The organism is Shinella zoogloeoides (genome assembly GCF_030733845.1).
Taxonomy (GTDB): Bacteria; Pseudomonadota; Alphaproteobacteria; order Rhizobiales; family Rhizobiaceae; genus Shinella; species Shinella zoogloeoides_C.
Window position 1 is genome coordinate 3,868,155 of sequence record NZ_CP132311.1, and the last position, 54,929, is coordinate 3,923,083.

Genomic DNA, 54,929 nt, shown 5'->3' on the forward strand with positions numbered 1-54,929 from the left:
CGCTGACCTGTTCTTCGCGCTGCGCGAGGACCACAAGAACCTCGTCGGCTTCAAGGAATTCGGCGGCGCCGCCGACATGCGCTATGCGGCTGAAAACATCACCAGCCGCGACGATGACGTCTCGCTGATGATCGGCGTCGACACCTGCGTCTTCACCGGCTTCGTCGATTGCGGCGCCGTCGGCGCGATCACCGGTATCGGCTGCGTGCTGCCGAAGGAAGTCATCCACATGTGCAACCTCGCCCAGGCCGCTGCCGCCGGCGATCCGGATGCCCGCGCCCGCGCGCTGGAACTGGAATCGGCCCTTGCCGTGCTGTCCTCCTTCGACGAAGGCCCGGATCTCGTCCTCTACTTCAAGCACATGATGGTGCTGAAGGGCGACAAGGAATACACGCTGCACTTCAACGAGACCGACGCCCTCTCCGACAGCCAGCGCGGCTATGTCGAATCCCAGCTCAAGCTCTTCGACACCTGGTATGCCGAATGGAGCAAGCTGCCGGGCGCCGTAGAGAAGTACAAGGCCTGAGTTTCAGGTCACTCCCAATGAGAAAGGCCCTCCGCGAGGAGGGCCTTTTTTCGTTGCTGGTATTTTCCGATTTACCGCCTCCTTCTCCTCCGTCATGCCGGCCTTGATCCGGCATCCAGCCACCGCGCGTCGGCGCGGTGAGAGGACCCTCTCGCCTCTGGATGAGCCTCTCCCGCGCAAGGACTTGCGCGGGCTGGATGCCGGATCAAGTCCGGCATGACGGAAGAGAAGGAGGATATGACCGAGAGGCCTCGCCTGGCGGTTGGTTCGCCGGCTAACGAAAAACCCTGGCGCTCACGCGATCGCGTCGAGGCCCTTCTCCAGCAGGCGGTCGAGCTGTTCCACCTCGGCGGCCGTCAGCGTCACGCCTGATGTCTCGGACGCCTTGCGGGCGACGAAGCGACGCTGGGAGGGCAGGCGGGCGCCCTGGCCGACGATAGCGTCAAACAGCACTTCGGCGCGGGCGAAGGGATCGCCGGGACGGCCCTTGGCGAAGGCTTCCGGCGACAGGGCGATGATGAGTTCGCCGTGGAACGGGGCCAGCGTCGTCGTGCCGAGATAGTCGAGCACCTCGGGGCTGGTCAGGTCGCCGATCATGATGCCGGCGAGGAGCTCGATCATCGTGCCGATGGCCGAGCCCTTGTGGCCGCCGAAGGGCAGCATCGCGCCGGCGAGCGCGGCTTCCGGGTCGGTCGTCGGATTGCCCTCGGCATCGATCGCCCAGCCCTCGGGCAGTTGTTTGCCGGCGCGGCGGTGCAGCTCGATCTCGCCGCGCGCGGCGACGGAGGTGGCGAAGTCGAAGACATAGGGCGAGCCGTTCGGCCGCGGCCAGCCGAAGGCGAAGGGATTGGTGCCAAGCAGCGGTTTGTTGCCGCCGGTGGGCGCGACCGTCGCATAGCTCGGGCACATGACGAGGCCGGCAAGGCCTTCGTTCGTCACGGCTTCCACTTCCGGCCACAGCGCGGAGAAATGCGTGCAGTCGTTGATGACGAGCGCCGCGATGCCGAGTTTACGCGCGCGTTCGGCAAGGGCCGGCACGCCGAGCTCGAAGGCCGGATTGGCAAAGCCGCCCTTCGCGTTGACCTTGACGATGGCCGAGCCCTCGTTGAGGTCCAGTTCCGGGATGGCGTCGGCCTTCACCTTGCCGGCCTTGACCGTGCGCAGCGCGCCCTCGATGCGGTAGACGCCGTGCGACTTGCAGGCGTCCCGCTCGCCGGCGACGATGACGCGGGCCAGCGCACCGGCCTGCACGGCATTCAGGCCAGCCTTCAGGAAGATCGCTTCGACGCGCGCGTGAAGGGCGGAAATCGTCAGGGTGGTGGTTTGCGTCATCGTTCTTCTCTTCAAGGCTGGTGCCGACCGCGACGGTTGGCGATTGAACATTTGCATACATAGAGTATACAAGATTTCGACAAGTGCAATTCGCCCCGCCGTTTCCCATATCGGGCGAATCCCATTCCGAAAGAAAGGTACGTCAAAATGGCTTTCACCCCCAACGGTAAACACCTCGTCGCCGGCGCGTGGCTCGATGGTAACGGCACCTTCACCTCCTCGCCCGCCCATGGCCCCGCGCATACCTTCGCCGTCGGCACGGTCGAGCTGGTCAACCGCGCTGCCGAGGCGGCCGAAGAGGCGTTTCTGAGCTACGGTTATGCTCCCCGCGCGACCCGCGCCGCATTCCTGCGCGCCATCGCCGACGAGATCGAGGCCCGCGCCGAGGCGATCACCGAGATCGGCACGCAGGAAACCGGCCTGCCGGTGGCGCGCTTTCAGGGCGAGCGCGGCCGTACGACCGGCCAGCTGCGCCTTTTTGCCGATCATATCGAGAAGGGCGACTATCTCGACCGCCGTTTCGACGCCGCCCTGCCGGATCGCCAGCCGGCGCCGCGTCAGGAAATTCGCCTGATCCAGCGGCCGATCGGCCCGGTCGCCGTGTTCGGCGCCTCCAACTTCCCGCTCGCCTTCTCGACGGCCGGCGGTGACACCGCCGCCGCGCTTGCCGCCGGCTGCCCGGTCGTCGTCAAGGGCCATTCGGCCCATCCCGGTACGGGCGAAATCGTCGCCGAGGCCGTTCTCGCCGCGATCGAGAAGACCGGCGTGCATCCGGGCGTCTTCTCGCTGATCCAGGGCGGCAACCGCCAGGTCGGCGAAGCCGTCGTGCAGCATCCGCTGATCAAGGCGGTCGGCTTCACCGGCTCGCTCGCCGGCGGCCGCGCGCTCTTCAACCTGTGCGCCGCCCGCCCCGAGCCGATCCCGTTCTTCGGCGAGCTCGGCTCGGTCAACCCGATGTTCCTGCTGCCGGAAGCCCTCAAGGCGCGCGCCGAAAGCCTCGGCCAGGGCTGGGCGGGCTCGCTCACCATGGGCGCCGGCCAGTTCTGCACCAATCCGGGCATCGCCATCGTCGCCGACGGCGCGGATGCCGACCGCTTCACCGCGTCCGCCGTCGAAGCGCTCGGCAAGGTCGGCGCACAGACCATGCTGACGGACGGCATCGCCAAGGCCTATCACGACGGCCAGGCCCGCTTCGAAAGCCGCAACACGGTGAAGCCGCTGTTGAAGACGAACTCGGCCGGCCGCGAGGCGCTGCCGAACCTCTTCGAGATCTCGGGCGACCAGTTCCTCGCCGACCACGCGCTCTCCGAAGAAGTCTTCGGCCCGCTCGGCCTCGTCGTGCGCGTCTCGTCGGTCGATGAGATGGCAAAGCTCGCCCGCAACTTCGAGGGCCAGCTGACGACGACCATCCACATGGATGCCGGCGACCTCGATGACGCCAAGCGCCTGCGCCCGATCCTCGAGCGCAAGGCCGGCCGCGTGCTGGTCAACGGCTTCCCGACGGGCGTCGAGGTGGTGGATTCCATGGTGCACGGCGGCCCGTACCCGGCTTCGACGAATTTCGGCGCGACGAGCGTCGGCACGATGTCGATCCGCCGCTTCCTGCGCCCGGTTTCGTACCAGAACATGCCGGAAGGCCTGCTGCCGGAAGATTTCCTCAACTGATTCAAGCCACTGGCTTGCCTCGGGCCGGGTTTTCCGAAAGGAAGGCCCGGCCTGCTTTTTTCTCCACTGGGTATATACTTTTTGTATATTACTTGTATTTTAGGGGCGGATTTACGCTCTTGGCGCAGGACGGACCTCCGCCCGCGTGAATCGCCAGATCAATCCAGGGAGAGAGTAATGAAGAAGACCTCGGTCCTCGCCTTCGGCCTCGTGGCCGCCACCGCTCTGACCAGCCCGGCCCAGGCCGACAAGCTGGACGACATCATCTCGTCCGGCACGCTGCGCTGCGCCGTCGTTCTCGACTTCCCGCCGATGGGATCGCGCGACGAGAACAACAACCCGATCGGCTTCGACGTCGATTACTGCAACGACCTCGCCAAGGCCCTCGGCGTCACCGCCGAGATCGTCGAGACGCCCTTCCCGGAACGTATCCCGGCCCTGATGTCCGGCCGCGTCGATGTCGGCGTCGCCTCGACCTCCGACACGCTGGAACGCGCCAAGACCGTCGGCATGACGGTTCCCTACTTCGCCTTCCAGATGGCCGTCACGGCCAACGACAAGTCGGGCGTCAAGTCCTTCGAGGACATGAAGGGCAAGGTCGTCGGCGCCACCGCCGGCACGTTCGAGGCCATCGCGCTGGAAAAGTCGGTCAAGGAATGGGGCGCCGGCGAATTCCGCCCGTACCAGACCCAGGCTGACGTCTTCCTCGCGCTGAGCCAGGGCCAGATCGACGCCACGGTCTCCACCTCGACGGTTGCCCAGTCCAACGTCAAGAGCGGCAAGTTCGCCGGCATCTCGGTCGTCGGCAACGCGCCCTACGACATCGACTATGTCGCGCTCTTCACCAACCGCGAAGAATACGGCCTGATCAACTACCTGAACCTCTTCATCAACCAGCAGGTTCGCACCGGCCGCTACAACGAACTCTACGAGAAGTGGGTCGGCGGCGAAGTGCCCTCCCTTTCGATCAACGGCGTTTATCGCTAATCTGCCGTTTTGAAGGCGGCGCGGGAGCTTCTTCCGCGCCGCCGATCGTTTCCGAGGGGTGAGACGGCAAATGTTCAGTTACAATTTTCACTGGAACCAGGCCTTCAAGGCCCTGCCGCAGATGCTGGACGGCGCGCTCGTCACGCTCCAGATCGCGCTGCTTTCCATGGCCATCGGCCTCGTCGTCGCCCTGGCGCTGACGCTCTTCCGGCTGTCCGGCAACCGCGTCCTGAACGGCTTCGCCACGGCCTGGGTCGAGATCGCCCGCAACACGCCGGCCCTCTTCCAGATCTACATGGCCCATTTCGGGCTCGGCAATTTCGGCATCCACCTCAGCCCCTATGCGGCGCTGCTCGTCGGTATCGCCTTCAATAATGCCGGCTATCTCGCGGAAAACTTCCGTGGCGCGCTGAAGGCGATCCCGGAGACGCAGACCCGCGCCGGCCGCTCGCTCGGCATGACGCCGCTACAGGCCTTCCGCTACATCGTCATGCCGCAGATGCTGCGCATCGCCTTCCTGCCGGCCACCAACCAGATGGTCTGGGCGATCCTCATGACCTCGCTTGGCGTCACCGTTGGCATGAACACGGACCTTGCGGGCGTCACCCAGGCGCTGAACGCAGTGTCCTTCCGCACGTTCGAATTCTTCGCGCTCGCCGCGGTGATCTACTACCTGATCGCCAAGGCCGTGACGCTCGCCGCCCGGCTCGCCGCCGCGCGCATGTTCCGCTACTGAGAGGGGTAAGCCATGTTCGATACCTCTCTCACCTGGGCCGATCTCGGCTTCCTCGCGCAAGGCGCCGCCATGACGCTGGCCGTCACCGCGGTCTCCGTTCTGGCAGGCACCGTGCTCGGCATCTTCTTCGGCGTCGTGCGCAACCAGCTCGGCTCCTACTGGTCGATGCCGATCACCTTCCTGCTCGATGTCTTCCGCTCCGTGCCGCTGCTCATCCAGCTCGTGCTCGGCAATGCGCTGCAGTCGATCATGAAGCTCGGCTGGGCACCCTTCACCACGTCCTGCGTGGTGCTGTCGCTCTATACGGCCGCCTATTGCACCGAGATCGTGCGCGGCGGCATTTCCGCCGTGCCGATGACGACCCGCCGCGCCGCCCGCTCGCTCGGCATGACCTGGTGGCAGGACATGCGCTATATCGTGGCGCCGCTCGCCACCCGTGTCTCGCTGCCGGCCTGGATCGGCCTGACGCTCGGCGTCATGAAGGATTCGGCGCTCGTGCTCTGGCTCGGCCTGATCGAGCTCCTGCGTGCCTCGCAGATCCTCGTCACGCGCCTGCAGGAGCCGCTGTTCATCCTGCTGATATGCGGCGCCATCTACTTCATCATCAGCTTCCCCATCGCCCGGCTGGGCGGGTATCTCGAAAGACGGTGGTCCAATGATTGAGATCGAAAACGTCCGCAAATCCTTCGGCCAGCTTGAAGTCCTGAAGGGGATCAACCTTACCGTGGAGAAGGGCGAGGTGCTGACCATCATCGGCGGCTCGGGCTCGGGCAAGTCGACGCTGCTGACCTGCATCAATGGCCTGGAGACCATCGACGCCGGCCGCATCGTCGTCGATGGTACCGACGTCCACGCCAAGGGCACGGACCTCAACAAGCTGCGCCGCAAGCTCGGTATCGTGTTCCAGCAGTTCAACGCCTTCCCGCACCTGACGGTGCTGGAAAACGTCATGCTCGCGCCGCTAAAGGTGCTCGGCCAGTCCAAGGCCGAAGCGGAGGCGATGGCCGTAAAGCAGCTCACCCATGTCGGCCTCGGCGACAAGCTGAAGGTCTATCCGAGCCGCATGTCCGGCGGCCAGCAGCAGCGCATGGCGATCGCCCGGGCGCTTGCCATGTCGCCGGCCTACATGCTGTTCGACGAAGTGACCTCGGCGCTCGACCCGCAGCTCGTCGGCGAAGTGCTCGACACGCTGCGCATGCTGGCCTCCGAGGGCATGACGATGATCTGCGTCACGCACGAAATGAAGTTCGCCCGCGAGGTCTCCGACCGCGTCGCCTTCTTCCACAAGGGCGTGATGGCCGAGATCGCCCCGCCGGAAGCGCTGTTCGGCGCGCCGAAGGACCCGGAACTGCAGGCGTTCCTCGCCGCTACGCACTGAGGCCATGATGAAGACTGAAATAAAGCCCGGCGTCGTCGTCATCGGCGCCGGCGTGGTCGGCCTTTCCGCCGCGATCGCCGCGCAGGCACGCGGCCTTGTGGTCACCGTTCTTGAGCGCGAGGGGCCGGCCGCCGGCGCCTCTGCCGGCAATGCGGGCGCCTTCGCCTTTACCGACATCCTGCCGCTTGCCTCGCCCGGCATCCTCCGCAAGGCGCCGAAATGGCTGCTCGATCCGCTCGGCCCGCTCTCCGTTCCGCCGTCCTACGCCCTGCAGATCGCGCCGTGGATGTTCCGCTTCTGGCGTGCCTGCTCGGCAAAACGCGTCGCCCATTCCACCGCCGCGCAGACCGCGCTGATGGACCTGTCCAAAGCGGAGCTGGAGCCGTTCCTCGCCGAGACGGGCACGGCGGCGATGCTGCGCAAGGATGGTAACCTCCAGGTCTATGAGAGCCAGGGCGAGCTCGACGCTTCGCTGCCCGGCTGGAAGGCGCGCGAAGAGCACGGCATCGAATTCCGCCACATGGATACCGCCGAAATGGCTGAGATCCAGCCCGGCCTTGCGCCGCGCTTCACGCACGGCACCTTTACCCCCGGCTGGTATTCCATCGCCGATCCGAAGCTCTACACGCTGGCGCTGGCCGATCATTTCCGAGCAAGAGGCGGCGTGATCGAGCGCGCCGAGGTTTCCAGCCTGCACCGCATCGAGGGTGGCGTGGAAATCCGCACGACGGACGGCCGGACGCTGCGCGCGCAAAAGGTCGTGCTCGCCGCCGGCGCCTTCTCGCACCAGGTGGCCCGCTCGCTCGGCGAAAACATCCCGCTCGAAACCGAGCGCGGCTACAACACGACGCTGCCGGCCGACGCCTTCGACCTGCGCACGCAGGTCACCTTCGGCGGCCACGGCTTCGTCGTCACCCGGCTTTCGACCGGCATCCGCGTTGGCGGCGCGGTGGAGCTTGGCGGACTGAAGCTACCGCCGAACTTCCGCCGGTCGGAAGCCATGCTGGAAAAGGCGAGGCGCTTCCTGCCGGGCCTGAAGCCTGCGGATGGTGTGCAATGGATGGGCTTCCGCCCGTCGCTGCCCGACAGCCTGCCGGCCATCGGCCGCGCCCGGGCGACGCCCGATGTCGTCTATGCCTTCGGCCACGGCCATCTCGGCCTCACCCAGTCGGCTGGCACCGCGCGCCTCGTCGCCGATCTCCTCACCGGCGGCAAGCCCACGATCGACATCGCCTCCTTCTCGCCACAGCGCTTCTAGGAGCCTTCAAATGGCCGAACTCTCCGCCCGCAGCATTCTTTCCGGAACAGCCTCCGGTCCGATCATCGCGGCCGGGGAGGCGTTGAGTTTCTGGGGCGGCGTCGATCCGGCGACCGGCCGCGTCATCGACGTGCACCACCCGCTGCACGGCGTCTCGATCACCGGCGGCATCCTGATGATGCCGTCGAGCCGCGGCTCCTGCACCGGCTCCGGCGTCCTGCTCGACCTTGCCTTGACCGGCCGCGCGCCCGCCGCGCTGATCTTCAGCGAGGCCGAGGACGTGCTGACGCTCGGCGCGCTGATCGCCGCGGAAATGTTCGGCAGGTCCCTGCCGGTGCTGCGCCTGTCGCACGATGCCTTCGACGCGCTCTGTCGCGCGAAGACGGCGCGGATCGGCGAGACGGCGATCGAGGCGGACGGCCTCGTGATCCCCGTCGCCCCGCCCGCCACGGCCGCGCTCGACCTCACCGATGACGACCGCGCCATGCTGGACGGCCGCGACGGCATCGCCGTGCAACTCGCCTTGCGCATCACCGTCGCCATGGCCGCCCAGCAGGACGCGGGAAAGCTGGTCGACGTGGTGCAGGGCCATATCGACGGCTGCATCTATGCCAGCCCCGCCAACCTCACCTTCGCGGAGAAGATGGCCGATATGGACGCGAAGGTGCGCGTGCCGACCACGATGAACGCCATCTCCGTCGACCGGGCGAACTGGGAAAAGCAGGGCGTGCCGCACGATTTCGGCGACCCCGCCGCCCGCCTTGCCGATGCCTATGTGCGCATGGGCTGTCGCCCGACCTTCACCTGTTCGCCCTACCTGCTCGACAGCGCGCCGAAGACCGGCGAGGCCATCGCCTGGGCGGAATCCAATGCCGTGATCTTCGCCAATACCGTGCTCGGCGCCCGCACGGCGAAACATCCCGATTTCCTCGATCTCTGCATCGCGCTGACCGGCCGCGCGCCGCTGTCAGGCGTCTATCTGGAGGAGCACCGCAAGGCGCGCCGCGTCATCGATGTCGAATTGCCCGACAATGTGGACGACGCCTTCTGGCCGCTCGTCGGCTATCTCGCCGGCCGCGCCGCGCCCGACCGCATCCCGCTGCTCACCGGCCTTGCCGCGGCAAAGCCGACCCGCGACGACCTGAAGGCCCTTTGTGCCGCCTTCGGCACCACCTCCGCCGCGCCGATGCTGCATATCCAGGGCGTAACGCCCGAGGCGGACGGCGCGGTCGCGCCGGATGCGGACCGCACGGCCATCACAAAAGCCGAGATGATCGATGTCTGGCGGATGTTCAACGACGGCCCCGATGCCGTCGAGCTCGTCGCCATCGGCAGCCCGCATGCCTCGCTGTCGGAATGCCGCGCCTTCGCCGACGCCCTCGGAGATCGCCAGCGACATCAGGACGTGACCGTGATCGTCACCGCGGGCCGGGATGTCATGGCGGAAGCCCGCGACGTGCTGGCGCGCCTCAGGGCAAGCGGCGTCGAGGTCCTGCCGGACCTTTGCTGGTGCTCGATCTCCGAACCCGTCTTCCCGCCGAAAACGCGCGCGCTGATCACCAATTCCGGCAAATACGCCCATTACGGCCCGGGCCTGTCCGGCCGCACCGTGCGTTTCGGCAGTCTTGCCGATTGCGTCGAGGCGGCGCTGACCGGCCGCGTGCCGCCGCGCCTACCGGCCTGGCTCGCCTGATCAGTCCCGGCCGAAGACGTCGCGCGTGTAGACCTTGCCTGCGACGTCGTCGAGGTTCTCCGAGCGGCGGTTAGCGATGATCACGTCGGCGCGGCGCTTGAAGGCATCGAGATCGCGCACGATCTCCGCTCCGGAAAACGTCTCGTCCGCGAAATCCGGCTCGTAGACGATGAGGGTAGCGCCCTTGGCCGCGATGCGCCGCATGACGTCCTGGATCGCGGATTCGCGGAAATTGTCGGATCCCTTCTTCATGGCTAGGCGATAGACGCCCACCACCTTCGGATCGCGGGCGAGGATGTCGTCGGCGAGGAATTCCTTGCGCGTCGCATTGGCCTCGACGATGGCGCCGATGAGGTTCTGCGGCACGTCGCCGAAATTGGCGAGCAACTGCTTGGTGTCCTTCGGCAGGCAATAGCCGCCATAGCCGAAGGAGGGGTTGTTGTAGTGCCCGCCGATGCGCGGATCGAGGCCGACGCCCTCGAGGATCTGGCGCGTGTCGATGCCGTGCGTCATCGCGTAGGTGTCGAGCTCGTTGAAATAGGCGACGCGCATGGCGAGATAGGTGTTGGCGAAGAGCTTGATCGCCTCCGCCTCGCCCGAGCCGGTGAAGAGCACCGGAATGTCCTTCTTCACGGCGCCCTGGCGCAGCAGGTCCGCGAACTGGCGGGCTTCCGGCGTGTCCGCGCCCATGACGATGCGCGAAGGGTGCAGGTTGTCGTAGAGCGCCTTGCCCTCGCGCAGAAATTCCGGCGAGAAGACGATGCGCTCGTCCTGACGCTCAGCGCGCACCGACTGCGTGTAGCCGAAGGGGATCGTCGACTTGATGACGATCGTGGCGCGCTTGTTGACCCGCCTGACGTCCTCGATGACCGCCTTGACGCTGCCCGTATCGCAGCGATGGGTCTCAGGATCGTAGTTGGTCGGTGTCGCGATGACGACGAAGTCGGCATTGGCAAAGGCTTCCGCCTTGTCCGTCGTCGCCTTCAGCCGCAGGGGGCGGGAGCGCAGGTAGTCCTCGATCTCCGCATCGACGATCGGCGAGACGCGCGCATTCAGCGCCGTGACCCGCTCGTGCCAGATGTCGTAGGCGATGACATCATTGTGCTGGGCGAGAAGCACGGCATTGGACAAACCGACATATCCGATGCCGGCGACCGTGATATTGACCATGAAAACCGTCCGCAATACCCGTGTAACACTTCATCCGCCGCCTGAAACGCCGGGCCTGACTGGCATTAGGCAACAACGAGATGTCATGCAAGCACGTTTCGACGGGCTCCCGGGAGGGGTGGTCGTATCGCACTGGCGGGAGAAACCGGACGGTGGCTGTGGCAAACTCTGGGCCCAAGGCCGCCCCAGACAGCATCTATGAACGAAAAGAGGCCCGCCACTGGGGCGGGCCAAGTCGCTCGGGAGTGACCGAGCGGGGGGATTTCAATCTGTCGAACCTTCATCCCGACTGGGAGTTGGCACGTTTGCCCGAAGCAGCGAGCGCGAGCCCGGCGAGGACAAGGGCGACGCCCGCCGCAAACAGCAGCCCCAATTCGTCACCAAACAGAAACGCGCTGGCGCTGATACCGAAGACAGGCTGCAGATACTGCACGCTTGCTGCGATGCGCGCGGGAACGACCTTCAGAAGGTAGAGCCACAGGATCAGCCCGATCACAGTGACCACGACGCCGAGATAGATGATAGCCGCCAGAGCCTGCGCCGTGATGTCGACAGGCTGCCGGGACATCTCCCAGCCCGCGAGCGGCAGCACCGTCAGGAGACCGACGAGCATGTTCCATGCTGCTACAGGCATCAGGCCGTACTTTTCCGTCAGTTCCGCACTCCAGATGTAATAGATAGCGATGCCGACCGCCGAGATCAGCATCAGGACGACCCCCGAGACCGTGGTCCTCGACATGTCATCGACACCCGGCCCGCTGCCGACGGCGACAAGGGCGATCCCGAGGAAGGCAGCGAGAAGGCCGCTCCATTGCAGCGGCGTCACCGACTGCCTGAAGCGAATGGCGGCCAGAATGACGATGAACAGCGGAATGGTTGCCGAAAGAATGGTCGCGACGGAGGCCGACGTGCCTTGGACGCCGAAGGACTGCGCAACGTTGCCGAGCGTGATGCCCATGACGCCGAGGCCTATGATGGGAAGAACGGCCCTTGCGGGAACGCGCAGTTCCCGCCGCGCCAGGAACATCATGAGCGGCACGGCGACCATGAAGCGGAGCGCCGTCAATGTCATGGGAGGAATGCTGCCGAGGCCGAGTTTCGTGATCGGGATCGACAGCCCCCACATCAGCGCCAGCAGCAACATGGCCCCAAGACTCTTCATCGACAGGGGACCCGTCGAGGTGAGCGACTGCGGTGCGACGGTCACGGAATTCTGGGACACTTCTAGGGCCTATGGAATTGGCACTGGCTTGCGACTGTGTCATGTGTAGGCTGGGATTCACCCGTCCGACAAACCATTTGTTCTCACAGGATGCGTGACGGCAGATCACGCATACGACCATGGCCGACCATCTTCCCCCGCTTCAGACACTCCGGGCCTTCGAGGCGACGGGCCGCCGCCTCAGCATGACGCTGGCAGCGCACGAGCTCCACTTGACCCACGGCGCTGTGAGCCGTCAGATCAAGGCGCTGGAGGACTATCTGGGCGTACCGCTCTTTCGCCGGCTGACCCGAAGGATCGAACTGACCAACGCGGGGCAAGCTTTTTTCAGCACCGTGACAAGGCTACTGTCGGAACTGGCGCGCGAGGCGGAGGAATTGCGCCGGAAGAACGACACGTCGCGGCTGGTCGTGAACTGCAGCGTCTCCTTTGCCAGCAAGTGGTTGACGCCGCGCCTCCACCGCCTGATGGCAAACGCTCCCGACCTCGATATCCATTTGGAGGTGACCGATGCGCCGGTGGATTTCGCGACAAGCCATGTCGATGTGGCGCTGCGCTATGGCGACGGCGAATATGCCTTCGCGGCGGCCGAGCGCATCATGAACGAGACGGTCTCGCCGGTCTGCTCCCCCGACTATCGCGACAGAATGGGCGGCCTCCATGCGATGGACGATCTGGTGAAATGCCAGCTCATCCACGAGATCGGCATGAACACGACCTGGGAACGATGGTTTGCGATGATGGGGTTGCCGTATCCAGGCGGGCGCGGACCCGGATACAGCCACGGCAGCATGTCGATCGATGCTGCCGTCCGCGGGGCAGGCATCGCGCTTGGCCGCAGCGTCCTTGTCGCGGAGGACCTTGCCGCCGGCCGCTTGATATCGCTCTTCCCGCAGGCGAAGCTTGAGGTCGCATGGGGCTACGACCTCATCTACCGGATCGGCAACCAGGATCACCCGAAAGTCCGCGCTTTCCGGGATTGGATTTTGCGAGAGGTACGGGAGTTCACGCGAAGCATGCAGGGATAAAGCATCTGCTCTTGGCGCAAAGCCGCCATTTTCGGCACTGTCCCGAATGTCCGCTTTCGGCGAAACTGAGGCACGTCGTTTCGACCGTTATGAATTATCGCCTGCTGCCGTCGCTGATCTAAAAGATATATCGCGTCTGTAGCGTAGAATCGGCGGTGTTTGGCGGACAGAGAGGGATTCGAACCCTCGATAGAGTTTCCCCTATACACGCGTTCCAGGCGTGCGCCTTCAACCACTCGGCCACCTGTCCGTCCGCTCGCTGCCGGCGGTTGGTCCGGCGCGGTTCGCTTTCCTGTTTCCAATCCGGCGAGACGGCGCGATATATACCGAGGTTTGCGGCGGGATCAACCGCTTTCTGACAGATTTTTGAACGATCTCCCGCGATGCGGCGAAGGATTGCGCGCGCTCGTCCGTCTTCCTATCTATAGGCTGGAATGAAGCGGAGCGGAATTCGGCTTGCGCGGGCTGCACCAGGAGGGTGCGATGGTACGGTTCATGCTCAGGTTTCTCAGTCTCATGGCCCTCGTCATCGCCGTCATGGCTGGCACGATCGACGCGATCCAGTCGGTCTCGGCGTCCGAGCCGGTGCTGACGCCGCTCGCCGTCGCCTGGAGCACGGCAAGCCCGGATACGATCGCGCTCGTTGCCGACGGCATCATGCGCAAGTTCCCCTATGCCTGGGACCCGGCGGCCATGTGGGTGCTCTCCCAGCCCGCCTTCGCCGTGCTGCTCGCCCTCTCGCTGTTCTTCTGGGTGATCGCCTACAAGCGCCGCCCGGTCGCGGGCCGCTTCACCGCCTGAAACCAATCCCTGCAGGAGACCCCGATGTTCCTGATCGACATGTTCAACAAGAAGACCGTCATGCCCGCGCCCGAGGCTGCCCTGCCCGGCCGGGACGAGCCCATCCCCACATCCGCCACCCACTTCGTCAACGGACGGCCGCTGAAAGGCCCCTATCCCGATGGCTTGAAGACCGTGCTGCTCGGCATGGGCTGCTTCTGGGGCGCCGAGCGGCTGCTCTGGAAGATCCCGGGCGTCTTCGTGACGGCGGCAGGCTATTCCGGTGGCTTCACGCCGAACCCGACCTACCACGAGACGACGACGGGCCTCACGGGGCACACCGAGGTCGTGCTCGTCGTCTACGATCCGGACACGGTTTCGCTGGAGACCTTGCTGAAGACGTTCTTCGAGGCGCACGACCCCACCCAGGGCATGCGCCAGGGCAACGATATCGGCACCACCTACCGATCGGCGATCTATCTCGACGACGACGCGGACCTTGCGACGGCGCGCCGCGTGCGCGACGCCTACCAGGCGGCGCTGACCGCGGCGGGCCGCACGGCACGCATCACCACGGAGATCGCGAGGACCGGCCCGTTCTACTTCGCCGAGGACGTGCACCAGCAGTATCTCGCCAAGAATCCGGGCGGTTACTGCGGCCTGCGCGGCACGGGCGTTTCCTGCGCCATCGGCTGATCGCGCCTTTGTTTTCAACGGGCTGGGGCGGCTGCGAGGGCGGTTTTCCACCGCGTTTCGCGGCCGCTCATATTTTTTACCAACTGAAAAAATTCTGGTGAATTTTTCCGTGAGCCGTGCAAGGATGCCGCCAGCCTGACCCAAGGGAAAGGGTCGGTGGCTCCGTTGCGCGCTTATGCGAGCGCCCACGCGGAAGGTCCCTATAAGATCAATAGCGAACAGGGCTGCACAATGAAAAAAACCCTTCTCACCCTTCTTGCCACTGCTGCCATGTCGGCAACCGCGCTCGCCGCGGACATCAAGCCGGCCATCATCTATGACCTCGGCGGCAAGTTCGACAAGTCGTTCAACGAAGCGGCCTATAACGGCGCGGAGAAGTTCAAGGCCGACACCGGCATCGAATACCGCGACTTCGAAATCGCCAACGACGCGCAGCGCGAGCAGGCGCTCCGCCGCTTCGCCAGCGACGGCAACAACCCCATTGTGATGGCCGGCTTCTCCTGGTCCGCAGCGCTCGAGAAGGTCGCCGCGGAGTATCCGGACACCAAGTTCGCCATCATCGACATGGTTCTCGACAAGCCGAACGTCCGCTCGGTCGTCTTCAAGGAAGAAGAGGGCGGCTGGCTCGCCGGCATTCTCGCCGGCATGGCGTCCAAGTCGAAGACCGTCAGCTTCGTCGGCGGCATGGACATTCCGCTGATCCACAAGTTCGCCTGCGGCTATATCGGCGGCGCCAAGTCGCTCGGGTCGGACTACAAGGTGCTCGAAGCCTATACCGGCACGACGCCGGACGCCTGGAACGATCCGGTCAAGGGCGGCGAGATCGCCAAGTCGCAGTTCGACCAGGGCTCCGACGTGGTCTACCACGCGGCCGGCGGCACGGGCGTCGGCGTCCTGCAGGCTGCGGTTGACGCCGGCAAGCTCGGCATCGGCGTCGATTCCAACCAGAACGGCCTGCATCCGGGCAAGGTGCTGACCTCGATGGTCAAGCGCGTGGACGTCGCCGTCTACGATGCCTTCATGTCGGCCAAGGACGACAAGTTCCAGCCGGGCGTCAACGTGCTCGGCCTCAAGGAAAACGGCGTCGACGTCGCCATGGACGACAACAACGCGCCGCTCATCACCCCGGAAATGAAGGCTGCCGTCGACAAGGCGCGCGCCGATATCATCTCCGGCACTGTCAAGGTGCACGACTACATGTCGGACGAGACCTGCCCCTACTAAGCGGCATCGAACGGCCCGTTTGCGAAAGCAGGCGGGCCGATTCCGTCTTCACGCTCAATAATGCGGGGGACGGGTAATGGCCGGGGCTTCCAGAGAACCCGCCTCCAGCGTTAGGAACCGTTCCGTAAGCCGGTCGAGCTTCGACCGAAGCTGTTCGATCACGCGCCACTGTTCGGCGAGCTGGTCGGAAAGCTCGTCGATCGTATTGGCCTGATGGGCGATGTGCTCCTCCAGGCTGGCGAGGCGCTGGGCTTGGGTCTCGTCGGGAAGGGCGGGCGTGGTCATGGCTATCCTCGTCGATCAGGGCCGGCGACAGAGCTATACCGACGCCGGGCCGCGCCCGCAATCGGACTGGACAAGTGCGGCGGAAGCAACAAGACTACGAGCGGATAGGCCGGTAAAGCGGCCCTTCGGCCCCAAATCCCCGTAAGAGCGGATCGTCATGAGCGAATTGGCAATCGAACTGAAGGGCATCGACAAGAGCTTCGGCCTCGTCCACGCCAACCGGAACATCAACCTGAAGGTCCGCAAGGGCACCATTCACGGCATCATCGGCGAAAACGGCGCCGGTAAATCCACCCTCATGTCGATCCTCTACGGCTTCTACCAGGCCGACCACGGCGACATCGTCATCAACGGCCAGAAGGTCAATATCCGCGATCCCAATGCCGCCATCGCCGCCGGCATCGGCATGGTGCATCAGCATTTCATGCTGGTGGAGAACTTCACCGTGCTGGAAAACATCATGCTCGGCGCCGAGGAAAGCCAGATCCTCAATGCCGGCATCACCAAGGCGCGCGGCGAGCTGAAGCGGCTCGAAAAGGAATATGCGCTGGAAGTCGATCCGGATGCGGTGATCGAGGAGCTGCCGGTCGGTATCCAGCAGCGCGTGGAAATCCTCAAAGCGCTCTACCGCAAGGCCGATATCCTCATCCTCGATGAGCCGACGGGCGTGCTGACGCCGGCCGAAGCCGACCATCTCTTCCGCATCCTGGAACAGCTCAAGGAGCAGGGAAAGACCGTCCTCCTCATCACGCACAAGCTGCGCGAGATCATGGCGATCACCGACGAGGTCTCCGTCATGCGCCGCGGCGAAATGGTCGCAACGCGCACGACGAAGGAGACCTCCGTCGAGGAACTGGCCGAGCTGATGGTCGGCCGACGCGTGCTGCTGCGCGTCGAGAAGGGCGAAGCGAAGCCTGCCGACGTCAAGCTCTCGGTGAAGAACCTCACGGTGCGCGACAGCCGCGGCGTGACCATGGTGGACGACGTCTCCTTCGACATCCGCGCCGGCGAGATCGTCGGCATCGCCGGGGTCGCCGGCAACGGCCAGTCGGAACTGCTGGAAGCGATCGCCGGCATCCGCCGTGCCAGATCGGGCACCGTGCTGCTGAACGGCAGCGAAATCGACATCACCGGCAATGCCGATCCGGCGGACCTGCGCAAGCGCGGCCTCGCCCATGTGCCGGAGGACCGGCATCATGTCGGCCTCGTTCTGAAGTTCGAGGAGAGCGAGAACGCCATTCTCGGCTATCACGACGATCCCAAATATCGAAAGGGCTTGCTTCTCGACATCGACGCGATCCGCGCCGACGCGGAGGAGAAGATCGCTGCCTACGACATCCGCCCGCCGAACCCGCGGCTGAAGACCGCGAACTTTTCCGGCGGCAACCAGCAGAAGATCGTGCTGGCGCGCGAGATGGAGCGCGGCCCCGACGTGCTGATCATCGGCCAGCCGACGCGCGGCGTTGATGTCGGCGCCATCGAATTCATCCACAGGCGCATCATCGAGATGCGCGACCAAGGCAAGGCGGTGCTGCTCGTCTCGGTGGAGCTCGACGAGATCCGCGCGCTGTCGGACCGCATCCTGGTGATGTTCGCCGGCCGCGTGGTTGGTGAGCGCACGCCGGACGCCACCGAAGGAGAGCTCGGCCTGTTGATGGCCGGTGTGGAAGGCCGCAAGGAGGCCGCTGAATGAGTGTTCCTCACGCGAAACTGCCGGCCTGGGCCGAATACGGCCTGATCCCGCTCGTCAACCTCGCCGTCGCCTTCCTGATTTCCGGCCTCGTCGTGCTGATCGTTGGCGAAAGCCCGCTGGAAGCCGCCTACCACATGATCAACGGCGCCTTCGGGCGCGGCGAATATATCGGCTTCACGCTCTATTACACGACCACCTTCATCTTCACCGGCCTTGCGGTGGCGGTCGCCTTCCATTGCGGCCTCTTCAACATCGGCGGGGAAGGCCAAGCCTATATCGGCGGCATCGGCGTGGCGCTCGCCTGCCTTGCCTTCGATCGGACACTGCCCTGGTATCTCGTCTTCCCGATCGCCGTTGTCGGTGCCGCCTTCTTCGGCGCGATCTGGGCGATGATCCCCGGATGGCTGCAGGCCAAGCGCGGCAGCCATATCGTCATAACGACGATCATGTTCAACTTCATCGCCGCGAGCCTGATGAACTACCTGCTCAACAAGGTGTTCAAGCCGCTCGGCTCCATGTCGCTGGAAACGCGGACCTTCGAAGCCGGTGGCCAGTTGCCCAAGCTCGACTGGCTGATGTCGATCTTCGGCCTTTCCGTCGGCTCCGCGCCGTTCAACATTTCCTTCCTGCTGGCGCTCGTCGCGGCGTTCGGCGTCTGGGTGCTGATCTGGCGCACGAGGCTCGGCTACGAGATGCGCACCATGGGTCACAGCCCGGAAGCGGCGCGCTATGCCGGCATCAAGGAGGCGAAGATCATCGTCATCGCCATGATGATCTCCGGCGGCCTTGCCGGCATGATGGCGCTGAATCCGATCATGGGCGAGCAGTTCCGCATGCAGCTCGATTTCGTGCAGGGCGCCGGCTTCGTCGGTATCGCCGTGGCGCTGATGGGCCGCTCGCATCCGGCGGGCATCATCCCCGCCGCGCTGCTCTTCGGCATGCTCTACCAGGGCGGGGCGGAAATCTCCTTCGAGATGCCCTCCATCTCGCGCGACATGATCGTCATCATCCAGGGCCTTGTCATCCTCTTTGCCGGCGCGCTGGAGCACATGTTCCGCCCCGCCATCACGCGTATCGTGCTTGGGCTCTCGCCCAAGGCCCGCGACGTCGCCGCCACCAAGGGAGCCTGATCCATGGACTTCTTTCAGGTCTTCATCGAGCTCGCCCAGTCGACCGTCCGCGTCTCGACGCCGCTGATCCTCGCCGCCCTTGCCGGCCTCTTCACCGAACGGGCCGGCGTCTTCGACATCGGCCTGGAGGGCAAGATGCTGGGCGCGGCCTTCGCCGCCGGCTCCGTCGCCTACATCACCCAGTCGGTCTATATGGGCCTCTCTGCCGCCGTCCTCGTCTCCGTGCTGCTCTCGCTGGTGCACGGCTATGCCTCGATCACCCAGCGCGGCAGCCAGATCGTCTCGGGTGTCGCCATCAACTTCGTCGTCGCCGGTTCGACGGTCATCCTCGGCGAGGCCTGGTTCCGCCAGGGCGGGCGCACGCCGGCGCTTTCTGCAGACGGCCGCTTCGGCACGATCAAGCTGCCTTTCGCAGATAGCCTGCGCGAGGTGCCGATCCTCGGGCCGCTCTATTCGGGCCTGCTCTCCGGCCATTCGCCGCTCACCTATCTCGCCTTCCTGATGGTGCCGGCGAGCTGGTGGATCCTCTATCGCACGCGCTTCGGCCTGCGCCTGCGCGCCGTCGGCGAAAATCCCGGCGCGGTCGACACGGCCGGCATCTCGGTAATCTGGCTGCGTTACCGCGCCGTCATCTGCTGCGGCATCCTGTGCGGCATCGCCGGGGCCTATCTCTCGCTCGCGGCCAATGCCGGCTTCACCAAGGGCATGACGGCCGGCAAGGGCTATATAGCGCTCGCCGCGCTGATCTTCGCCAAGTGGCGGCCGAAGAACATCCTCTTCGCCTGCCTGCTCTTCGGCTTCCTCGATGCCTTCGCCATCCGCTACCAGGGCTATGCCTTCCCGCTGATCGGCAAGGTGCCGGTACAGCTCATGCAGGCGCTGCCCTATATCCTCACCGTGATCCTGCTTGCAGGCTTCATCGGCAAGGCCATTCCGCCGAAGGCCGGCGGCGTGCCCTACGTCAAGGAGCGTTGAGAAAGATGTCCCACGACCTCTTCGAGGCGGCGCGCGCGGCGATGAGCCTCGCGCACGCGCCCTATTCCAAGTTCCCGGTCGGCGCGGCGATCCGCGCCGAGGATGGGAAAATCTATGCCGGCGCCAATATCGAGAACCTCTCCTTCCCGCAGGGCTGGTGCGCCGAGCCGACGGCGATCAGCCAGATGATCATGGGCGGGGCGAGGAAGATCGTCGAAATGGCGGTTATCGCCGAAAAGCTGCCGCTCTGCCCGCCCTGCGGCGGCTGCCGCCAGAAGATCGCGGAATTCGCCACGGCGAAGACACCGATCTATCTGTGCGACGAGACCGGCGTGAAGAAGACCATGACCATGGAAGAGCTGCTGCCGCACGGTTTTTCGACGGATGTCATCGGATGAGTGTTCAAACCACCGACCTCCTGATTTCCCGCCTCGGCGGCATGCTGCCGCGCTACGGCATCGTGCTCGGCTCCGGCCTCGGTTCGCTGGTGGAAGCCGTCGAGAACCCGCTGCGCATCCCCTATTCGGACCTGCCGAGCTTTCCGGTCAGCGCCGTTTCTGGTCATGCCGGGGAGCTTGTCATCGGGCATCTGGGCGGTGTGCCCGTCATCATGTTGTCCGGCCGCGTGCATTTCTATGAAACCGGCGACGCAAACGCCATGCGCACGCCGATCGAGGTTCTGAAGGGTCTCGGCGTCACCTCGCTGATCCTCACCAATTCGGCAGGCTCCCTGCGCGAGGACATGCCGCCCGGCTCGGTGATGCGCATTGCCGACCACATCAACTTCTCCGGCACCAATCCGCTGATCGGCCTCGACAGCGACGATCGCTTCGTCGGCATGACCAATGCCTATGACGCCGGCCTTGCCGCGCGCATGGACGCGGCAGCGGCAAAGCTCGGCATTCCGCTTGCGAGCGGTGTCTACATGTGGTTTTCCGGCCCGAGCTTCGAGACGCCGGCGGAAATCCGCATGGCGCGCGTCTTCGGCGCGGATGCCGTCGGCATGTCCACCGTGCCGGAAGTGTTGATCGCGCGCCATCTCGGCCTCAAGGTCGCGGCCGCCTCTGTTATCACCAACTACGGCGCCGGCATGACGGGCGCCGAGCTCAGCCATCACGAAACCAAGGACATGGCCCCGATCGGCGGAAAGCGCCTCGCCGCGATCCTTTCCGAAATGATCGCGGGCGGAGGCTATGCCAATGCATGAGGACAGCGTGAAGGAGACCGCGAAGAAGGCGCTCTCGCTGCTCGACCTGACCGATCTGACCGATGATTGCGATGCCGCGGCCATCGAAAAACTCTGCGCGCAGGCGCAGACTGCCTTCGGCACGACGGCCGCCATCTGCATCTGGCCGCGTTTCGTCGCCCAGGCGCGTGGCATCCTCGGCAAGGATCATGCGGTGAAGATCGCCACCGTCGTCAACTTCCCCTCCGGTGACCTTGCCGTTGCCGACGTGATTGCCGAGACGAGGGAAGCGATTGCCGACGGGGCCGACGAGATCGACCTCGTCATTCCCTACCGCGATTTCATTGCCGGCGACGAAGCGGCGGTGACGGAAATGGTGGCGGCGGTGAAGGCCGCCTGCACACCGCCCGTCATTCTGAAAACCATTCTGGAAACCGGCGAGCTGAAGGATCCGGCGCTGATCCGCGAGGCCTCGGACCTTGCGATTGCCGCCGGCACGGATTTCATCAAGACTTCGACCGGCAAGGTTGCCGTCAACGCCACCCTGCAAGCCGCCGAGGTCATGCTGAATGCCATCAAGACCAGCGGCAAGCCGGTCGGTTTCAAGCCGGCGGGCGGCGTGCGCACGGTGGGCGATGCGGCGGATTATCTTGCGCTTGCCGCTACCATCCTCGGCGACGACTGGGCGACGCCAAAGACCTTCCGCTTCGGCGCTTCGGGCCTGCTCAATGACATTCTGACCGTGCTTGGCGGCCAGTCGGCACCATCCGCGCCTGCGAGCTACTGACATGCTCCCGCAGGAGACGATCCGCCGCAAGCGGAACGGCCAGCCGCTTTCCAGGGAAGAGATTGCCCGCTTCGTCGCGGGCATCACGGATGGCAGCGTCTCCGAAGGGCAGGTGGCGGCCTTCGCCATGGCCGTCTGCTTCAACGGCATGACGCGCGACGAGACGGTGGCGCTGACGCTTGCCATGCGCGACTCGGGCGACGTGCTCGACTGGTCGGATATCGGTCGGCCGATCGCCGACAAGCATTCGACCGGCGGCGTCGGCGACAATGTCTCGATGATGCTCGCGCCGATCGCCGCCGCCTGCGGCCTCGCCGTGCCGATGATTTCCGGCCGCGGCCTCGGCCATACCGGCGGCACGCTCGACAAGCTGGAATCGGTTCCCGGCTACACGATCATGCCCTCGGCCGAGCGCTTCCGCCGCACGGTGCAGGAGGTCGGCTGCGCGATCATCGGCCAGACGGCCGACCTCGCGCCGGCCGACAAGCGCATCTACGCGATCCGCGACGTAACGGCGACGGTCGATTCCGTGCCGCTGATCACCGCGTCCATCCTCTCCAAGAAGCTCGCCGCCGGCCTCCAGTCGCTGGTGCTGGACGTCAAGGTCGGCAATGGCGCCTTCATGACGGACGGGGCGGAGGCCGAAACGCTGGCGCGCGCGCTGGTCGAGGTGGCGAACGGGGCGGGCGTGAAGACCTCGGCGCTCATTACCGACATGAACCAGCCGCTGGCGGACGCTGCGGGCAATGCCGTCGAGATTGCCAATTGCATCGCCTTCCTGAAGGGCGAGAAGGCCGGCACGCGGCTGGAGCGCATCGTGCTCGCCTTTGCCGCGGAAATGCTCGTCCTGTCGGGGCTGGACACGGATCCGGCCGTGGCCGAAGCCAGGGCGGGCAGGGCGCTGGCGAGCGGCGCGGCGGCGGAGACCTTCGCCCGCATGGTGCATGCCTTGGGCGGGCCGGCCGACATCGTGGAGAAGCCGGAGGCCTATCTGGTGCCGGCGCCCTTCATCCGCCCGGTCCTGGCGCCGGAGGCCGGGTATCTTGCGTCATGCGATACGCGCGGCGTGGGTCTTGCCGTCATCGAGCTCGGCGGCGGACGCACCCGGCCGGACGATGCGATCGATCATCGCGTCGGCTTCGACCGTTTGCTGCCGCTCGGTACGAAGGTGCAGAAAGGCGATGAAATCGGTCGCGTTCATGCGGCCAGCGAGGCGGAGGCGGCGCGCGCCGTGGCGCGCCTTGCGGGTCTCTATCGGATCACGCCCGTTGCGCCCGCCTTATCGCCCGACATGTTGAGGCGCATCAGCGCGTGAGGTGCAGCCGGCCGTCTTCCACCTTGTAGGAGGCGAGCCCCTTCAGGAAGCTCATGCCGATCAGCGTGCCGGACAGCGCCTTGTCCTCCAGCACCATGGCGCCGACATTCTCGATGCGCACCGGGCCGATTTCGATCCTGTCGAGGCGGATATAGGCCGCGCGCGCCTTGCCGTTCGCTGTATCGACCGCATAGCGGAAATCGAGGCTGGCCTTGTCGATACCGATGCGCTGGGCCGTCGAGACATTGAGGGCGACCATGCTGGCGCCCGTATCGACCATGCCCTCTTCCTTGCGGCCGTTGATGGAAAAGAGGCCGGTGAAATGGCCGGCCGTATCGGCGCTGATCACGGCGCTGCGATTGCCGGTATAGCGCGCCGCACCCTGTCCGGTCTGGACGGCTACCGTCTCGACCTTGGCGTCCGGTGCCTTGCCGGCCTCGTTGAGGTATCGGGTTGCAAGGCCGGGCACGAAGGTTGCAGCGGCAACGACGGAACCGACGACAAACACAAGGCTGCGGACGAACATGGGACAGTCTCCGGAAGGATTTGTCCCGAAATAGCACGTGCTCGGCTAACGGACGGCAAAAGGGGCGCTTCAGGGCGCCCCTCTCCACGATCTTCGGCAGGCTTGGTAAACGGCCGGTTAAGCCGTTACTTCGTGCCGTACATGCGGTCGCCGGCATCGCCGAGGCCGGGCACGATATAGCCCTTCTCGTTGAGCTGGCGGTCGATGGAGGCAGTGTAGACCGGAACGTCCGGGTGATGCGCGCGGAAACTCCTGATGCCCTCCGGGGCGGCCAGAAGGCAAAGGAAGCGGATGTTCGTCGCGCCGCGGGCCTTCAGCGTGTCGATGGCGGCGATCGCCGAATTGCCGGTTGCCAGCATCGGATCGACGACGATGACGAGGCGTTCGTCGATGCTGTCGGGCGCCTTGAAGAAATATTCGACGGCCTCCAGCGTCTCGTGGTCGCGGTAGACGCCGATATGGGAGACGCGGGCCGACGGCACCAGTTCCAGCATGCCTTCGAGAAGGCCGTTGCCGGCGCGCAGGATCGAGGCGAAGACCAGCTTCTTGCCTTCGAGCACGGGCGCATCGATCTCTTCCAGCGGCGTCTCGATGCGCGCGGTGGTGAGTTCGAGGTCGCGCGTGACCTCGTAGCAGAGCAGGGTGGAGATTTCGCGCAGCAGGCGGCGGAAACTGCCCGTCGACGTCTCCTTCTTGCGCATGATGGTCAGCTTGTGCTGCACGAGCGGGTGATCGATGACTGTGACGCCGTCCATGGCCAAACCTTCCGAAAGTAAGTGAACGCTTCTTTTTCCACGGAACGGCAGGAGCCCGCAAGAGAAGAGAGCCGGCCGCAGGCAACATCCCCAGCCGGCTTGCCCTCAAAGGCGCGAAAGCAGCCGCTGGCGCGTCGGCTCGTCGACGAACGCCGCCTCGATGGCCGTGCGCGTCATGCCGAGAATGTCGTCGTCACCGAAGCCCATGGTGGTCGAGGCGATCTCGTATTCACGGGCAAGCGAGGTATGGAAGAACGGCGGATCGTCCGAATTGAGCGTGACACGCACGCCGGCCGCATGGAGGGCGCGCAACGGGTGGCTCTCGAAATCCGGGAAGACGCCGAGCGCGATGTTCGAGCCGGGGCAGACCTCCAGCACCACGCCCTCGTCCGCCAGGCGTTTGACGAGATCCGCATCCTCGATGGCGCGCACGCCGTGGCTGATGCGGGCGGGGCGGACATGATCGAGCGCGTCGCGCACGCTGAAGGCGCCCGAGAGTTCGCCGGCATGGATGGTGATGCCGAGGCCCGCATCGCGGGCGATGTCGAAGGCGCGGGAAAAATCGGCGACGCGGTGCATGCGCTCCTCGCCGGCAAGGTTGAAGCCGGTGATCAGCGGATGCGGCCGGCGCGCCGCATATTCCGCAGCCTTCACCACGCGCTCCGGGCCGAAATGGCGGATGCCGACGATGAGAAGCCGCGTCTCGATGCCGGTCTTCGCTTTTGCCCGTTCGGCTCCCTCGGCAAGGCCGCGGACATAGGCGTCGGCGCCGATGCCGACGGCGTCGCCCTGGTCCGGCGAGACGATCAGTTCGCTATAGATGGCACCGGCCCCGGCGATCTCGGTGAGATAGGTTTCGGCGAGCAGCGCATAGTCCTCCTCCGTGCGGAAGAGGTTGGCGGTCGCATCGTAGCTCGCGACGAAGCTGGTGAAATCCTGCCAGGAATATTCGCCGTCGCGGATGAAATGGGACGTGTCGATGCCGTAGCGTTCGGCCTGAGCCAGCGCGAGGGCAGGGGGCGTCGCGCCCTCGATATGGCAGTGCAGCTCCGCCTTCGGCATGGTTGCGGTCACAGGAAACTCCTTCCATGCGGGCCCGGCGGAACGCCGAGATGGCGGGCGATGCTCTCGCCGATATCGGCGAAGGTGGTGCGGGTCTGGATGAGGCGCGAGCGAAGGCCGGGGCCGAAGCTCAGGATCGGCACGCGCTCGCGCGTATGGTCGGTGCCGCGCCAGGTGGGGTCGCAGCCGTGATCGGCCGTCAGGATGACGATGTCGCCGGCTTTCAGCTTGCGGTCCACCTCCGGCAGGCGCCGGTCGAAGGCCTCGAGCGCCGCCGCATAGCCGGGCACATCCCGCCTATGGCCGTAGAGCATGTCGAAATCGACGAAATTGGTGAAGACGAGATCGCCGTCCTTGGCCTCGTCCATGACGCGCAGCGTCGCATCGAAGAGCGCCATGTTGCCGTTCGCCTTGGTGAGCGTGCTTATCCCCTGATAGGCGAAGATATCGCCGATCTTGCCGACGGCGTGCACGGTTCGGCCGGCCTCGGTCAGCCGGTCGAGCAGGGTCGGTTCCGGCGGCAGCACGGAATAGTCGCGGCGATTGCCCGTGCGCTCGAAGGTTTCCGGTCTCTCGCCGGTGAAGGGCCGGGCGATGACCCGGCCGATGCGCCCGCCCGGCCGTTCGTCAAGGATCTTTCGCACGGTTTCGCAGAAGGCGAGCAGCCGGTCGAGGCCGAAATGCCTCTCATGCGCCGCGATCTGGAAGACAGAATCCGACGAGGTGTAGCAGATCGGCTTTCCCGTTCGGATATGGGCGAGGCCGTGTCGGGCGATGATATCGGTGCCCGAGGCATGGCAATTGCCGAGGATGCCAGGGACGTTGCCGGCTGTGCAGATCGCCTCCACGAGTTCCGGCTCGAAGGCGTCGCCCTCCGACGGGAAGTAGCCCCAGTCGAAGGTGACGGGCGTGCCGGCGATCTCCCAGTGGCCCGAGGGCGTGTCCTTGCCGTTCGACACTTCGCTGGCCGCGCCGTGATAGCCGAAGACGCGCGGCGGAACGTCCATGCCCTGTGGAAAGCGGCCGGTCGCGGCTCGTGCGGCATGCAGGAGCCCGAGGGCCGACATGTTGGGAAGCTTCAGCGGGCCCTGCCGCAGCCCCGGACGGTCGGCCGCGCCCGCCGCGCAGAACTCGGCGATATGGCCCAGCGTGTCGGCGCCAAGATCGCCGAAGGCGGCCGCATCCGGCCCGCCGCCGATGCCGAAGGAATCGAGAACGAAGAGAAAGGCCCGCGCCAATGGATCACCTGTCGTCTGTCCGCATCTGCGTGACATGACACAGGCACGACAAGGGGTTCAAGCGAAATCGCGCCGGAAAGGGCTGGCCGTCAGCAGCCGTTGCAGGTGATCCCGTCGCCCTCGCGCTGGCGGAAGAAGCTGGTTCTTTCAAGTGGTAGTGATCGGAGTTCGGAGGAAAGGCCCGGCGCCATCAGCAGGATCGTGTGCGGGACGTTCAGTTCCGTGCGGACGATGAAGGTACTTTTGGCGTCCATCTCCTTCGGCAGCGTGACGGCGTCTCCCTTGGTATAGGGGGTGCTCGCCTTCTCCATTTCGTTGCCGTCCTTGTCCTTGTTCTTGCCTTTCTCGCGCGCCCAGGCGAGCGACCAGGCGACGGTCGCGCTACCGGCCGCATCGACGGCAATACCGGTCATCTTCAGGGAGTAGTAGTGTTGCGGGAAGGGCGCGATGATGTTTCTCGTAACATCCTTCATCGAATTCAACGTCGTCGTGTTTGTCGTCTTGCTGCGCGTCAAGAGATCGGAGACGGTACTGGAAGCGCGGTTCACCTTGCGCGACATGGAAACGGCGACGGAAATCTCGAAGGCGCCGATATAGGTCATGATCATCAAAGGCGCGACGATGGCGAACTCGATGGCCCCCACCCCGCGGCGGTCCTCGACAAAGCGGCGCATCCGCAGAAGCAAGCCTCTGCCCGGCAACGTCCGCTTCGCCGCCCCCTCCCGTGAAACGACACCCTCCATGACTAGTAGTCCTCGTTCTGGACGACGGCGGTCGCCACCATCAGGTAGTTCTGCGTGCCGTCTTTCGATTTGACGCTGGAGAGTAGCGGGCGCACGAGGTCCGTCACGATATCCCAGCGATAGTAGGCGCGCACGATGTTGATCGACTTCTTGCCACCTGGATTGAACTTGAAATCCGTCGAACTGAGGTCGCCGTCGACGAGCGGGACGGCGGCGGGAATACTCGCATAGTCGTCGAAGTGGCGCACATCGAGATAGAGCTTGTTCGGCGTCGTGAGCTCGGACGTCGAGCAGGGCATCAGGATCTTGATTTCCTCGCAAAACGCTTTTCGGTAGTCTGTTTCCTTCCAATCCGAGTTTATCTCGCCCGTGCGGATCTTTCGCGCCATCGTTTCCGTCGCATTGGCCAGGAGCTGCTCGCCGGTGAAGGCCACGAAGGTCTCGACCGAAGCGAAGACGATGGTGAAGAAGGGGATGGCGAGGATCGCGAATTCGATGGCCGTCGCGCCGTCGCGGCGGGCAAGGAGGCGGCCGAACAGGCCCTTCATCGGCCGCCGGCGAATGGCTGCATCATGATCGAGCGACATCGCGATCCGTTCCCAAATGCTCTTCGCGATGAGACTAGGCCGCAGACCGTTTATATTTCGTGTGCGGGCACCCGAAGATTTGAAAGGTTTCCCGCAATCGTACGCCCGAAGCGGGACGATGGATCAGCCGCCGTTGCCGGCCTTGGTGACATGCTCTTCACAATTGGGCGTGCAGGAGAGCACGGAGCGGTCCGTCTGCCGGAACACGCGCACCGTATTGCCTTCGTCGATCGACACGAGGATGCGCTCGTCGACGATGGCGTTGCCGTCGGCGTCGAGAAGGACGAGGTTGGTCGTTCCGAAATTGCGGCCGGTCAGCACGATCGTCTGTGCATCGGCCACCGTCGCGTCGGCGACGGCAGCATTGCCGATGATCACCTTGCTGACGGGCCTATCGAGCCGCAGCACGCGGGCATGATCCATGTGGACGCGCAGGAACCGTTCTTCCGCGGCAGCGCCGGCGGTCGTCGACAGCAAGGCGAGGGCGGCCGCTGCAAGCATTGCCGCACCCGAAGGAAAGGTCCAGTCGCGTCCCATAAACAGTCATCCTGACGATAAGATATGAGCCAGCATCGCTGCGATTGGTGAATGAACATTTAAGGAGACGTTCGGCATTCTCATTTCAACTCCAGCGTTCAGCCGCGGCTTTTCATAGTGCTGACGCCGAAAACGTGGAAAAACGCGCGTATACCGGCAGAATAACCAAACAATAACCATAGAACCGGTAGTGCCTTGCTAGGAACTGGTTAACCTATTTCCTTAAGCTGATGGAAATGGCAGGCCTGTAGGTTGTGCTCATCCGAACAACGGAAACAGTTGGCGGACGTGCTGAACCAACATCGTGGAGCTAGGAGAATACCATGACCAAGATTTTCGCTCGCCTTCTGAAAGACGAGTCTGGCGCAACCGCCATCGAATACGGCCTGATCGCAGCCCTGATTTCCGTCGCCCTCATCACCGGCGCAACGTCGCTCGGCGGCACGCTGAACAATACGTTCCGGAACATTTCCAATCATATGACGAATGCTCAGACACAGTCTGGCAAGTACTAATCTAATAACGTTAGAAAGCCGCCGGAAACGGCGGCTTTACTTTTCCGCAGTGGTTCTTCCGAGCAAGGATTAGGGCGTATCGCGCGCCGAGGAAGGTTGCCTTGACCCAAGCCATCATCTTCGTGGTCTTCCCGCTTTGCCTGGCGGTCGCAGCCTGCTCCGATTTCCTGACGATGCTCATTCCCAACCGGGTTTCGGCGATCCTCCTGGCCTCGTTCTTCGTCGTGGCCCCGCTTGCCGGCCTCGGCCTGACGGAAATCGCCATGCATCTTGCCGCCGGCCTGATCGTCTTCTCCGCCTGCTTTGCGCTTTTCGCCTTCAACATCATGGGTGGCGGCGATGCGAAGCTCCTGACGGCGAGCGCCGTCTGGTTCGGGATGACCTTCTCCCTTGTCGAATTCCTGATCTATGTGTCCTTCGTCGGCGGCATCCTGACCATGGCGATCCTGTCGCTGCGTGCCCACACGAACACCATCCTTGCAAGCGGCCTGCCGGTCCCAAGCCATCTCATGCTGGCGAAGAAGGTGCCCTACGGCGTCGCGATCGGCGTCGCGGCCTTCATGGCCTATCCTTCCTCGCCGCTGATGCTCGCCGCTCTCGGCGGCTGATCACCAACTTCCCAGAGACGAAGAGCAAGGCCGCTGGCGGAAACGCCGGCGTGAAGTCATTTCGGCGTACCGTGCCGTCAACCGATTGTTAACCATGTACGTAAGGTGGCTATTAACCATAATTACACCATTGCCGGTCAATGTGGGCGGATAGGCGAACCCGCAGCTCAGGGAAACCACATGAAACCGGCGCGAATCATCATTCTGGCAGTGGCCGTCGTTTCGGCGGGCGTCGCGGGGTTCCTTGCCCTGCAGATCGCCCGCGGCGGGGCAGTCTCGGTGATCGAGACCCAGACCGTCGTGGAGCGCGAACCCACCATCAACGTGCTCGTCGCCAAGGAAAGCCTGCCGGTCGGCGCGCGGCTCAATCCCGAAACGGTGGCCTGGGCGGCCTGGCCGCAAGGCTCCATCGTCGAAGGCTTCATCACGGATCAGGCCCGGCCGGATGCGATCGAGACCCTGAATGGCGCCATCGCGCGCATGCCGATCTTCAACGGCGAGCCGATCCGCCAGGAGAAGATCGCCGATTCGTCCAATCGCATCATGTCGTCGCTCCTGCCTTCCGGCAAACGCGCCGTGGCGACGGAAATCTCGGTCGCCACCGGCGCCGGCGGCTTCATCCTGCCGAACGACCGCGTCGACGTGATCATGGTTCGCAAGGGTGAGGCCGGCGCCTATCTCACCGAGACCGTGCTGTCCAATGTGCGCGTTCTCGCCATCGACCAGCAGATCCAGGAAAACCCCGACGGTTCGAAGGCGGTGGTCGGCACCACCGCGACCCTTGAGCTCACGCCCGACCAGACCAAGGTGATGGCGGTCGCCCAGCAGATGGCCGAGCGCCTGTCGCTTGCGCTGCGCAGCGTCGCCGACGCCCAGGAGCCGGACACGGGCGCGGCCGATTACCTGCTCAGCGGCGGCGAGGGCCGACCGCAGGTTCAGGTGATCAAGACCGGTGCCATCGTCAATGGCGACACCCCTGCCGCAGCGCAGCAATGACCAGGAGCTGACCCGTGTTTGGAATCGCAAGGACTTTTCGGGCTTCTGTCGCCGGCGGGATCAGCTTCTGCCTGGCGGTTTCGGGCCTGCCTGCCGCCCTCGTCACCGGCGCGGCCGCCGAAGCGGCCTCCTCGTCGGTCATCCGCATTCAGGAAAGCGGCCCGGGCGCCCGCAAGGCCGTCAAGCTGGGCCTCAACAAGGCGCTCGTCATAGACCTGCCGACCGATGCGCACGACATCCTCGTCGCCGATCCGGTGAAGGCCGATGCGGTCACGCGCACGTCGCGCCGCATCTATCTCTTCGGTAAGGAGGTCGGCCAGACCAACATCTTCGTCTTCGGCCCCAACGGCGAGGAGATCGTCAGCATCGACCTCAATGTCGAGCGCGACGTCAGCGGGCTGCAGGCGAACCTGCGCCGCTTCATTCCCGAATCCGACATCCAGGTCGAGATCATCTCCGACAACATCGTGCTGAGCGGTTCCGTGCGCACGCCGCAGGACGCCACCCAGGCCGTGAGCCTTGCTGAAATCTTCCTGAAGGGCGGCGAGGCGACGACCCGCACGGTCGTCTCGCAGGGCAACAATGGCGACGCGGCCATCTTCGGCGAGGGGCGCCAGCGCTCGCAGGTCGTCAACATGCTGCAGATCGCCGGCGAGGACCAGGTCACGCTGAAGGTGACGGTCGCGGAAATCCGCCGCGAAGTGCTCAAGCAGCTCGGCTTCGACAATACGTTCAGCCGCGTTGCCGGCGCCTCGGGCTCGAACCTCGATGTGCTGACCTTCAACGCCGCGTCCACCGGTCTCACCGGCACGATCGCCGGCAACATCGGCAAGCTCGGCATCGAGGCCGCGTTGAGCGCGCTCGAGCAGGCGAAAGCGATCCGCACGCTGGCCGAGCCGACGCTGACGGCCGTCTCCGGCCAGTCGGCAACGTTCAACTCCGGCGGCGAGCGGCTCTATTCCGTTCCGGATGGCGACGGCGGCGTCCGGATCGAAACCTACCAGTACGGCATTTCGCTCGGCTTCACGCCGACCGTGCTGTCCTCGGGCCGCATCGGCCTGCGCATCCAGACCAAGGTTTCCGAGCCGGTGACATCGACGACCGGAACGGAATATCGCCGTCGTTCCGCCGAAACCGTCGTCGAACTGCCCTCGGGCGGCTCGATCGCGCTGGCGGGCCTCATCAACGACGACGTGGAGCAGACCATGTCGGGCACGCCGGTCGCCTCCAAGGTGCCGATCCTCGGCGCTCTCTTCCGCCAGAAGACCATCACCCGCAACGAGACGGAACTGGTGATCATCGCCACTCCCTATCTCGTCAAGCCGGTGAACCGGAACGCGCTGGCGCGGCCGGACGACAATTTCAACCCGGCCAACGACGCGGCAAGCGTCTTCCTCGGCCAGGTGAACCAGATCTACGGCAGGAAGAGCGCACTGCCGGCCCAGCGCTACGAAGGCAGCGTCGGGTTCATCTACAAATGATCGGGTGCGATGTGACGAAGGAACGGGCCCTGCCAATGGCAAACGAAATGCACACCACCGGAAAGAACGTTCGCGCCCGCCGCAACGTCACGCTCCTCGCGATGGCTGCCCTCGTCGCGCTCGCCTCGGGCTGCGCCAACGCGGACCGCACGACGACCGGCGCGCTGCCGGACGATTACCGCACGCGCCATCCCATCGTCGTCGGCGAGCAGGAGCGCACGATCGACATCCCGATCGCCACGGGCGCGACGCGGCTGACGCAGGGCCAGAGCGAGGTGATCGCCGGCTTCATCTCCGGCTATTCGACCGGTTCGTCCGGCACGTTCCGCATCATCCTGCCGCGCGGCTCGCGCAACGACGCCGCGACCACGGTTGTCGGCCGGCAGATCCGCAAGATCGCCGCACGGCACGGCGTTCCCGCGAACAAGATGATCGTCGAGAATTATTCCGCCGGCGAACCGGGCGAAGCGGCGCCGATCCGCCTCGCCTACTACGCCATCGCTGCCTCCACGCCGGCCTGCGGTCAGTGGCCCGACGATCTCGTGGTCAACACCTACGAGAACAAGAACTACTACAATTTCGGCTGCGCGACGCAGAACAACCTCGCTGCCCAGATCGCCGATCCGAACGATCTTCTCGGCCCGCGCCGCATGACCCCGGCCGACGCCACCCAGCGCGGCAAGGCGCTCGAGCGCTACCGTGACGCCTATACCGAACTGAAGGAAATGGAATGATGCGCTTTCCCTCCAGCAAGGCCAGATAAGTCATGAGCACGGTTGACTACACGTTCAGCAACGAGACCGCGCAGGACCATGCCGACGACACGGTCCGGCCGGCGGACATCGAGGCCGTGCGCCCACTGCCGCGCATTTCCGTGCATGCCTTCTGCGAGAGCGAGGCGATGCTGCGCACCATGGAGCGCTGCGGGCAGGACCGGCGCATGGCCAAGGTCAGCCTTCGCATATCGAGCGCGAGCATCACGGCGGCCGCCAACATGTTCGCCTCCGCGCCGACACCGAACCTCCTGATCATCGAGACCTCGACCGAGCCGCGCGGCATCATGGAAGAGCTTGCCCCGCTCGCCGAGGTCTGCGATCCCTCCACCAAGGTCATCGTCGTCGGGCGCTACAACGACATTCCGCTCTACCGCGACCTCATCCGCAACGGCATTTCCGAATATATGGTCGGCCCCGTCGGCATGGCCGAGGTGCTGAACGCGATGGCGGCGATCTTCATCGATCCGGACGCCGAACCGCTCGGCCGCACCATCGCCTTCATCGGCGCCAAGGGCGGTTCGGGTTCCTCGACGATCGCGCACAATTGCGCCTTCGACATTTCCAACCTGTTCCAGACCGAGGTCATCCTCGCCGATCTCGACCTGCCTTACGGTACGGCCAATATCGACTTCGACCAGGATCCGCCGCAGGGCATTTCCGAGGCGATCTATGCGCCGGAACGGCTCGACGAGGTCTTCCTCGACCGTCTTCTGACCAAATGCTCCGAGCATCTCTCGCTGCTGGCGGCCCCCTCCATGCTCGACCGCGCCTATGATCTGGAGCGCGGCTCGTTCCAGCCGGTCATCGAAGTGCTTCAGCGCAGTGCGCCGGTGACGGTGCTCGATGTGCCGCATGCCTGGTCGGAATGGACGCGCACGCTGCTGTCCGAGGTGGACGAGCTGATCATCACGGCGGTGCCGGACCTTGCGAACCTGCGCAACGCCAAGAACATGCTCGACGCGCTGAAGAAGCTCAGGCCGAACGACAAGCCGCCGCACCTGATCCTCAACCAGGTCGGCATGCCGAAGCGTCCGGAAATCGCGCCCGGCGACTTCTGCGAACCGCTCGGCGTCGAGCCGGTCGCGATCATTCCCTTCGATGCGCAGCTCTTCGGCACGGCCGCCAACAGCGGCCGCATGATCGCCGAGATGGATCGCAAGTCGCCGACCGCCGAGACCTTCTCGCAGGTCGCCCATCTCGTGACGGGCCGCGCGACGGTGAAGAAACCCAAGAAGGCCGGGCTCGGCAAGATGCTGGGCCTCATCGGCCGCAAGTAGCCGCAAGCGGCGCAACAGACTGGATGACGTGGCATGTTCGGCAAACGTGGCAATGAAGGTTTCGGCAAGAGCGGCACGACGGGTCAGGTGACCCATGCCGTGCCTGCGGCCGCCACGACCCTGACGGCGGAGCGACCGGTCGCCGCCGCCCCGGCGCAGCCCGTGTTCGAGCCCGCCCCGCCGCCAGTGGCAGCGCCCGCCGCCGCTCCGCGCCGCCGCGTCGCCCGTACCGAGGATTATTACGACACGAAGAGCCAGGTCTTCTCCGCGCTCATCGACACGATCGACCTCTCGCAGCTCGCCAAACTCGACACGGAAAGCGCGCGCGAGGAAATCCGCGACATCGTCAACGACATCATCACGATCAAGAATTTCGCGATGTCGATCTCCGAGCAGGAGGAACTGCTCGACGACATCTGCAACGACGTTCTGGGCTACGGTCCGCTGGAGCCGCTGCTGGCGCGCGACGACATCGCCGACATCATGGTGAACGGCGCGGGCAAGACCTATATCGAAGTTGGCGGTAAGGTGCAGGAATCGGAGATCCGCTTCCGCGACAACGCCCAGCTCCTCTCCATCTGCCAGCGCATCGTCAGCCAGGTCGGCCGCCGCGTCGATGAATCGAGCCCGATCTGCGACGCGCGCCTGCCGGACGGTTCGCGCGTCAACGTCATCGCTCCGCCGCTCGCCATCGACGGCACCGCGCTCACCATCCGCAAGTTCAAGAAGGACAAGCTGACGCTCGACCAGCTCGTCCGCTTCGGCTCGATCACGCCGGAAGGAGCCGCACTCCTCCAGATCATCGGGCGCGTTCGCTGCAACCTCGTCATTTCCGGCGGCACCGGCTCGGGCAAGACCACGCTGCTCAACTGCCTGACCAACTATATCGACCGGGACGAACGGGTCATCACCTGCGAGGACTCGGCGGAACTCCAGCTCCAGCAGCCGCATGTCGTGCGCCTCGAAACCCGCCCGCCGAACATCGAGGGCGAGGGCGAGATCACCATGCGCGATCTCATCAAGAACTGCCTGCGCATGCGCCCCGAACGCATCATCGTCGGCGAAGTGCGCGGACCGGAGGTCTTCGACCTTCTCCAGGCGATGAACACCGGCCATGACGGCTCGATGGGCACGATCCACGCCAACACGCCGCGCGAATGCCTCTCGCGTATGGAATCGATGATCGCCATGGGCGGCTACACGCTTCCCGCCAAGACGGTGCGCGAGATCATCGCCGGCTCCATCGACGTCATCATCCAGGCCTCGCGCCTGCGCGACGGCTCGCGCCGCATCACCCACATCACCGAAGTGATCGGCATGGAAGGCGACGTCATCGTCACGCAGGACCTGATGCGCTTCGAACTGCAGGGTGAAGATGCCAATGGCCGCATCATCGGCCAGCACAAGGGCACCGGCATCGGCAAGCCACATTTCTGGGATCGCGCACGCTATTTCAACGAGGACAAGCGCCTGGCGGCAACGCTCGACGCCATGGAGAAGCCGTAAGGGGCAGGCGGAACGCGGATGTTCGGACTGGATATCAACATCGTGGCGATCTTCGCCCTGGCGGTCCTTTCCACCGCCGGTCTCGCCTATGGCCTGCTCTTCTCGCGCATCGAGACCGAGAAGAAGACGGAAAGCCGCGTTCGCCGGGTGCAGGCCGCCGAGACCGACCATAGCAAGGCCAAGGCAGCGCGCGACCGCATGCAGGAGCTCTCCAAGCGCCGCAAGTCGGTGCAGGATTCGCTGAAGGACCTGGAAAAGAAGCAGCAGGAGCAGACCAAGCGCGTCGCCACCACGCTGAAGGCGAAGCTTGTCCAGGCCGGCCTTACGATCACGCCGTCGAAATTCTACATGTTCAGCGCGGTCTTCGGCCTTTTCGCCTTCGTGCTGGCGCTTCTCGGCGGGATCGGCCTTCTGGTCGCGTTCGGCATCGCCTTCATTGCCGCCGCGGGCCTGCCGCGCTGGTTCCTCGGTTTCCTCGTCAAACGCCGGCTGAACAAGTTCCTCGAGGAGTTCCCGAATTCGCTCGACGTCATGGTGCGGTCCATCAAGTCGGGCCTGCCGCTGACGGACGCTCTCCGGCTGATCGCCGCCGAGGGCCAGGAGCCGGTGAAGACGGAGTTCCGCAAGGTGGTCGAAGCCCAGCAGGTCGGCCTCAGCGTGCCGGAAGCCTGCGCGCGCATGTTCACCAACATCCCGCTGCAGGAAGTCAACTTCTTCGCGATCGTCATCGCCATTCAGAGTCAGGCGGGCGGCAACCTGTCCGAGGCGCTCGGCAACCTTTCGCGCGTGCTGCGCGAACGCCGCAAGATGCGCGCCAAGGTCAACGCGCTCTCGATGGAGGCCAAGGCCTCGGCGGTGATCATCGGCGCGCTGCCGTTCATTGTGGCGCTGCTCGTCTACCTGACGTCGCCGGAATACATCATGATCCTGTTCCAGGATTCGCGCGGCCATCTCATTCTCGGCATTTCGGCCGTCTGGATGTCCGTCGGCATCTTCGTGATGCGCAACATGATCAACTTCGACATCTAGGGGCAGACAACCATGGTCGCCATGCTCACCGATCCGGCCGTCCTGCTTCCCGCCTTCGTGATGATCGCGCTGCTGGCCACCTTCTATACGCTGGCGGCGCCCTATTTCGAGCGCGGCGATCTCGAAAAGCGCATGAAGGCCGTGGCGCTGGAGCGCGAGCAGATGCGCGCCCGTGAGCGTGCCCGCCTCAACGCGGAAGCCGCCCAGAGCAAGGCCTCGCTGCGCGCGCAGCACAACACGCCCGTGCGCCAGGTGGTCGACAGGCTGAACCTGCGCGAGGCGCTGGTCGACGCCAATACGATGAACCGGCTGCGGCAGGCCGGCTACCGCTCGCAGAACGCGCTCAACGTCTTCCTGTTCGCGCGCTTCGTGCTGCCCTTCGTCTTCTTGGCTGTGGCCGCCTTCTACATCTTCTACCTCGGCTTTCTCGGCGACAAGCCGCTGCCGATGCGCATTCTCGCGACGATCGCTGCCGCCTATCTCGGCTTCTACGCGCCCAATATCTTCATCTCCAACAAGGTGACGAAGCGGCAGAAATCGATCCGCCGGGCCTGGCCGGATGCGCTCGACCTCATGCTGATCTGCGTGGAATCGGGTATTTCCATCGAAGTCGCCTTCAAGCGCGTGGCGGACGAAATCGCCATGGCCTCGCCCGAGCTTGCCGAGGAACTGGTTCTCACCACGGCGGAACTCTCCTTCCTGCAGGAACGCCGCCAGGCCTATGAGAACCTCGGCACGCGCATCGGGCTCGACACGGTCAAGTCGGTGACGCAGGCGCTCATCCAGGCGGAACGCTATGGCACGCCGCTCGCCCAGGCGCTGCGCGTGCTGGCGCAGGAATGCCGCGACCAGCGCATGAACGAGGCGGAGAAGAAGGCGGCAGCCCTGCCGCCGAAGCTGACCGTGCCGATGATCCTGTTCTTCCTGCCCGTGCTGATCGCTGTCATCCTCGGCCCGGCCGGTATCCAGGTCGCCGACACGTTCTGACCGTACCGGCCGAACACGATAAAACGCCCCGGTCGATGCTGTCGACCGGGGCGTCGGCGTCTTGGGAGGGACGCTGGGATCAGTTGGTGTTGCCGCTGTCGTCGGCAGCGAGCTTCTTCCAGGCATTCTGCTGGGTCAGCATCGAGCGCAGATAGGCGACGTTGGCTTCGGCCTGCCCGGCGGTCAGTTCCTGACGGGCGATGGTCTCCGCCTCCTGGAACCGGCCCTGCAGGCCGACGGCGAGCGCAAGGTTCTGGCGCACGCTGCTGTCGGCGCCGGGCTGTGAGGCAGCCGAGCGCAAATAGGTTTCGGCAGTCTTCAGGTCGCGGGCCAGCACATAGGACATGCCGAGATTGGAAAGGATCGAGGATTCGTTCGGCTGGATATCCAGCGCCTCGCGGTAGCGCTGGCGCGCCTCGGCGGAGCGGCCGAGCTGGTCGAGGATCGCCCCTTCCGCCGATTTCAGCCGCCAGTCGGGCCTGTCGGGCGTCTGGGCGCGCAGGATCGTGTTCAGCGCCTGTTCGAGCTGGCCGGCGGCGGCTTGCGCCTTGCCGTAGGCGGCGAGCACTTCGCGGTTGTTCGGGTTGCTGATGGCGACCTGCTGCATGACCGCGAGCGCCTGCTCGTTGCGCCCGTTCATGCGCAGCACATTGGCATAGTTGATGCCGGTCGCCGCATCCTTCGGGTTCTTCTCGTAGGCCTGGCCGATGCTGTCGGCCGCGTTGCGCAGTTCGCTGGCGTTCATTTCGCCGACCGGCTTGCCGGTGCGGGCGATGGAGCCGGTAGTGATGTTGCTCTTGCCCGCACAGCCCGCCACCGCGACGCCGATGGCAAGGAGCGCCGCTCCCCGCAGGAGCCGTAAGCGAACTGACGTAACGGAAGCGGCCATGATAAAGTCCCCGAAGCGATTTCCGCATCTCGCGGCGGTTAAGGAATCACGCCGCAATCTCCGCTCCAGCAATAATCTGTTAACCCTAACAGAGTGTTAATCGCCTGATTCCGAAGCTCCCTCCAAAGGTTCCGCCATGGCCCCCTTCCAGTTCATCGACCGGCCCTCTCCCTTCAACACGAAGGCCGGCAAGACGCTGCCGATCTTCGCGATCACGCCCGCCCATATCGAGACCGGCACGATCGATCCGATCGCACTCGACTGGGCGAAGAAGGCCGGCTTCAAGGCGGAAACGGGTGCGCTCCTGATGGTGCCGACGGCGGACGGGCATCTCGGCGGCGCGCTGTTCGGCCTCGGCAAGAACCCGTCCGACGCGCCGTTCCTGACGGGCAAGCTCGCCCGCGCGCTTCCGGCCGGCGACTGGCATATCGAGACCGCGCCGCTGACGGCCAACCGGCTGGCGCTCGGCTACGGCCTCGGCAGCTACCGCTTCGAGCGCTACAAGGCCGCCGCTTCGGAGGCGCCAACGTTGCTCATCCCGAGCGACGCCGACGCCACCGACATCAAGCGCCAGCTTGCTGGCGTCTTCCTTGCCCGCGACCTCGTCAACACACCGACCAACGACATGGGGCCGGACGCGCTGGAAGACGTTTTCCGCGCGCTCGGCGAGCAATACAAGGCGAAGGTCTCCGTCATCACCGGCGACGACCTGCTCAAGCAGAATTTCCCGCTCATCCACACGGTCGGTCGCGCCGCGGAACAGGCGCCGCGCCTGCTCGAATTGCGTTGGGGCAAGAAGGGCCACAGGCGCGTGACGCTCGTCGGCAAGGGCGTCACCTTCGATACCGGCGGCCTCGACATCAAGCCGGCCGCCTCCATGCTCCTGATGAAGAAGGACATGGGCGGGGCGGCGAACGTCATGGGCCTTGCGCTGATGATCATGGATGCCAAGCTGAAGGTGGACCTGCGCGTGCTCGTGCCGGTCGTCGAGAACTCCATCTCGGCCAATGCCTTCCGTCCCGGCGATATCTACAGGAGCCGCAAGGGCCTCACCGTGCAGATCGACAATACCGATGCCGAGGGCCGGCTGATCCTTGCCGACGCGCTCGCCTATGCGGACGAGGAAGAGGCCGACCTCATCGTCGACATGGCGACGCTGACGGGCGCCGCCCGCGTCGCGCTCGGCCCCGACCTGCCGCCCTTCTTCACCGACGACGACGATCTCGCCCACGACCTTGCCGACGCGAGCCTTGCGGTCGATGATCCGATGTGGCGCATGCCGCTCTACATGGGCTACGACAAGGACGTCTCCGCCCGCATCGCGGACCTCACCAATGCGCCCTCGGGTGGCATGGCGGGCTCGATCACCGCGGCACTCTTCCTCAAGCGCTTTGTCACGCGCAACAGGCATTGGGCGCATTTCGACATCTATGCCTGGGCGCAGGCCGAGCGGCCGCATTCGCCCGTCGGCGGCGAGGCGCAGGCCATTCGCGCGCTCTATCACCATCTTCGTAGCGCGACGGCCTGACGGGGCCGCTTTCCTTCAGGCGAATGATACGGTAGCGTAACGAAATTCATTCGCCCCGGAGGAGCGGGCCGTGCCGGTAGATCTGACCCCATCGCAGGCGTTGAGCCTCTGGCATGCGGTGACCGTTCAGCAGGTTCACCAGGACGGGCGGGATCTGACGCTTCGCCAGCTCGCCATCCTGCTGGAGATCTACCTCGTGCCGCCGCCGCATACGGTGCGGGGGCTGGCGGCTAAACTCGGCGTCACCAAGCCCGTCATCACCCGCGCCCTCGACACGATGGGCGAGCAGGGGCTGGTCACCCGCGTGCGCGACGACCGCGACCGCCGCAATGTCATCATCAAGCGCACCGTGGAAGGCGCGCTTTATCTCGAACGCCTCGGCGACCTTATAATTGCCACAGGCCGTGCCCAGACTTCATGAAGGCCCCGTGAGTAGACCGATGAACGCCCTGCCAGATCGCCGCCTTTTCGCCTATCGTCCCGACCTTGCCGAAGAAGCCCTGCGCGGCACCGTCGCGGCCGGGCAATATGTAACAGGCACGCCCGCGCGCATCGCCGCTCCGGTCGCCGCGCTTCGGCCCCGGCCGGACGAGGCAGCCGGCATCGATACGCAGGTGCTGTTCGGCGAGACCGTGCGCGTGCTCGACCGGGCGGATGGCTGGGCCTGGGTGAAATCGGATGTCGACGGATATGTCGGCTATCTGCCCGAAACGGCGCTGGAGGCGGCACCTGAGACGGCGGCAACGCATATCGTCGCGGTGCCCCGCACCTTCGCCTATACGGGGGCGGACCTGCGCACGCCCGCCGCCTTCGCGCTTTCCATCGGAAGCCGGCTAACAATCGTCGGCGAGAGCGAGACGCGCGGCACGCGCTATTTTACGCTTGAAGGCGGCCAGTCCGTCATTGCCGGCCATTGCCTGCTTGTCGAGGACAGGGCGAGCGACGACTACGTCGCTGTTGCCGGTCGCTTCCTCGAGACGCCCTATCTCTGGGGTGGCCGCTCCGGTTTCGGCCTCGACTGCTCGGCGCTCGTCCAGCTCTCCCTGATGATGACGGGCCGAAGCGCACCGCGCGATTCCGACATGCAGGCGGCCGGTCTCGGTACGCCCATCGCGCGCGAGGAACTGCGGCGCGGCGACCTCGTTTTCTGGAAGGGCCATGTGGCGATCATGGAAGACGAGACCACCATCATCCACGCCAACGGCCACACGATGAGCGTCGCGCGCGAACCGCTCGCCACGGCCATCGAGCGCACCGGCTACCTCTACCAGAAGCCGACCGGCTATCGCCGGCCTTTCTAGAACAGCGTTTCGTAGATATCCGGCTTGAAGCCGGCGGTAAGCTGCCCGTCCCGGTCGAGCATGGGGCGCTTGATCATCGACGGCTGTGCGAGCATCAGAGCGATGGCCTTCTTCGCATCGAGATCCTGCTTGTCGGCATCGGGCAGAGCCCGGAAGGTGGTGCCGGCGCGGTTGAGCACGGTTTCCCAGCCGAGCGCATCGACCCAGCGCGTGAGGCTCGCTTCGTCAATGCCTTCGGCCTTGTAGTCGTGGAAGCGGTAGGCGACGCCCCTGGCGTCGAGCCAGGTCCTTGCCTTCTTCATCGTGTCGCAGTTCTTGATGCCGTAGATCGTGACGGTCACGCTTGTCTCCTCATGCCTTCTCGGCCGCCTTCATAAAGCGGCGCGGTCGTCACGTCACCCCGAGATAGCGGCCGGGGCGGTGATTGATGGCGAGCGTCATGTTGACGACGACGGCACCGAGCACGGAAAGCGCGAGGCGGTCGAGCGGAATGACAAAATAGGCAGCGGACAGGATGGCGAGATCGACGGCAAGCTGGAAATAGCCGGCGCGCAAGCCGAAACGGTCCTGCAGGTAGATCGCCAGCACATTGATGCCGCCGAGCCCCGTACGGTGACGGAAGAGGATGAGGAGGCCCGTGCCGGAAAGCGCCCCGCCCATGATCGCCGCATAGAGTGGATCGAGATGGGAAAAGGTGACCAGTTCGAAGGTAAGCCGACTAAAGATCGAGACGAACGTGACGGCCGCGAAGGTGCGCAGCGTGAAGCCCCAGCCGAGCTTTTTGACGGCGAGCACATAGAACGGCAGGTTGATGGCGAAAAACAGCCACCAGAAACCGGTGCCGGTCGCATATTGCAGGAGGAGCGCGAGGCCCGCCGTGCTGCCGGCCAGCAGCACCGCCTTGGTATAGATCACCACGCCGAGCGCCATGAACATCGTGCCGACGACGATGGCGATGACATCCTCGTAAGCGGAATGGCGCTCCGGCTGCGCCGCCGTCTCGACAGACATGTTGGACCTCAGAGGCTCAGGAATTTTTCAATGACGGCATCGACTTCCGCCGTCTTGAGGCCGGCAATGTTGATTCGGCCGGAGGTCGGCATGTAGATGGCGTGATCGGCGCGCAGCTTCAGCACATCAGCTTCTTCGAGCGGCAGCAGCGAGAACATGCCCTCCTGCTCGCGCACGGCCGTCAGCACCTGCCAGCGGGCGGAAAGGCCGGTGGCGAGGCGTTCGCGGATCGCGGCGATGCGCAGGCGCATGCTCTCGATCTCTGCCTTCCAGTCGGCGGTGAGGGCCGCGTCGCCGAGGATCGTGCTGACGATGGCCGCGCCATGGTCCGGCGGCATGGAATAGCTGGTGCGGGCGAGCGCGGCGAGGTTGGTGCGCACGGAAAGCGCCGCCCCGGCACTGCTGCAGGCGGCATAGATCGCGCCGGTGCGTTCGCGGTAGAGGCCGAAGGATTTCGAGCAGGAGACCGCGACGAGCGCTTCCGGCACGGCGGCCAGCAGCGTGCGCAGGCCCGCCGCGTCCTCGTCGAGGCCGCGGCCGTAGCCCTGGTAGGCGATGTCGATGAGCGGCAGCAGGCCGCGCTCGGCGATGAGGGCGGAGACGGCGCGCCACTGGTCGGCCGAAAGGTTCGCGCCCGTCGGGTTGTGGCAGCTTGCATGCAGCAGCACGGCATCGCCCGGCGCGGCGCCGGCAAGCGCCTCCATCATGCGGTCGAAAAGCACTGCCTGCGAGGGGATGTCGAAGAACGGATAGGTGATGACCTCGAGGCCGGCGGCCTTGAAGATGCTGGCATGGTTCGGCCAGCTCGGCAGGCCGAGCCAGATGCCCTTCGTGCCCATGCGCGCCATCAGGTCGGCGGCAAGGCGCAGCGCCCCGGAACCGCCCGGCGTCTGGAGGCTGGCCGTGGCGCGGCCGCGGCCGGCCTCGCCCGTCGTCAGGTCCCAGAGACGCTCCAGGAAGACTGGGTCGCCTTCCGGGCCGACATAGGCCTTGGTCGGCTGGGTCTCGACGAGGCGGCGTTCGGCCTCCTTCACCGCGCGGAAGATCGGCGTCGCGCCGGTCTCGTCGCGATAGACGCCGACGCCGAGATCCACCTTGCCGGCGCGCTCGTCCGCCCGGAAAAGGCCGATCAGGGCGAGCAGCGGGTCATCGGGCTGGCGGGTGAGGGCGTCGAACATGGCCGGTTTCCTAATGTGGGTGAATGTGCAGACGGTGTAAGGCAAAGCCATCGCAAAATCGACTATGATATTGCGGGGAAGGCGCAAGAAGCTTTTGTATTCTTGCGGCTTGCCGCTAGGTTGATGCAGGTTTTTGCGTCGGGGGCGGATATGGACAGGAAGACGGGCGATGACGTGGTGCTGGACCAGACGGACCGGCGCATCATCCGCCTGCTCGTCGAGGATGCGGGCCTTTCCAACAACCAGCTCGCCGAGAAGGTCGGCCTGTCGCCGGCGCCGCTGTCGCGCCGGCTGGCGCGGCTGGAGGCGAGCGGCGTCATCCGCCACACGGTGATCGTCGATCCGCGCGCCGCCGGCATCGGCTTTCAGGCTTTCCTGGAGGTGACGCTGGAGAGGACGGCGCCGCGTGTCGGCGAGCGCTTCATCGATCTCGTGCGGCGCATGCCGGAGGTGGTGGAATGCCACATGGTCGCCGGCGATTTCGATTTCCTCCTGAAGATCGCCGTGAAGGACGCCGCCGACTACCGGCGGCTGCTGTGGAGCGAGTTCGAGCGGATCGGCGAGATCAAGACGCTGCGCTCGACCATCCTGCTCGACAGTCCCAAGATGCAGGTGAGCGCGCTTCCGTGAGCCTACCCGCGGAACCTTTCTCGCCCGCGGGAGGTTGCCGATGCGGGCAAAGCGCCCATATGATGGATGCGCCACAAAGGAAGGAACCGTGGACAGAAAGCTGAACGACAAGGTCATGTCGGCCGCGCTGCTGTCGGCCATCCGCAACCGCCGCGGCCACCGGCCGGCGGAAAACAATCGTCCCGGCGACACCGTCATCGCGTCGTACAACGTGCACAAATGCGTGGGCGTCGACCGCCGTTTCGATCCCGAGCGCACGGCGAGCGTCATTGCCGAGATCGATGCCGACATCATCGCCGTACAGGAAGCGGACAAGCGCTTCGGCGAGCGCTCGGGTCTGCTCGATCTCGACATGCTGGAACGCGATTGCGGCCTCGTTCCCGTGCCGATCGCCGCGCTATCCTCCACCGGCCACGGCTGGCACGGCAACATGATCATGATCCGCAAGGGCGCGGTCTGCGGGGTGCGGCAGTTGAAGCTGCCCGGCGTCGAGCCGCGCGGCGCGCTGGTGGTGAACCTCGACCTGCCGGTCGGCAAGCTCCGCCTCGTCGCCGCCCATTTCGGCCTCTTGAAGCGCTCACGCGAGCAGCAGGCCATGGCGATCCTCGCCTCTGTCGCCGAGGAAGAGGAAATGCCGACCCTGCTTGTCGGCGATCTCAACGAATGGCGCGTCGGCCGCGGCTCCTCACTCTCGCGCCTCCAGCCAACCTTCGATCCGGCGTCCGGCGCGGTGCCGAGCTTTCCCTCGCGCTTTCCGGTGCTCGCGCTCGACCGGGCGCTCGGCCATCCGCACGATCTCGTCACCTCCGTCGAGGTGCACGACACGCCGCTCGCCCGCATCGCCTCCGATCACCTGCCGATCAAGGCGCATATCGACCTCAAGGTCGTCTGGGAGCGCTCGTTCGGGCCTACAGATAGGGTGAGCCAAGCCATGTGATGCGCTCGACGAGGCGCTGCGCGAAAGGCCGCGCCTTGAGCTCATCGAGCTTCACCTCTTCCGCCAGCGCCATGGCGGTGGCGATGCGATCGCCGATGAGATCGGCGAAGTCCGGGTCCACCACCTCGATATCCACCTCGAAATTCAGCCGCAGCGAACGCGGGTCGATGTTCGACGAGCCGACATAGGACCAGGCGTCGTCGACGACCGTGAGCTTGGAATGGTTGAAGGCGCCCGAGGCGCGCCAGATGCGGCAGCCATATTTCAAGAGCTGGTCGAATTGCGCCGTCATGGCGAGATCGACGAGCTTCAGGTTGTTGGAGGAGGGCACGACGATGTCGATCTCCACCCCGCGCCGCGCCGCCGTGACGATAGCGCTGATCAGCTCGCGGTCGGGCAGGAAATAGGGCGACATGATGCGGATGTGCTTCTTGGCGATAGAGACGGCGCCCATCAGCATGCGGTGGTTGGTTTCAAGGCTCTTGTCCGGCCCGGAGGGCACGACACGGGCAAGCATGCCGCTCTCCGGCGCGTCGGGCGGCGGCGCGATCTGCCAGGCCTCGCCCGAGAGGTCGTCGCCACCGGAAAAGCGCCAGTCCTCGTAGGCGATGCGGAAGAGGTCGCTGACGACAGGTCCGGTGAGGCGGAAATGTGTGTCGAGCGCCGCCAGTTCGCCGGAAAACTCCGCGCAGAAGCCGGCGCGGATGTTGAGCCCGCCGGTGAAGGCGACGCTGCCATCGACGATAAGGATTTTCCGGTGGGTGCGCAGGTTCGCGTAGGGAAGGCGCAGGCCCATGACGATGTTGCCGTTGAAAACGTCCACCGGCACGTTCGCCTGCTTGAGCTCCGAGACGATCGAGGGAATGGAATAACGCGCGCCGACCGCGTCGATCAGCACGCGCACCGCCACGCCGCGCGCCACGGCCGCCGACAGCGCCTCCACGAAGCGCTTGCCCGCGCCGTCCCGGTCGAAGATGTAGGTTTCGAGCATGATGGAACGCTCGGCGGCGTCGATGGCGGCCAGCATGGCGCTATAGGCAGCATCGCCCGTCGATAGCAGCGTGATGCGGTTGCCGGAGGTCAGCTTGCAGCGACCGACCGCATCGCCGAGGCGCTGCATGGCGGCGAGCGCCTCGCCATAGGTCACCCGGACGTGTTCGTTCGACACGTCGTATTCCGCCATATGGTGCCACCCGGCGGCAAGCAGGCCCTCGCGGCTGAGGTTCAGCGTCTTGCGGCGGATGCGGTTGACGCCGCCCACCGCATAGATGAGCGGGCCGACGACCGGCGACAGCAGGATGACGCCGACCCAGCCGATCGCCGCCCGCACCTCCTCCTTCGTCATCGTTGCATGGATGGCGGCCGGCACGCCGAGAAGGATCGACAGGGCGACGAGGATATGCGGCCAGTAGGCGGAGAGCGTCTCAAACATGATGCGTGCGGATCATCCCAAGGCGGCAAATGCTTTTGCCGCCTCTATATATTGCTTTGGATGATACGAATGCGAGGGGGGCAACACTCCCCCAGCCGAAAGATTTTCTGCGGGCGGAAAGTTCAGTCTTCCAGCGTGCCCGGCTTGCGGTCGTTGCGCGTCGCCTCACGGCAGGCGAGCTTCATCAGGTCGTCGCCGCGCCGCGCATAACGGGCGGAGCTGCGCGTGGCGACCAGCCCGTCATGGCCGGCCTTGACCGCAAGCGTGCCGTCGGCCTCGCCCGGCCGGGTGATCAGCGTCGCAAGGAGGTCGCCCGCCTTCACCCTGTCGCCGATGTCCCGGTGGAAGAGCACGGTGCCGGGCGCGGGCGCCCGCACCATCTCGATATTGTCGAGCGGCACGGCCGGACCGGCATAGGGCCTTGCCTCGAAGGCCGCATCGGTAACGACGCCGCGCCCGGCGAGGAAGCGCCAGAGGCCATCCGCATCGCGCATCGCAATGTCGGGGTAAACATCGCGCCGGCCGCGCAGCTCGACGGTGACGGCGAGGCGGCCCGGCACGGTCTTCAGCCTGTCGCCGCCCTGGCGCTTGAAGGCATGGCCAACTGCCTCCTCGAAGGCCGTGCTCTCGCCGTCAGACAAGAACACGGCTTCCATGTCGAGCGCGCTTGCAAGGTCGGCGGCCTCCGGCCAGAAGGCCTCGTCGATATAGGCATATTGCAGGGATTCGTCGTCGCAATGCAGGTCCAGCACCAGATCCACGCCGAGCGCCATGTGCAGCAGCGTACGCTTCAGCCGGTCGGCGGCGGGGCGGCGGTCGAGATCGTCCAGCAGCGTCTCGCGCTCGGCAAGAGCCACCAGCGGGAAGTCGCGGTTGAAATTGGTGCGCGAACCGAGATCGAACCGGCCTTCCATCTCGCCGAAATGGTACTGGGCAAGGCCGATGGGGTTGGCCTGTGGCACGACGGTGATGTCGCCGCGGATCGTGCCTTTTTCCTCCGCACGGCGCAGCCGTTCGATGAGAAAATGGGCGAGCGCCGTACCGGGCAACTCGTTGGCATGCAGCGCCGCCTGGATATGCACGGAGGGTGCCGCCGCATCGCTGCCCTTGAAGCGGAAGACCGGCACGCGCCATTCGATGCCCGCCGTATCGCCGCCGATGATGATCTCCGAGCACTCCATGTCGTCCCCCCGCTGGTTCGTTTTCGCGACGGTTTATGCGAATTGGCGGCGAAAGGCGCAAGTCCCGGCAAGAAACGGGTTGAAAGCGGCCGGGCAAAGCCCGATCTTGTGACAAAACGGGAACAGGAGCCGAAAATGACCGGCAAGACCCATTACCTGATCTTCGACACCGCGGGCGGCCCCTGCGGCATCGCCTGGACGGCGGCGGGCGTCGTACGCTTTCAGCTGCCGGGCGAGGACGCCGCTACCACGCGCCGCCTGCTGCTGCGCCATCTGCCTGAGGCGGAAGCGGCCGAGCCGCCGCCGGCGGTCGCCCGCGCCGTTGCGGCCGCGCAACGCTACTTCGCCGGCGAGGAAGCCGATTTCACCGATGTGCCGCTCGACCTTGCCGGCCAGAGCGCTTTCTTCATGTCGGTCTACGATGCGGCGCGCCGCGTGCACTGGGGCGAGACGACGACCTACGGCACGCTTGCCCGCGACCTCGGCGCCGGCCCGGAAATGGCCCGCGAGGTCGGCCAGGCCATGGCGAAGAACCCCGTCGCCCTCATCATTCCTTGCCATCGGGTTCTGGCCGCCGGCGGCAAGGTGGGCGGCTTCTCCGCGCCGGGCGGCGCCTCGTCCAAGCTGAAGATGCTGGCGCTCGAAGGCATTTCCTTCGATCCCCCGGCGCCGGCGCAGCAGTCGTTCGGCTTCTAGCCAGGCAATGCGAGGGCGGTAAGCTTGTCCGGGTTGCGCGTGATGTAGATGGCGGCGATGCGTCCTTCGACGATCTCCACGGCGGTGGTTTGCAGGTGTCCGTCCACGCGGCTGAGGAAGCCCGGCAGGCCATCGATGACGACGGGACCGAGATACTCCATCCGCGCGCCCAGCTTGCGGGAGAGTCCCAGATAGAGACGTATCAGGCGCTCGACGCCGTGGATGGCGTTGGGGAAGGTGAGCACCTTGCCGCCGCCGTCCGAGCGTAGCGTCACATCGGCAGCCAGCATGGTGCCGAGCGCCGCCGTGTCTCCGAGACGACAGGCCTCGAAGAAGGCGTGCGCCAGCGCCTCGCCATCCTCGCGCGCGATCTCGTAGCGCGGCTGATCGATGCGCACATGCGCCCGCGCCCGCGCGGCAAGCTGCCGGGTGGCCGCCGGGCTGCGTTCCAGGGTTGCCGCCACGGCGTCGAGCGGCTGGTTGAAGACGTCGTGCAGCAGGAAGGCCGCGCGCTCCAGCGGCGACAGCCGCTCCAGTGCCACCATGAGGGTAAGCGTGATGTTGTCGGCGCGCATTTCCTCGTCCGCCGGCTCGATCAAGGGTTCGGGCAGCCAGGTGCCCGGATAGGTCTCCCGGCGGGCGCGGGCGGATTTCATCGCGTCGAGGCAGAGGCGCGAGACGATGCGGGTGAGCCAGGCAGCAGGTTCCTTGACCGTCTCCCGGTCGCTGCGGTGCCAGCGCAGCCAGGCTTCCTGCACGATGTCCTCGGCCTCCGAATGGGAGCCGAGCATGCGGTAGGCAAGGCGCAGCAGCCGGGGCCGCTGCGTCTCGAAGCTTCGGGTGGAGGGATCAAGCGGCATGACGCCGGTCGGTCGGGTGCTCTGCGCGGAAGCCGACCTGCACGCGGTTCCACACATTGATCGCGCCGATGGCGATCGACAGCCAGGCCTGCTCGTCGGGCGTGAAGACGGCCTCGACGGCGTTCCAGTCGGCGTCGGGTGCATGGGTCTCGGCCACCAGCGTCAGCGCTTCCGTCCAGGCAAGCGCCGCCCGTTCCCGTTCGGAATAGAGCGAGGAATCGCGCCATCCGGCAAGAAGGTGAAGCCGCATCTGGTCCTCGCCGTCCTTCAGGGCCTCGCCGACATGCATATGGATGCAATAGGCGCAGCCATTGATCTGCGAGGCGCGCACCTTGACGAGATGCAGCAGCCTGGCGTCCAGCGGGCTGGCCTTCAGGGCGGCTTCCAGCGCGTACATCGCCTTGAAGGCGGGCTCGGCGCGTTTGAAATAATCGGTCATGCGGGCTGACATTCCAGTCTCCTTCTCAATCCTACACCGCCATGACGAGACCGGAATGCAGGATGTGACATGGAGATGCGAATTTTTTTACCGGAAAGCAAAAAGCCCCGGCGCGAACGCCAGGGCCTTTAAGGTTTCCGTCACGCAGAAGGGCGTGCCCTCATTCCCACTCGATCGTGCCCGGCGGCTTCGACGTCACGTCGTAGACGACGCGGTTGATGCCGCGCACTTCGTTGATGATGCGGGTGGCGGCGCGGCCGAGGAAGTTCATGTCGTAGTGGTAGAAATCGGCCGTCATGCCGTCGACGGAGGTGACGGCACGCAGCGCACAGACGAATTCGTAGGTGCGCCCGTCGCCCATGACGCCGACGGTCTGGACCGGCAGCAGCACGGCGAAGGCCTGCCAGATCTTGTCGTAGAGGCCGGCCTTGCGGATCTCGTCGAGATAGATCGCGTCGGCCTCGCGCAGGATCTCCAGCTTGTCGCGGGTGATGCCGCCCGGGCAGCGGATGGCAAGGCCCGGGCCCGGGAAGGGGTGGCGGCCGATGAAACTGTCCGGCAGGCCGAGTTCGCGGCCGAGCACGCGCACTTCGTCCTTGAAGAGCTCGCGCAGCGGCTCGACGAGCTTCATGTTCATACGCTCGGGCAGGCCGCCGACATTGTGGTGCGACTTGATCGTCACAGAGGGGCCGCCGGTGAAGGAGACGCTTTCGATGACATCGGGATAGAGCGTGCCCTGGGCGAGGAATTCCGCGCCGCCGAGCTTCTTGGCCTCATCCTCGAAAACCTCGATGAACAGGCGGCCGATGATCTTGCGCTTGGTTTCCGGGTCCGAAACGCCTTCCAGCTCGCCGACGAAGCGGTCGACGGCATCGACATGGATGAGATGCAGGTTGTAGTGCTCGCGGAACATGGCGACGACGTCGGCCGCCTCGTTCTTGCGCATCAGGCCGTGGTCGACGAGGATGCAGGTGAGCTGCGCGCCGACCGCCTCATGGATGAGGAGGGCCGCGACGGAACTGTCCACGCCGCCCGAAAGGGCGCAGATGACGCGCTTGTCGCCAACCTGCTCGCGGATGGCTTCCACGGCGCGGGCGCGGTAGGCGGACATCGACCAGTCGCCCTTGATGCCGGCGATCTTGTGCACGAAATTGGACAACAGCTTGGCGCCGTCGGGGGTGTGCACCACCTCCGGATGGAACATGGTCGTGTAGTAGCGCTTCGCCTCGTTGACGCAGATGGCGAAGGGGGCGTTTTCGGAAACGCCGATGATTTCGAAGCCTTCGGGGGCGACGGTGACGCGGTCGCCGTGGCTCATCCAGACCGGGTATTTGTTGCCGACCTGCCAGAAGCCCTCGAAGAGCGGGCTCTCTTTCAGAATTTCCACATCGGCGCGGCCAAATTCGCGGGCATGGCCGCCCTCGACGGTGCCGCCGAGCTGGGTGGCGAGCGTCTGCTGGCCGTAGCAGATGCCGAGGATCGGCAGGCCGGAATCGAAGACGACCTGCGGCGCGCGGGGGCTGCCCTGGTCGAGAACCGAGGCGGGGCCGCCGGAGAAGATGATCGCCTTCGGCTGCATGCGGTGGAAGGCTTCTTCCGCCGACTGGAAGGGGATGATCTCGCAATAGACGCCTGCTTCGCGCACGCGCCGCCCGATGAGCTGGGTCACCTGGCTGCCGAAATCGATGATGAGAACGCTGTCGGGATGAGCTGTCTGGGTCATGGCGAGCCTTTAATGAATATCCACGCGCCGCGCAACGGGCAAATGCCGGTTTTTCAGCCGCCCCGTACGACCGTTCCGCCGGCGATGGCCGCTTCCAGCGTGTCGACGGCGGCCGAAAGCCTTTCGTCGATCACATGCAGGTATTCCGTCCAGTCGCCGATATGGGTGAGTTCCGCCTTGCCGTCGGAAATGCCGCGAAGGCCGATGAGCGGGACGCCGAAGGCCTGGCAGGCGCGCAGGGCTCCATAGGTCTCCATCTCCACCATGTCGGCGTCGATGCCCGCATAGGCGGCGCCCGAGACGATGTTGGCGCCCGTCGAAAGCCGAGCCTCGGGAATGCCGGGAATGCGGAGGGGGAGCGGCACTTCCGCCGGCAGATCGAGGAAGGGCGTCGCGCCCTTGGTGAAGCCGAGCGGCGAGGCGTTCATGTCGCGATAGGAGACGGAGGTCGCCTGGTAGACGCCGGTCTGCTCCAGCGTTGCGGAACCCGCCGAGCCGAGCGAGACGACGAAATCCGGCAGGTTGCCCTCCACCTCCAGATGGCAGAGCGCGAGCGTCAGCTGCACGGCGGCTTCGACCGGGCCGACGCCCGTCATGAAGGGCGTGATGCGGCTCTTCAGGTGCGGGCCGTATTCGGCATCGGCGGCCATGACGTAGAGGATACGGTGCGTGCCGACGGTCTTCAGGATGACGCTCATTCGGCGATGTCCTCGCGGCCGCGCACGACCATCATCGTGCCGGTCATGGAGGCGATCAGCTTGGCGGGGCCGTCCGAGATGGCATAGCCGCGCCCGTCGGCGACGATGATGTTGGAGCCGGGCTTGGTGACCTCGCCGCGAAAGAGGAAGCGCTCGCCGCGCCCCGGCGACATCAGGTTGACCTTGAATTCGATGGTGAGGATGGAGGCGTCCGCGTCGATGACGGAATAGGCGGCATAGCCGCAGGCGGTATCGAGCGCGGCGGAGATGACACCGGCATGGAGGAAGCCGTGCTGCTGGGTCAGCTTGTCGTCGAAGGCAAGCTCGATCTCCACCGTGCCGTGCTCGACGCGGGTCAGTTCGGCGCCGATCAGGCGCATGGCGGCCTGCCGCTCGAAACTCTTGGCGACGCGATCGGCGAAACCTGCCGGAGGAAAGCCTGTCATGTGCATCCATGCCCGCCGGCATGCCGGCCCCGAAGTGAAGTCCGCCGAGGTTTGCACGGCGCATGCTGCGCTGCAAGCGTGTACGTGGATATCCCTCAGTTCAGGGCGAGAATAGCTCCGTTGAGCGCCGTCGCGAAGGCGACCCAGGCGAGGTAGGGCAGGAAGAGCAGCGCCGCCGTGTGGTCCTGACGCCAGGAGACCAGAATGAAGCCGGCGACAGCGACGAGAAGGCCGAGGATGATCATCATCGCGGACATCGGGTCCTGAAGGCCGAAAAAGGCGGGCGACCAGGCGAAGTTGAAGACGAGCTGGGCAAACCACAGCCGCATCGCCATGGAGCGGCGAAGCGTCAGCCAGGTGCGGGCGCCGACGACGCCGATGATGATGTAGAGGATGCTCCACACCGGCGCGAAGACCCAGTTCGGCGGGTTGAACCAGGGTTTTGCGAGCGACTGGTACCAGTCGCCGGGCATGTTGTTGGCGCCGATCAGGAGGCCGCCGCCGAGAACGAGGATGATGAAAGCGAGATAGACGAGGGGCTTGTTGCTCATGCCTGCGCAAGTAGCGCGCGTAGCGCGCCTGTCCAGTGGCGTCAGCGGCGTGGCATCAGGCTGGCGACGTGCTGGTCCCAGGCGACATCCTCGCGCCGCCCGGCAAAGCGCCCGTCATAGGAAGAGACGGCGAAGCCGTGCGGCGCGGCGGCGATGCCGGCGGCATCCGCGATGCTTTCTTCCCTGAGAACGCGGCCGGATCCGGCATCGAGCACGATGAAGCGCCCGCCGTTCGGTGAGGTCAGGCCGACGAGCCCCTCGCGCCGGTTGACGGCGATGGCGCCGACATAGTTGGCAAGGCCGATCGTGGTCTCCTCCGGCAGGGAGAGGAAGGTAAGGTCTTCGCCCTTGCCGAAATGGCCGACGAGCGGCGGCAGGTCGTTGCGCGGGCCTTCGTACTGGCAGGCGAACCAGACGCGGCCCTTGTCGTCGAGGTCGATATGGCGGGTGGAAAGCTGGCGCAGTGTTTCGGGCAGCGTGTGACGCTCGACGAGCGCGCCCGTCGCCGCATCGATGAGGGCGAGCGAGGGTTCCATATGGTCGAGGTTGAGCTTGGTGCGGCCGAAATCCGGGTGGGTCTCGATGCCGCCATTGGCGGCGATCAGCAGGTGTCCGTCGTCGCTGACGGAAAGATCGTGCGTGCCGATGCCGTAGGTGGAATATTCGCCGATGCGGCGGTAGCGGTCCCTGGCGTCGTAAAGGCCGATCATGCCGCGTTTGGCGTCGAAATCGTTCTCGCTGGCATAGAGCAGGCTTCCGTCCGGCGAGAAGCAGCCATGGCCGAAGAAATGCCGGTCCTCGGCGGCGGCGATGGTGACGGGTTCCGTCCGGCCCGTCCGGTCGATCGCCAGCGCGAAGGTGCCGGGCCGCCTTGCGAAGGCGACGAGATGACCGGTGACGGGCGAGAAGGCCATACCATGGCTGCGGGCGGGCAGGGGCGTGCGGTCGAGCACGGTGCCGTCCTCCGCAAGCGTCGCAATGCCGAAGCTGCCGTCGCGGTCCCTATAGCCGGAGGCGAAGACGGCATCCGTGCGGGAAAGCGCGAAGGCTTGGCCGGCGCCGAGCGACGCGATCCAGGCCGCGCCCGCCATGCGCAGGAAGGCGCGCCGGTCGAGAAGCGCGCTATGGCCGGCCCCGCCCGTCATCAGTCGCCGTCCGCGAAGGAGAAGCCGGCGCCGAGCCCGATCGCGCCGCCATATTCGGCATTGAGCCGTTCGATGAGATCGCGGGAATTGACGAGCAGGAAGGCGATCTTCTGCTGCTCTTCCGGATCGGAAACGGCCTTTTCGATATCGGGATCGACGGTCGGCGCGATGCGGCGCAACTGCTTCAGCACGAAGTCGATATTGCCGTTGATCGAGGCGAAGTCCGGATCGACGAGGCCGGCCATGCCGGATTTGTCGAAAAGCGTCTGCAGGCCTTCGATATTGGCGTCGATGGACGTCCACGTATTGCCGGAGCGCCAGAAGACCGCCGATTTCGGCCGGGCGATGCCGCCGTTACGGTAGAAGGTTTCGATCCGCTGGTCGCGCACCGCCTCGCCGCCATGCACGAGAATGCCGAGCAATGCCGTCATCGCTTCCTTGCCGGTGCGAAAGGCGGGGTTCTGCGGGCCGGGGTGTTTCCAGTCCTTTTGCACGCCGTCGGGCGCCTCCCAGGCGGCGACGAGCTGGCCCGCTGTGGTGCGGATATGGGTGGCGACGGCCGCGGCGTAGCGGCAGCGGAAAGTGTCCGGCTCGC

The 54,929-nt window shown here is 65.4% G+C and carries 59 protein-coding genes and 1 tRNA gene (2 of these 60 cut by a window edge); 34 read left to right on the plus strand and 26 right to left on the minus strand.

What is annotated here, in order from left to right; genetic code table 11:
* Positions 1–526 carry the 3' portion of a dihydrodipicolinate synthase family protein gene (locus Q9316_RS19955; protein ID WP_306033296.1) on the plus strand. The gene continues 437 nt to the left of window position 1, outside the view, so the window shows 526 of its 963 coding nt (coding positions 438–963); the start codon falls outside the window, past its left edge; it ends in the stop codon at positions 524–526.
* Positions 527–820: 294 nt separating this feature from the next.
* Here Q9316_RS19955 and Q9316_RS19960 read toward each other — a convergent pair whose 3' ends face one another.
* Positions 821–1,858 carry an Ldh family oxidoreductase gene (locus tag Q9316_RS19960; RefSeq protein ID WP_306033297.1) on the minus strand — a complete coding sequence of 346 codons (1,038 nt, stop codon included), beginning with the start codon at positions 1,856–1,858 and terminating at the stop codon, positions 821–823.
* A gap of 147 nt (positions 1,859–2,005) precedes the next feature.
* On the opposite strand from Q9316_RS19960, the gene Q9316_RS19965 reads away from it, so the two are divergent.
* The 7 genes from Q9316_RS19965 to lhpI all read left to right on the plus strand — a co-directional run bounded on the left by Q9316_RS19965 (position 2,006) and on the right by lhpI (position 9,575).
* The gene (locus Q9316_RS19965) at positions 2,006–3,523 is read left to right on the plus strand and encodes an aldehyde dehydrogenase (NADP(+)) (RefSeq protein ID WP_306033298.1); all 1,518 of its coding nucleotides are present in this window, start codon (positions 2,006–2,008) and stop codon (positions 3,521–3,523) included.
* A 177-nt stretch (positions 3,524–3,700) separates the two neighbouring features.
* Complete coding sequence (locus tag Q9316_RS19970; RefSeq protein WP_306033299.1) at positions 3,701–4,510, plus strand: ABC transporter substrate-binding protein; 810 nt, start codon at positions 3,701–3,703, stop codon at positions 4,508–4,510.
* 70 nt (positions 4,511–4,580) lie between these two features.
* The gene (locus tag Q9316_RS19975; RefSeq protein ID WP_306033300.1) at positions 4,581–5,246 is read left to right on the plus strand and encodes an amino acid ABC transporter permease; all 666 of its coding nucleotides are present in this window, start codon (positions 4,581–4,583) and stop codon (positions 5,244–5,246) included.
* Between the two features lie 12 nt (positions 5,247–5,258).
* Positions 5,259–5,909, plus strand: coding sequence for an amino acid ABC transporter permease (locus Q9316_RS19980; RefSeq protein WP_306033301.1), 651 nt, complete (start codon positions 5,259–5,261; stop codon positions 5,907–5,909).
* A complete protein-coding gene (locus Q9316_RS19985) occupies positions 5,902–6,624 on the plus strand; it encodes an amino acid ABC transporter ATP-binding protein (protein WP_306033302.1) in 723 nt (240 codons plus the stop codon). Before Q9316_RS19980 ends, Q9316_RS19985 begins: the two co-directional genes overlap by 8 nt.
* A gap of 7 nt (positions 6,625–6,631) precedes the next feature.
* A complete protein-coding gene (locus tag Q9316_RS19990; RefSeq protein WP_306035367.1) occupies positions 6,632–7,882 on the plus strand; it encodes an NAD(P)/FAD-dependent oxidoreductase in 1,251 nt (416 codons plus the stop codon).
* Positions 7,883–7,892: 10 nt separating this feature from the next.
* Positions 7,893–9,575 (plus strand): cis-3-hydroxy-L-proline dehydratase, encoded by a 1,683-nt coding sequence (lhpI, locus tag Q9316_RS19995; protein WP_306033303.1) that lies wholly within the window; start codon positions 7,893–7,895, stop codon positions 9,573–9,575.
* Here the strand turns inward: lhpI and Q9316_RS20000 are convergent, their stop codons facing one another.
* Both Q9316_RS20000 and Q9316_RS20005 read right to left on the minus strand, forming a co-directional pair.
* Positions 9,576–10,745 (minus strand): nucleotide sugar dehydrogenase, encoded by a 1,170-nt coding sequence (locus Q9316_RS20000; protein WP_306033304.1) that lies wholly within the window; start codon positions 10,743–10,745, stop codon positions 9,576–9,578.
* A 280-nt stretch (positions 10,746–11,025) separates the two neighbouring features.
* Positions 11,026–11,889, minus strand: coding sequence for a DMT family transporter (locus tag Q9316_RS20005; protein WP_306035368.1), 864 nt, complete (start codon positions 11,887–11,889; stop codon positions 11,026–11,028).
* 197 nt (positions 11,890–12,086) lie between these two features.
* On the opposite strand from Q9316_RS20005, the gene gcvA reads away from it, so the two are divergent.
* A complete protein-coding gene (gene gcvA / locus Q9316_RS20010; RefSeq protein WP_306033305.1) occupies positions 12,087–12,995 on the plus strand; it encodes a transcriptional regulator GcvA in 909 nt (302 codons plus the stop codon).
* A gap of 160 nt (positions 12,996–13,155) precedes the next feature.
* Here the strand turns inward: gcvA and Q9316_RS20015 are convergent.
* Positions 13,156–13,245: transfer RNA gene (locus Q9316_RS20015), tRNA-Ser, on the minus strand.
* Between the two features lie 233 nt (positions 13,246–13,478).
* Here Q9316_RS20015 and Q9316_RS20020 point away from each other — a divergent pair.
* From Q9316_RS20020 to Q9316_RS20030, 3 genes are all read left to right on the plus strand, one after another.
* Positions 13,479–13,796: a hypothetical protein gene (locus Q9316_RS20020; protein ID WP_306033306.1), complete on the plus strand. Its 318-nt coding sequence runs from the start codon at positions 13,479–13,481 to the stop codon at positions 13,794–13,796.
* A 24-nt stretch (positions 13,797–13,820) separates the two neighbouring features.
* Positions 13,821–14,471 (plus strand): peptide-methionine (S)-S-oxide reductase MsrA, encoded by a 651-nt coding sequence (gene msrA, locus Q9316_RS20025; RefSeq protein ID WP_306033307.1) that lies wholly within the window; start codon positions 13,821–13,823, stop codon positions 14,469–14,471.
* Between the two features lie 231 nt (positions 14,472–14,702).
* Positions 14,703–15,695, plus strand: coding sequence for a BMP family lipoprotein (locus Q9316_RS20030; RefSeq protein ID WP_306033308.1), 993 nt, complete (start codon positions 14,703–14,705; stop codon positions 15,693–15,695).
* A 54-nt stretch (positions 15,696–15,749) separates the two neighbouring features.
* Here the strand turns inward: Q9316_RS20030 and Q9316_RS20035 are convergent, their stop codons facing one another.
* The gene (locus Q9316_RS20035; protein WP_306033309.1) at positions 15,750–15,980 is read right to left on the minus strand and encodes a SlyX family protein; all 231 of its coding nucleotides are present in this window, start codon (positions 15,978–15,980) and stop codon (positions 15,750–15,752) included.
* Between the two features lie 157 nt (positions 15,981–16,137).
* Between Q9316_RS20035 and Q9316_RS20040 the strand changes: the two genes are divergently transcribed.
* The 7 genes from Q9316_RS20040 to deoA are packed head-to-tail and all read left to right on the plus strand — an operon-like array spanning position 16,138 to position 23,066.
* Positions 16,138–17,673, plus strand: coding sequence for an ABC transporter ATP-binding protein (locus Q9316_RS20040; RefSeq protein WP_306033310.1), 1,536 nt, complete (start codon positions 16,138–16,140; stop codon positions 17,671–17,673).
* Positions 17,670–18,803, plus strand: a complete 1,134-nt coding sequence (locus Q9316_RS20045; protein ID WP_306033311.1) for an ABC transporter permease — start codon at positions 17,670–17,672, stop codon at positions 18,801–18,803. The genes Q9316_RS20040 and Q9316_RS20045 overlap by 4 nt, the downstream gene beginning before the upstream one ends.
* Positions 18,804–18,806: 3 nt before the next feature.
* Positions 18,807–19,778 (plus strand): ABC transporter permease, encoded by a 972-nt coding sequence (locus Q9316_RS20050; RefSeq protein WP_306033312.1) that lies wholly within the window; start codon positions 18,807–18,809, stop codon positions 19,776–19,778.
* A 5-nt stretch (positions 19,779–19,783) separates the two neighbouring features.
* The gene (locus Q9316_RS20055; protein ID WP_306033313.1) at positions 19,784–20,176 is read left to right on the plus strand and encodes a cytidine deaminase; all 393 of its coding nucleotides are present in this window, start codon (positions 19,784–19,786) and stop codon (positions 20,174–20,176) included.
* Positions 20,173–20,985 (plus strand): purine-nucleoside phosphorylase, encoded by an 813-nt coding sequence (locus tag Q9316_RS20060; RefSeq protein ID WP_306033314.1) that lies wholly within the window; start codon positions 20,173–20,175, stop codon positions 20,983–20,985. Before Q9316_RS20055 ends, Q9316_RS20060 begins: the two co-directional genes overlap by 4 nt.
* Positions 20,978–21,751, plus strand: coding sequence for a deoxyribose-phosphate aldolase (gene deoC / locus Q9316_RS20065; RefSeq protein WP_306033315.1), 774 nt, complete (start codon positions 20,978–20,980; stop codon positions 21,749–21,751). The genes Q9316_RS20060 and deoC overlap by 8 nt, the downstream gene beginning before the upstream one ends.
* A 1-nt stretch (position 21,752) precedes the next feature.
* On the plus strand, positions 21,753–23,066 hold the full coding sequence (gene deoA, locus Q9316_RS20070) for a thymidine phosphorylase (protein WP_306033316.1): 1,314 nt from the start codon (positions 21,753–21,755) through the stop codon (positions 23,064–23,066).
* On the opposite strand, the gene Q9316_RS20075 is transcribed toward deoA, so the two are convergent.
* From Q9316_RS20075 to Q9316_RS20105, 7 genes are all read right to left on the minus strand, one after another.
* Positions 23,056–23,592, minus strand: a complete 537-nt coding sequence (locus Q9316_RS20075) for a TIGR02281 family clan AA aspartic protease (RefSeq protein WP_306033317.1) — start codon at positions 23,590–23,592, stop codon at positions 23,056–23,058. The genes deoA and Q9316_RS20075 overlap by 11 nt on opposite strands.
* Positions 23,593–23,717: 125 nt before the next feature.
* Positions 23,718–24,347 (minus strand): uracil phosphoribosyltransferase, encoded by a 630-nt coding sequence (gene upp, locus Q9316_RS20080; RefSeq protein WP_306033318.1) that lies wholly within the window; start codon positions 24,345–24,347, stop codon positions 23,718–23,720.
* A gap of 105 nt (positions 24,348–24,452) precedes the next feature.
* Positions 24,453–25,421 carry an adenosine deaminase gene (locus Q9316_RS20085; RefSeq protein WP_306033319.1) on the minus strand — a complete coding sequence of 323 codons (969 nt, stop codon included), beginning with the start codon at positions 25,419–25,421 and terminating at the stop codon, positions 24,453–24,455.
* Positions 25,418–26,647, minus strand: coding sequence for a phosphopentomutase (locus Q9316_RS20090; RefSeq protein ID WP_306033320.1), 1,230 nt, complete (start codon positions 26,645–26,647; stop codon positions 25,418–25,420). Before Q9316_RS20090 ends, Q9316_RS20085 begins: the two co-directional genes overlap by 4 nt.
* A gap of 89 nt (positions 26,648–26,736) precedes the next feature.
* On the minus strand, positions 26,737–27,333 hold the full coding sequence (locus Q9316_RS20095) for a TadE/TadG family type IV pilus assembly protein (protein ID WP_306033321.1): 597 nt from the start codon (positions 27,331–27,333) through the stop codon (positions 26,737–26,739).
* A 59-nt stretch (positions 27,334–27,392) separates the two neighbouring features.
* Entirely contained in the window at positions 27,393–27,977 is a 585-nt protein-coding gene (locus Q9316_RS20100) for a TadE/TadG family type IV pilus assembly protein (RefSeq protein ID WP_306033322.1), read from the minus strand.
* 123 nt (positions 27,978–28,100) lie between these two features.
* Positions 28,101–28,478: a pilus assembly protein N-terminal domain-containing protein gene (locus Q9316_RS20105; protein WP_306035370.1), complete on the minus strand. Its 378-nt coding sequence runs from the start codon at positions 28,476–28,478 to the stop codon at positions 28,101–28,103.
* A 359-nt stretch (positions 28,479–28,837) separates the two neighbouring features.
* On the opposite strand from Q9316_RS20105, the gene Q9316_RS20110 reads away from it, so the two are divergent.
* The 9 genes from Q9316_RS20110 (at position 28,838) to Q9316_RS20150 (ending at position 37,689) form a co-directional block, all read left to right on the plus strand.
* The gene (locus Q9316_RS20110) at positions 28,838–29,029 is read left to right on the plus strand and encodes a Flp family type IVb pilin (RefSeq protein WP_306033323.1); all 192 of its coding nucleotides are present in this window, start codon (positions 28,838–28,840) and stop codon (positions 29,027–29,029) included.
* 101 nt (positions 29,030–29,130) lie between these two features.
* On the plus strand, positions 29,131–29,637 hold the full coding sequence (locus Q9316_RS20115) for an A24 family peptidase (RefSeq protein WP_306033324.1): 507 nt from the start codon (positions 29,131–29,133) through the stop codon (positions 29,635–29,637).
* A gap of 180 nt (positions 29,638–29,817) precedes the next feature.
* Complete coding sequence (gene cpaB, locus Q9316_RS20120) at positions 29,818–30,633, plus strand: Flp pilus assembly protein CpaB (protein ID WP_306033325.1); 816 nt, start codon at positions 29,818–29,820, stop codon at positions 30,631–30,633.
* A 14-nt stretch (positions 30,634–30,647) separates the two neighbouring features.
* On the plus strand, positions 30,648–32,114 hold the full coding sequence (locus Q9316_RS20125; RefSeq protein WP_371877938.1) for a type II and III secretion system protein family protein: 1,467 nt from the start codon (positions 30,648–30,650) through the stop codon (positions 32,112–32,114).
* Between the two features lie 35 nt (positions 32,115–32,149).
* On the plus strand, positions 32,150–32,848 hold the full coding sequence (locus Q9316_RS20130) for a CpaD family pilus assembly protein (protein WP_306033326.1): 699 nt from the start codon (positions 32,150–32,152) through the stop codon (positions 32,846–32,848).
* A gap of 32 nt (positions 32,849–32,880) precedes the next feature.
* Positions 32,881–34,167, plus strand: a complete 1,287-nt coding sequence (locus tag Q9316_RS20135; RefSeq protein ID WP_306033327.1) for an AAA family ATPase — start codon at positions 32,881–32,883, stop codon at positions 34,165–34,167.
* A 33-nt stretch (positions 34,168–34,200) separates the two neighbouring features.
* The gene (locus Q9316_RS20140) at positions 34,201–35,673 is read left to right on the plus strand and encodes a CpaF family protein (RefSeq protein WP_306033328.1); all 1,473 of its coding nucleotides are present in this window, start codon (positions 34,201–34,203) and stop codon (positions 35,671–35,673) included.
* Positions 35,674–35,691: 18 nt separating this feature from the next.
* The gene (locus Q9316_RS20145; protein ID WP_306033329.1) at positions 35,692–36,702 is read left to right on the plus strand and encodes a type II secretion system F family protein; all 1,011 of its coding nucleotides are present in this window, start codon (positions 35,692–35,694) and stop codon (positions 36,700–36,702) included.
* A 12-nt stretch (positions 36,703–36,714) separates the two neighbouring features.
* Positions 36,715–37,689, plus strand: coding sequence for a type II secretion system F family protein (locus Q9316_RS20150; RefSeq protein WP_306033330.1), 975 nt, complete (start codon positions 36,715–36,717; stop codon positions 37,687–37,689).
* Positions 37,690–37,768: 79 nt separating this feature from the next.
* Here the strand turns inward: Q9316_RS20150 and Q9316_RS20155 are convergent, their stop codons facing one another.
* Positions 37,769–38,578: a tetratricopeptide repeat protein gene (locus tag Q9316_RS20155; RefSeq protein WP_306033331.1), complete on the minus strand. Its 810-nt coding sequence runs from the start codon at positions 38,576–38,578 to the stop codon at positions 37,769–37,771.
* 136 nt (positions 38,579–38,714) lie between these two features.
* Between Q9316_RS20155 and Q9316_RS20160 the strand changes: the two genes are divergently transcribed.
* From Q9316_RS20160 to Q9316_RS20170, 3 genes are all read left to right on the plus strand, one after another.
* Positions 38,715–40,106: a leucyl aminopeptidase family protein gene (locus tag Q9316_RS20160; protein WP_306033332.1), complete on the plus strand. Its 1,392-nt coding sequence runs from the start codon at positions 38,715–38,717 to the stop codon at positions 40,104–40,106.
* Between the two features lie 70 nt (positions 40,107–40,176).
* Positions 40,177–40,527, plus strand: coding sequence for a MarR family transcriptional regulator (locus Q9316_RS20165; RefSeq protein ID WP_306033333.1), 351 nt, complete (start codon positions 40,177–40,179; stop codon positions 40,525–40,527).
* A gap of 19 nt (positions 40,528–40,546) precedes the next feature.
* Positions 40,547–41,407 (plus strand): C40 family peptidase, encoded by an 861-nt coding sequence (locus tag Q9316_RS20170; RefSeq protein ID WP_306033334.1) that lies wholly within the window; start codon positions 40,547–40,549, stop codon positions 41,405–41,407.
* Here Q9316_RS20170 and Q9316_RS20175 read toward each other — a convergent pair.
* Genes Q9316_RS20175 through Q9316_RS20185 form a run of 3 tightly spaced genes read right to left on the minus strand, consistent with a single transcriptional unit; the run spans position 41,404 to position 43,596 of the window.
* Positions 41,404–41,748, minus strand: a complete 345-nt coding sequence (locus Q9316_RS20175) for an ArsC family reductase (RefSeq protein ID WP_306033335.1) — start codon at positions 41,746–41,748, stop codon at positions 41,404–41,406. The genes Q9316_RS20170 and Q9316_RS20175 overlap by 4 nt on opposite strands.
* Positions 41,749–41,797: 49 nt before the next feature.
* Entirely contained in the window at positions 41,798–42,418 is a 621-nt protein-coding gene (locus Q9316_RS20180; RefSeq protein ID WP_306033336.1) for a YitT family protein, read from the minus strand.
* An 8-nt stretch (positions 42,419–42,426) separates the two neighbouring features.
* Positions 42,427–43,596 carry an amino acid aminotransferase gene (locus tag Q9316_RS20185; RefSeq protein ID WP_306033337.1) on the minus strand — a complete coding sequence of 390 codons (1,170 nt, stop codon included), beginning with the start codon at positions 43,594–43,596 and terminating at the stop codon, positions 42,427–42,429.
* 150 nt (positions 43,597–43,746) lie between these two features.
* Here Q9316_RS20185 and Q9316_RS20190 point away from each other — a divergent pair, with 150 nt between their 5' ends.
* Both Q9316_RS20190 and Q9316_RS20195 read left to right on the plus strand, forming a co-directional pair.
* A complete protein-coding gene (locus Q9316_RS20190) occupies positions 43,747–44,226 on the plus strand; it encodes an Lrp/AsnC family transcriptional regulator (protein ID WP_306033338.1) in 480 nt (159 codons plus the stop codon).
* 115 nt (positions 44,227–44,341) lie between these two features.
* Positions 44,342–45,163 (plus strand): endonuclease/exonuclease/phosphatase family protein, encoded by an 822-nt coding sequence (locus Q9316_RS20195; RefSeq protein ID WP_306035372.1) that lies wholly within the window; start codon positions 44,342–44,344, stop codon positions 45,161–45,163.
* On the opposite strand, the gene Q9316_RS20200 is transcribed toward Q9316_RS20195, so the two are convergent.
* Together Q9316_RS20200 and Q9316_RS20205 are read right to left on the minus strand one after the other, a co-directional pair.
* Positions 45,135–46,595 (minus strand): phospholipase D-like domain-containing protein, encoded by a 1,461-nt coding sequence (locus tag Q9316_RS20200; RefSeq protein ID WP_306033339.1) that lies wholly within the window; start codon positions 46,593–46,595, stop codon positions 45,135–45,137. The genes Q9316_RS20195 and Q9316_RS20200 overlap by 29 nt on opposite strands.
* Positions 46,596–46,717: 122 nt before the next feature.
* Complete coding sequence (locus Q9316_RS20205) at positions 46,718–47,776, minus strand: succinylglutamate desuccinylase/aspartoacylase domain-containing protein (RefSeq protein WP_306033340.1); 1,059 nt, start codon at positions 47,774–47,776, stop codon at positions 46,718–46,720.
* Positions 47,777–47,911: 135 nt separating this feature from the next.
* Here Q9316_RS20205 and Q9316_RS20210 point away from each other — a divergent pair, with 135 nt between their 5' ends.
* A complete protein-coding gene (locus tag Q9316_RS20210) occupies positions 47,912–48,472 on the plus strand; it encodes a methylated-DNA--[protein]-cysteine S-methyltransferase (RefSeq protein ID WP_306033341.1) in 561 nt (186 codons plus the stop codon).
* On the opposite strand, the gene Q9316_RS20215 is transcribed toward Q9316_RS20210, so the two are convergent.
* From Q9316_RS20215 to Q9316_RS20250, 8 genes are all read right to left on the minus strand, one after another.
* Positions 48,469–49,332: a sigma-70 family RNA polymerase sigma factor gene (locus Q9316_RS20215; protein ID WP_306033342.1), complete on the minus strand. Its 864-nt coding sequence runs from the start codon at positions 49,330–49,332 to the stop codon at positions 48,469–48,471. The two genes, Q9316_RS20210 and Q9316_RS20215, sit on opposite strands and share 4 nt — an antisense overlap.
* Positions 49,322–49,783 carry a carboxymuconolactone decarboxylase family protein gene (locus Q9316_RS20220; RefSeq protein ID WP_306033343.1) on the minus strand — a complete coding sequence of 154 codons (462 nt, stop codon included), beginning with the start codon at positions 49,781–49,783 and terminating at the stop codon, positions 49,322–49,324. Before Q9316_RS20220 ends, Q9316_RS20215 begins: the two co-directional genes overlap by 11 nt.
* Before the next feature lie 148 nt (positions 49,784–49,931).
* Complete coding sequence (gene guaA / locus Q9316_RS20225) at positions 49,932–51,494, minus strand: glutamine-hydrolyzing GMP synthase (RefSeq protein WP_306033344.1); 1,563 nt, start codon at positions 51,492–51,494, stop codon at positions 49,932–49,934.
* Positions 51,495–51,547: 53 nt separating this feature from the next.
* Entirely contained in the window at positions 51,548–52,192 is a 645-nt protein-coding gene (locus tag Q9316_RS20230; RefSeq protein ID WP_306033345.1) for a 5'-methylthioadenosine/S-adenosylhomocysteine nucleosidase, read from the minus strand.
* The gene (locus Q9316_RS20235) at positions 52,189–52,638 is read right to left on the minus strand and encodes a PaaI family thioesterase (RefSeq protein ID WP_306033346.1); all 450 of its coding nucleotides are present in this window, start codon (positions 52,636–52,638) and stop codon (positions 52,189–52,191) included. Before Q9316_RS20235 ends, Q9316_RS20230 begins: the two co-directional genes overlap by 4 nt.
* 95 nt (positions 52,639–52,733) lie before the next feature.
* Positions 52,734–53,189, minus strand: a complete 456-nt coding sequence (locus Q9316_RS20240; RefSeq protein WP_306033347.1) for a TspO/MBR family protein — start codon at positions 53,187–53,189, stop codon at positions 52,734–52,736.
* Positions 53,190–53,230: 41 nt separating this feature from the next.
* The gene (locus Q9316_RS20245; RefSeq protein WP_306033348.1) at positions 53,231–54,334 is read right to left on the minus strand and encodes a DUF1513 domain-containing protein; all 1,104 of its coding nucleotides are present in this window, start codon (positions 54,332–54,334) and stop codon (positions 53,231–53,233) included.
* Positions 54,334–54,929, minus strand: partial view of an imelysin family protein gene (locus Q9316_RS20250; protein WP_306033349.1) — the 3' portion only. 532 nt of this gene lie beyond the right edge of the window; the window shows 596 of its 1,128 coding nt (coding positions 533–1,128); its start codon lies off the right edge, out of view; it ends in the stop codon at positions 54,334–54,336. The genes Q9316_RS20245 and Q9316_RS20250 overlap by 1 nt, the downstream gene beginning before the upstream one ends.

Coding starts and splice junctions, on each gene's coding strand:
- Q9316_RS19960 (WP_306033297.1), bottom strand. CDS start 1,858: ATGACGCAAACCACCACCCTGACGATTTCCGCCCTTCACGCGCGCGTC.
- Q9316_RS19965 (WP_306033298.1), top strand. CDS start 2,006: ATGGCTTTCACCCCCAACGGTAAACACCTCGTCGCCGGCGCGTGGCTC.
- Q9316_RS19970 (WP_306033299.1), top strand. CDS start 3,701: ATGAAGAAGACCTCGGTCCTCGCCTTCGGCCTCGTGGCCGCCACCGCT.
- Q9316_RS19975 (WP_306033300.1), top strand. CDS start 4,581: ATGTTCAGTTACAATTTTCACTGGAACCAGGCCTTCAAGGCCCTGCCG.
- Q9316_RS19980 (WP_306033301.1), top strand. CDS start 5,259: ATGTTCGATACCTCTCTCACCTGGGCCGATCTCGGCTTCCTCGCGCAA.
- Q9316_RS19985 (WP_306033302.1), top strand. CDS start 5,902: ATGATTGAGATCGAAAACGTCCGCAAATCCTTCGGCCAGCTTGAAGTC.
- Q9316_RS19990 (WP_306035367.1), top strand. CDS start 6,632: ATGAAGACTGAAATAAAGCCCGGCGTCGTCGTCATCGGCGCCGGCGTG.
- lhpI (WP_306033303.1), top strand. CDS start 7,893: ATGGCCGAACTCTCCGCCCGCAGCATTCTTTCCGGAACAGCCTCCGGT.
- Q9316_RS20000 (WP_306033304.1), bottom strand. CDS start 10,745: ATGGTCAATATCACGGTCGCCGGCATCGGATATGTCGGTTTGTCCAAT.
- Q9316_RS20005 (WP_306035368.1), bottom strand. CDS start 11,889: ATGTTGCTGCTGGCGCTGATGTGGGGGCTGTCGATCCCGATCACGAAA.
- gcvA (WP_306033305.1), top strand. CDS start 12,087: ATGGCCGACCATCTTCCCCCGCTTCAGACACTCCGGGCCTTCGAGGCG.
- Q9316_RS20020 (WP_306033306.1), top strand. CDS start 13,479: ATGGTACGGTTCATGCTCAGGTTTCTCAGTCTCATGGCCCTCGTCATC.
- msrA (WP_306033307.1), top strand. CDS start 13,821: ATGTTCCTGATCGACATGTTCAACAAGAAGACCGTCATGCCCGCGCCC.
- Q9316_RS20030 (WP_306033308.1), top strand. CDS start 14,703: ATGAAAAAAACCCTTCTCACCCTTCTTGCCACTGCTGCCATGTCGGCA.
- Q9316_RS20035 (WP_306033309.1), bottom strand. CDS start 15,980: ATGACCACGCCCGCCCTTCCCGACGAGACCCAAGCCCAGCGCCTCGCC.
- Q9316_RS20040 (WP_306033310.1), top strand. CDS start 16,138: ATGAGCGAATTGGCAATCGAACTGAAGGGCATCGACAAGAGCTTCGGC.
- Q9316_RS20045 (WP_306033311.1), top strand. CDS start 17,670: ATGAGTGTTCCTCACGCGAAACTGCCGGCCTGGGCCGAATACGGCCTG.
- Q9316_RS20050 (WP_306033312.1), top strand. CDS start 18,807: ATGGACTTCTTTCAGGTCTTCATCGAGCTCGCCCAGTCGACCGTCCGC.
- Q9316_RS20055 (WP_306033313.1), top strand. CDS start 19,784: ATGTCCCACGACCTCTTCGAGGCGGCGCGCGCGGCGATGAGCCTCGCG.
- Q9316_RS20060 (WP_306033314.1), top strand. CDS start 20,173: ATGAGTGTTCAAACCACCGACCTCCTGATTTCCCGCCTCGGCGGCATG.
- deoC (WP_306033315.1), top strand. CDS start 20,978: ATGCATGAGGACAGCGTGAAGGAGACCGCGAAGAAGGCGCTCTCGCTG.
- deoA (WP_306033316.1), top strand. CDS start 21,753: ATGCTCCCGCAGGAGACGATCCGCCGCAAGCGGAACGGCCAGCCGCTT.
- Q9316_RS20075 (WP_306033317.1), bottom strand. CDS start 23,592: ATGTTCGTCCGCAGCCTTGTGTTTGTCGTCGGTTCCGTCGTTGCCGCT.
- upp (WP_306033318.1), bottom strand. CDS start 24,347: ATGGACGGCGTCACAGTCATCGATCACCCGCTCGTGCAGCACAAGCTG.
- Q9316_RS20100 (WP_306033322.1), bottom strand. CDS start 27,977: ATGTCGCTCGATCATGATGCAGCCATTCGCCGGCGGCCGATGAAGGGC.
- Q9316_RS20105 (WP_306035370.1), bottom strand. CDS start 28,478: ATGCTTGCAGCGGCCGCCCTCGCCTTGCTGTCGACGACCGCCGGCGCT.
- Q9316_RS20110 (WP_306033323.1), top strand. CDS start 28,838: ATGACCAAGATTTTCGCTCGCCTTCTGAAAGACGAGTCTGGCGCAACC.
- cpaB (WP_306033325.1), top strand. CDS start 29,818: ATGAAACCGGCGCGAATCATCATTCTGGCAGTGGCCGTCGTTTCGGCG.
- Q9316_RS20130 (WP_306033326.1), top strand. CDS start 32,150: ATGGCAAACGAAATGCACACCACCGGAAAGAACGTTCGCGCCCGCCGC.
- Q9316_RS20135 (WP_306033327.1), top strand. CDS start 32,881: ATGAGCACGGTTGACTACACGTTCAGCAACGAGACCGCGCAGGACCAT.
- Q9316_RS20140 (WP_306033328.1), top strand. CDS start 34,201: ATGTTCGGCAAACGTGGCAATGAAGGTTTCGGCAAGAGCGGCACGACG.
- Q9316_RS20145 (WP_306033329.1), top strand. CDS start 35,692: ATGTTCGGACTGGATATCAACATCGTGGCGATCTTCGCCCTGGCGGTC.
- Q9316_RS20150 (WP_306033330.1), top strand. CDS start 36,715: ATGGTCGCCATGCTCACCGATCCGGCCGTCCTGCTTCCCGCCTTCGTG.
- Q9316_RS20155 (WP_306033331.1), bottom strand. CDS start 38,578: ATGGCCGCTTCCGTTACGTCAGTTCGCTTACGGCTCCTGCGGGGAGCG.
- Q9316_RS20160 (WP_306033332.1), top strand. CDS start 38,715: ATGGCCCCCTTCCAGTTCATCGACCGGCCCTCTCCCTTCAACACGAAG.
- Q9316_RS20170 (WP_306033334.1), top strand. CDS start 40,547: ATGAACGCCCTGCCAGATCGCCGCCTTTTCGCCTATCGTCCCGACCTT.
- Q9316_RS20180 (WP_306033336.1), bottom strand. CDS start 42,418: ATGTCTGTCGAGACGGCGGCGCAGCCGGAGCGCCATTCCGCTTACGAG.
- Q9316_RS20185 (WP_306033337.1), bottom strand. CDS start 43,596: ATGTTCGACGCCCTCACCCGCCAGCCCGATGACCCGCTGCTCGCCCTG.
- Q9316_RS20190 (WP_306033338.1), top strand. CDS start 43,747: ATGGACAGGAAGACGGGCGATGACGTGGTGCTGGACCAGACGGACCGG.
- Q9316_RS20195 (WP_306035372.1), top strand. CDS start 44,342: ATGTCGGCCGCGCTGCTGTCGGCCATCCGCAACCGCCGCGGCCACCGG.
- Q9316_RS20200 (WP_306033339.1), bottom strand. CDS start 46,595: ATGTTTGAGACGCTCTCCGCCTACTGGCCGCATATCCTCGTCGCCCTG.
- Q9316_RS20205 (WP_306033340.1), bottom strand. CDS start 47,776: ATGGAGTGCTCGGAGATCATCATCGGCGGCGATACGGCGGGCATCGAA.
- Q9316_RS20210 (WP_306033341.1), top strand. CDS start 47,912: ATGACCGGCAAGACCCATTACCTGATCTTCGACACCGCGGGCGGCCCC.
- Q9316_RS20215 (WP_306033342.1), bottom strand. CDS start 49,332: ATGCCGCTTGATCCCTCCACCCGAAGCTTCGAGACGCAGCGGCCCCGG.
- Q9316_RS20220 (WP_306033343.1), bottom strand. CDS start 49,783: ATGTCAGCCCGCATGACCGATTATTTCAAACGCGCCGAGCCCGCCTTC.
- guaA (WP_306033344.1), bottom strand. CDS start 51,494: ATGACCCAGACAGCTCATCCCGACAGCGTTCTCATCATCGATTTCGGC.
- Q9316_RS20230 (WP_306033345.1), bottom strand. CDS start 52,192: ATGAGCGTCATCCTGAAGACCGTCGGCACGCACCGTATCCTCTACGTC.
- Q9316_RS20235 (WP_306033346.1), bottom strand. CDS start 52,638: ATGACAGGCTTTCCTCCGGCAGGTTTCGCCGATCGCGTCGCCAAGAGT.
- Q9316_RS20240 (WP_306033347.1), bottom strand. CDS start 53,189: ATGAGCAACAAGCCCCTCGTCTATCTCGCTTTCATCATCCTCGTTCTC.
- Q9316_RS20245 (WP_306033348.1), bottom strand. CDS start 54,334: ATGACGGGCGGGGCCGGCCATAGCGCGCTTCTCGACCGGCGCGCCTTC.